This is a genomic window from Kitasatospora sp. NPDC094019 (assembly GCF_044764505.1).
In the GTDB taxonomy this organism is placed as follows: domain Bacteria; phylum Actinomycetota; class Actinomycetes; order Streptomycetales; family Streptomycetaceae; genus Kitasatospora.
The window spans coordinates 1-55943 of the sequence record NZ_JBIWIF010000005.1 but is presented as its reverse complement, the minus strand read 5'-3'; the positions used below and the strand labels follow the sequence as shown (position 1 = coordinate 55943).

Below are 55943 nucleotides of genomic sequence, written 5' to 3'. Positions count from 1 at the left end.
AACAAGGGCATCGTGCACCATCACCACGCGCCGGGCCCGGACGGCGAGCGGGTGACCGCGGAACTGACGCGGGCGGTCCAGGACCTGGTAACCCTGCTGCGCGAACTCCGGGCCGGCGTCGCGCCGATGGCCGCGGAGTCCATCGACGAGGCGCTGCCGGCCCTCACCGTCGGCCCGCTGGCGGTGCCGCGCGAACGGCACCGGGCACTGATGGCGGTGGCGGGCATCGCCGCCACCGTCGGGGCCGTCGGCGTGCCGGTCGTCGAGGCGGTGCAGCGGGTCCTGGGGCTGCTCGGCGGCCAGTAGGGCTACGGCCGGGCGGTTCCGGGCGGTGTGTACGGGGCGTCGAGGACTGCCAGCAGGCCGGGGTGGACGAACGCCTCGGGCAGGCGGGGGTGCGGGACGAGGATCCCGGTGCTCCGCAGGCGGGCCAGCGCCGGGCGCGGGTCCTCCGGAAGCAGGCCGCGCAGGGACTCGGCCGAGACGGCGGGGGCGGAGCGGAGAGCGCCCAGCACCGCGATCGCCACCGGGTCGTCGGCGACGCGGGCGGTGGCCGTGTCGAGGATCCGCCGGTGCTCGGCGAGGGTGCCCGTGCGGTGGCGGGCGGTCTCGGCGACCGCGCGGGCGAACAGCGCGCCCCACCGCGGCAGATCGCCGTCGGCGGCCGCGACCACGGCGAGGTCGTGCGCCTCCCGGTTGGCGTCGACCCAGCCGTCCAGGTCGAGCAGCAGTCCGGGCAGCAGTCCGGCGCCGACCAGGTCGCACTGGGCGAGCAGCCGGGCGATCCGCCCGTTCCCGTCGGGGAAGGGGTGGACGGTGAACAGCCGCAGCATCTGGAGCGCGGCCGCGTCCAGCGCGGGCGAGGAGGTGCGGGTGCCCCAGCGGTACCAGCGTTCCATCTGCCCGAGCAGGGGTCGGCCCGGCGCGACGGTGATGACGAAGCGCTGCCCGTCGGGCCAGGTGATCCGGGCGGTGGCGCGGCGGAATCCGCCGCCGCCGGGGATGTTGGGGTCGGCGGCGACCAGCAGCCGGTGCAGTTCGGCGAGCGCGTCCGGGGTGAAGTGCGGGCGCCCACCCGGGCGTTCAGCGGCACGTTCAGCGGCACGTTCGGCGAGCTCGGCGAGTTCGGCGCGGACCGAGCGGACGGCGAGCAGCCCTGCCGCGACCCGCTGCTCCGCCGCCGAGGCCAACTGCCCGGCCAGCAGCCGGGGATCGGTCGCCCCGACGTGGCGCAGGTGCAGCCGGGCCCGGGTCCGCGGCCGGTGGAACAGGTCGGGGTCGCCGAGGTGCGCGGCGGCGGCGGTCAGCGCGGACAGGGCGTCGTGGGCCCGGGCCCGGTCCTCGGCGGGCACGGCCTCGGCGCCGGGCGGCGGCACGACGGGCCTGATCCGTCGTGCCGCCACGGAGAGCGTGCCGGTCACTGGCAGGCGTGGTCGATGATGGTGTTGGTCGGCACCTGCACGTCGACCAGCTGGGTCTGACCACCGGGCAGGGTGATCGAGTAGGTGACGGTCTGGTACTGCGCGAAGACCCCGAAGCTCTGGCCCGGCTGGAGCGTGACGTCCACGCTGTGCGTGGTCGTGGTGGTGGAGTTGACCTCGGCGCCGACGGCGGCCTTGAGGGCGCTCAGCGCCTCGACCGAGAGACTGGCCGTCACCTTGTACCCGGTCGCCACCTGGACCGTCACGGTCAGCTTCTCCGGGCTCCTGGTCCCGTTCTGCCGACAGAACTGCTTGTCCTCGAACTTCTCGCCGTACGCGTAGACGTGCGCCGAGGCCGCGCCGCCACCGCCGCCGTGCCAGGGGAAGGGCCAGCCCTCGGAGGGCGGGGGGTAGGGGCCGGAGATGTTGATCGGGTCGTTGAGGTTGTTCGGGTCGTCCCAGGGGTCGCAGCTGGTGTAGCAGTCGGAGGCTGCGGCCATCTGCGGCATCACCAGGGCGGGCACGGCGGTCAGGACGGTGACGCCGAGGGCGACGGCCCCGAGGGCCTTCTTGAGCTGCACGGTCTCTCCACGGTCGGGGGGTTCGAGGGTGAGGGGAACGCGGGGCGTCCGGCGTGCGGTGTCCCGCCCCGTCGCGGACGAGTCTCGCGGCCGCTCCCGTACCGGGGCATCGGTAGAACTGCGCAAGCTGCCTACCTAATCGGGTCCCGGCCTGCCGGATCGCCGGGGCCGTGGAGCAGTCGGGCGAGGGCGGAGCGGGAGGAGACGCCGAGCTTGCGGTAGATGCTGCCGAGGTGGGTGTCCACGGTCCGGGGGCTGAGCACCAGCCGCTCGGCGATCCGGCGGGAGGGCAGGCCGTCGGCGGCCAGTTCGGCGACCTCGCGCTCGCGGGCGCTGAGCGGGGCGGCCGGGTCGGACGGGTCGGCCACCGACGCACCGGGGGAGCCGGGTGGGCCGCCGGGGCCGCCGGCCGTCAGCGCGGCCCGGACCCGGGCCCCGTCCTCGCACAGGCGCAGCGCGCCGCAGGCACGGGCGGCGTCGAGCGCCCGGTCGAGCGGGCCGAGCGCGGCGGCGGGGCCGTGCGCCTGGGCCAGGACCGGGGCGGCGGCGATCACCGTCCAGGCGTACTGGACGGGCATCCGCAGCCGCCGGAGCACCCGGGCGGCCCGCAGCGCGAGTTCGGCCGCGCGCGCCGGGTCGCCGTCGGCGAACGCCATCGCGGCGGCCGCCCGGTCGGCCTGGGACTGCTGGAACGGCAGCCGCCCGAGCCGTTCGGCGGCCGCGTCCGCCGCCCGGGCGCTGCGGCGGGCGGTGGCGAGGTCGCCGCAGAGCAGCGCGGCGGTGGTCATCAGGGCGAACAGCGAGGGGTGGGCGGCCGGTTGGAGCAGGTGCAGGTCCTCGCCGCCGCTCTCCTCCAGCAGGGTGCGCAGGCAGGCGGCCGGGTCGCCGGCGACCAGCCGGGCCTGGGCGAGCAGTCCGACGGCGGAGCCGGCCCACCAGCCGGTGCCGGGAACGGTGTGCCGCAGGCCCTGTTCGGCGAGCGCCACCACTTCCGCGGTGCGGCGCCGGGGCGCCGCCCACAGGAGCGCGCTGGCGCGCATCGCCATGGCCAGGCCGACGACGTCGGGGGCGCCGATCTCGGTGCCGAGCCGTTCGGCCTCGCGGGCGTGCCGCTGCGCCAGGTCGAGGCGGCCGGCCCACTGGTCCAGGATCGACAGGCCGAGCAGGTGGTTGACCGCGACGTGCTTGTGGGCGCCGCCGCTGGCGGTGGCCAGGCCGCGGCTGAGGTGCCGGTGGGCGTCGGTGAAGCGTTCCACGTAGAGCTCGGCGCAGCCCAGCAGGGCGAGCACGTCGGGGGCGCGTCCGGCGACGGTGTCGGGGCGGGCGTCGACGAGCCGGCCGCAGCGTTCGACCTCGGGGGCGGCCAGTGCGAAGTCCCCGGCGTAGCTGTCGCAGAAGGCGGCGAGGACGCGCAGCGCGGTGCGGCCGTCCTCGGCGCCGGGCGAGGCCGCCGCGGCCGCGGCGGCCTCGTGGGCGAGCGCGCGGACCTCGGCCGCCGTGCCGCGGACGGCGTGCACCAGGCCGTGGTCGAAGACCAGGTCGGCGGTGGCGGCGGGCAGCGGAGCGGGGAGCGGCCGGGGCAGCCGGTCGACGACGGTGCGGGCCATCGCGTCGGCCTCCGCGTACCGGCCGAGCAGGCGTTCGACGCCGACGCAGACCGCGAGCGCCCGGACGTCGAGCGGCTCCGGCAGGCCGCCGGGCGTGCGCAGGATCTCGTGGCCGAGCGCCCGGGCCTCCTCCAGCCGGCCGGCGGCGGTCAGGGCCCGGCAGCGGTCCAGGGCGAGGCCGATCCTGGTCCGGGCGTCGTGGGCGTCGGCGGGCGCGGATTCCAGAGCGGTGCGCAGCCAGCGGGCGGCGGTGGCGGGCGAGCGGACGACGACCTCGGCCGCGCCCTCGACGAGGACCGGCAGGGCGAGGGCGGGCAGGCCCTCGGCCGGGCCGCCGCCGAGCAGCAGCTGCTCGGCGTGGCGGGCCCGGGCGGCGGCCGGGGCACCGCGGGCCTCCAGCAGGGCGAGGGCTCGGCGGTGGGCGGTCAGCCGCAGGCCGGGGTTGAGCCGGTGGTGGACCAGGCGGCCGAGCACGGGGTGGCGGAAGGCCAGGTCGCCGCCCGGGCCGAGGGAGCGGACCAGGTCGGCGCGGGCGAGTTCGGCGAGCGCGTCGGCGGTGCGGTCGGTGTGCTCCCCGGCCACCCGGGCGACGTCGCCGAGCCGGAACGGTTCGCCGAGCACGGCGGCGGCCGCCAGCACCTCGGCGACCGGCGAGGGGAGGGTGTCGAGTTCGGCGACCAGGGGTGCGGCGGCGCGCAGCAGCGGCCCGGCGGCGGCGTCCGAACGCTCGGGCCAGTGGTCCGGGTCGGGGCCGGCGGCCAGCAGCAGGTGCAGGATCCGGGGGTTGCCGCCGGAGGCCGCGCGCAGCCGTTCGGCCCGGTGCGCGCCGGCGTCCGGGAGCAGGTCGGTGCCGGGCAGCAGGGCGGCGACGGCGGCGGTGGTGAGCGGCGCGGGTTCGATCCGGACGACGGCGCCCGCCTGCTTGGCGCCGTCGAGTGCGGCGAGCAGGGCGGGCGGCGCCTGCCGGGGCCGGTGGGCGAGGACGAGCAGCAGCCGGTCCGGCGGCGGTTCGCCGAGGAGGCGCTCGGTGAGCCGGGCGGAGGCCGGGTCGCAGTGGTGGAAGTCGTCGAGCAGCAGGACGGTGCCGGCCGGGTCCGCGCACCGGTCGCGCAGGGCGCGGAGGAGGTCGCGGTCGGCGCCGGTGTCCCACGGGATGTCGCCGGGGGAGCCGGGGGTGTCGGGCCGGTGGCCGTCGTCGCCCCAGGCGTCGCGGTACACCTGGTACGGCTTGGCGTCGGGGCCTTCGGCGCGGGCCCGCAGGACGGTGGCGCCGCGGTCGGCGGCGAGCCGGGCGAGCAGGTGCAGCAGGCTGGTCTTGCCGAGCCCGGGGTCGGCCGCGAGGTCGAGCACCGTGCCGCGTCCGCCGGTGAGACCGTCCACGGCCCGGGCCAGCGCGGCGCGTTCCTCGTCCCGTCCGGGTAACGCCGACAGCCCTGCCACGGTTGCCCCTCTCCGGCGCTCCCGCGAGGCCGCTCCCCGAAGGCGGCTCCCCGGGCCGCTCCGCGCATGTTAGCGATCTTCACAACCGGGCCACAAGGTTCCTCCTGGTGGGCCGGACCGGGCCGGACCGGGCCGGGTTCCACCCGCCCGGTCAGGCCGGGTCGCCGGCCCGGAGCTCCTTGGCGATGTGACGGCGCCCCGCCACCAGGGCCTCGGCGAGCACCCCGGCGGTGACCAGGGCGGTCAGGGCCAGGGCCGGGGGGAGGACGGCGCCGGGGCGGACCGGGAGGCCGGGCGGGACGTCGGTGCCGAGCAGGGCGGACAGGTCGAGCGCCGGGCCGAGCAGGACCACGGCGGCGAGGGCGGCGAGCAGGCCGCCGGCCGCCGCGAGCAGCGTCTGCGGCAGCGTCTCGACCAGGATCAGCGCCAGCCCCTGCCGGGGGCGCAGCCCCATGGTGCGCAGCCGGGCCAGCGCGGCGGCCCGGTCGGGGGCGGCGCGGACCAGCGTGAGCAGGGCGGCGAGCAGGGCGAACGCGCCCGCGCCGACGGTGGTGGCGCGGAACACCTGGGCCGCGGCCTGCCGCAGCGGGTCCTCGGTGAGTTCGGCGGTGAGCGCGGCGCTGGTCTTCACCAGGTAGCCGTCCGGGATGTCGCCGGGGTTCGGGCCGACCACCGGGACGCCGGTCCGCCGCGCGGTGTCGGCGACGATCGGGTGCACGGGCAGATCGCGGGTGAGCGACCGGACGGCGGTCTCGTCGATGTCGCCGACGGCGAACCAGTGTCCGTGGTCGCCGAGTCCGGGCACCCGGGCGATGGCCGGGCCGGCCGGGAGGACGATGAACGGGTGGGTGGAGTCGCGCAGTGCCGGGGTGGCGTCGATCGTGCCCGTGTACTGGGCCCGCAGTTCGCCGGTGCTGGTCAGGTAGATCCGCTCCGCCCCGGCCTGTCCGCCGAGTTGCTCGACCAGTCCGCGCGAGTACAGGGCGGGGACGGGGACGTCGCGCGCGTCCGGTCCGGTCGGGCCGTCGGGGGCGGCCAGCAGCGCCGGGTCGAAGGCGCCGCGCCCGAGGGAGCGGGAGATCTCCGCGTAGGCTTTCGGGTCGACGACCACGAGGCTGATGGTGAGGTGGGGCCGGTCGGGGCGCAGGACGGCGGCGTCGGTGAGCAGGGTGACATTGGTGGCGGCCCGGACGCCGGGCAGTCGGCCGGCCCGCTCGCCGAAGGAGCCGGCCAGGCCGAAGCCCTTGGGGGCGCTCACCATGACGTCGCCGCCGGTGGCGAGGCGGGATTCGCGGGCCCGGCCGGAGTCGACCGCCGCGATCACGTCGGCGCCGAACCCGGCGGTGGTGACGGCGAGCAGCAGCGCGAGCGTCGGCAGCACGGCCGGGCGCGGGCGACCGCCCGCGCCGCGGGCCGCGCCGGCCAGTCCGAGGAAGCCGACGGCGCCGCGCCGTCGGCCGACCGCCCGGGCGAGGGCGCCGATCAGCGCGGGCTGGATCCGGGCCAGCAGCAGGCCGGTGCAGAGGGCGATCAGCAGCGGAGCGGCGACCAGCAGCGGGTCGATGCCGGCGCCGGGCGGGGCGGCACCGCGCCGACGGACCTCGACCACCGCGGCGGCCGTCAGCAGGAGCAGGCCGAGTTCGCCGACCAGTCGCCCCGCCCCGCCGCGCCGGGCGGCCGGGCGGGGGGTCAGCAGCGTCAGCGCCCGGGCCGGGAAGGCCAGCAGCGCGCACACGGTGGCCGTCACCGCCGCGAACAGCGCGGCGCCCCAGCGGGGGGTGGGCAGCAGCAGGAGGGCGAGCAGGGTGCCGACGGCGGCGCCGGGCAGGACGACCGCGGCGCCCTCGCCGAGCAGCCGCCGCAGCACGCCCCGGCGGGAGCCGCCGCGGGCCTGGAGCAGCAGGAGTTCGGGGCCGCGCCGGTCGGCGGCCAGCGCGGCGGCCAGGCACAGCACCACGGTGACGACGCCGGCCAGCCCGGCCGGGCCGAGGGCCGCCAGCGGGGCGGCGGCGTCGCGGCGGGCGGTGGCGAGCGCGAACAACTCGGGGAGCGAGGAGAAGGTGCGCAGGTCGGTGCGGCCGGTGGCGGCGGCCAGGTCGGCGGCGGTGGGGCCGCTCAGATAGCTCGCGAGCGCGTCGGCGGCGTCGGGCAGCCGGTCGGCGCGCAGCGAGTCCGGGTCGACGGGCAGCCGCCAGGAGAGCTCGCCGCCCTGGGCCCACTCCATCAGCCGGGGCATGTCGTCGCCGCCGGTCAGGCCGACCGCGGTCCAGTTGCGGAGCCACTCGAAGGTCGGCGGGATCTCCAGGCAGGGCCGGCGCAGGCAGTAGAAGTCGGTCCAGTAGGGGTCGTTGTCGTCGTTCACCCGGAAGGTGCCGACCACCTCGGTGTCGGGGGAGGGCTTCTTGCCGGGCAGCCGCTCCTCCGTCAGCACGTCGCCGACCCGGATGTCGAGCTTCTCGGCCGTCTGCTCCGCGACCACGATCGCCAGCGGCCGGCCGGGGTCGGCGGTCGGCCAGCGGCCCTCGACCAGGGTGGCGTGGTCGGCGAGGCCGGCCAGGTGGCGCAGTTCGAGGACCGGGGACGGGCCGTCGGGCCGGGACAGCTGCGGATTGCCGAGGATCTTCGGACGGACGCCCCGGACGCCGAAGACCGGTCCGCTCGGCGAGACGCGGAACTCCCCGCCGGTGCGGGCGGTCAGCTGCGCGGTGACCGAGGCCAGGGTGGCCGAGTCGTCGGTCGGGCGGAGGTCGGAGCGGGCGACCAGGCTGGTCGCGCCGATGCCGCGGTCGCGCAGGAAGTCGCGCAGGGCGGCGTCCTCACCGCGGTCGACGCCCCGGGGCAGTCCGGCGGCGAGCAGCACGACCACGAACACCAGCACGCCGTTGAGCAGCGCCGCCCAGGGCGCGGCCCGGAGCCGGGTGCGGACCCAGCGGGCGGGCCGGTGCCCGGTGTGCGCCGGGGGCGCGGTGGTTGCCGCCGTCGGGCCCTGCATCCGCGTTCTCCCACCCCCGCGCCCGTCCCTGAGGGCGGGCGGCCGCCGATCCCGGCCCCTGGTGACCGGATAGCGGACGATGCTGTCAGAGCGGGGGGCGCGGCGGAAGGTCCGTTCGGGCAGACCGCGGGGGCGTCCGGGCCGGGCGGGGAACGGTGGTTCGTCACCGACCCTTGCCGCGGCGGGCCGTCCGGTGCCGCGCGGTCCTCCCGGCGGTCGGGGACCGGGGCGGTCCCGCGGGGAGCGCTGTCGGTGTCTGGGGCTAGGTTCTGAGGTGTCGCCGGGCCCCGCGCCCGCAGCGCCGGAACACCCCGTCACGCCCGTGCCCGGAAGGGGCCCCCGCCATGTCAGCCACTGCCACCGACACGCAGTCGACGTACCTGGAGCTGTCCGAGGACAGCGGCAGCGCGCACAAGTTCTACGAGGTCCTGGTGGCCGGCGTGGACGTCACCATCACCTACGGGCGGATCGGCGAGAGCGGCCAGACGAAGACCACCGCCTACCCGACGCCGGAGAAGGCCGCGTCGGCCGCCGCCAAGAAGATCGGCGAGAAGGTCCGCAAGGGCTACGCCCCGGCGGTGCGCGGCGTGCGCGAGCGGCGGGCGGTGACGCGGCGGGCGATCGTCAGCACCCGTTCGACGGCCCGGCAGGCGCCGGTGCTGTGGCGGTTCCGTTCCGGCGCGGCGGCGTTCGGCATCTTCGTCGGCGAGGAGCACGCCTGGGTGGGCAACGAGAACGGCGACGTCTACACGCTGACCCACGACGGCGCGGTGACCGGCCGCTACGGGCTGCCGGACGGCGTCAAGTGCATCGTCGCCGACGACTGGTGGATCTACGCCGGCTGCGACAACGGCAAGGTCTACGACCTGGGCGGCAAGGTGCCGCGGGTGGCGTACGAGATAGCCGAGGACGTCGACATCTACTGGCTGGACATCCACGACGGCGTGCTCGGCGTGGCCGACGCGCGCGGCGGGATCACCACCGTCGACCACGAGGACGAGTTCCAGTGGCGGCGTTCGGCCGAGGGCACCGACGGCTGGATGGTGCGCTGCGACAACGACGGTGTGTACCACGGGCATTCGCGCGGCGTGAGCCGGTACGCGGCACGCGGCGGCGCCCCGGTCTGGCACACCCGCACCGAGGGCGACGTGCTGTTCGGCTGGCAGGAGCGGGAGGAGGTGTTCGCCGGCACGGGGCGCGGCTGGGTGCACCGGCTGCGCAAGGCGGACGGCTCGGAGGTGGCCCGCTACCGCTGCGACGCCGCGGTGTTCTCCTGCGCGGCCTCGCCCGACGGCCGGTACGTGTTCGCGGGCGACAACCACTCCTCGGTGTACTGCTTCGACGCCGACGGCACCCGGCTGTGGAAGCTCGGCACCGGCTGCGGCTCGGCGTACAGCATGCAGTACCGCGACGGCCGGCTGTACCTGGTGACCACGGACGGTTCGCTGGTCTGCCTGGACGCGAGCGAGACGGCCGTGCGCGCGGCCGAGGAGGGCACGCTGCCGCAGGCCGCCGAGGTGGACGGCAGCGGCTGGACGGCGGCGGTGGCCGGCGCGGAGATCGAGTCGGTGACGGTCGGTTCGGCGGGCGCCGCGGGCGGCATCGAGGTGGAGTGCGTGCAGGACGGCGCCCGGCTGCGGGTGCGGGTGGTGTCGCCGGGCTACGACGCGACCCGCCGGGTGCAGTTCCCGAAGGACATCCGGGTGCCCGGCGCGCGGTACCTGGTGGCGGAGGTACTGGAGTCCGGCAGCGGCTCGTTCTACCGCGCGCGGGGGGACATCAAGCGGCTGCTCTGAGTACTCCTGACGGACTTTCCGTTCCCGTCGGGAGACCGTTGACAGCCCGTCTCGGGCCTCGGTGTAATGCGGGTGCGATACGCACGCACGGCACACCGACCGACCGTTTCGGGCTGTTCCCGGGGAAAGCAGGGCGTCATGAGCGTGGACACCGTGACCGTCGGGAATTCCGCCGATTCCACCGATTCCACCGGGGCTGCGCAGGGTGCGGTCCCCGGTTCCCGGATGGCCGCGCTGTACGAGCGTGACCTGGCCTGCCAGGGCCTGGGGATCACCTTGGACGAGGTGTCCACCGGGCGGGCGTCGATGCGGATGACGGTGGCTCCGGCGATGGTGAACGGGCACGGCATCGCGCACGGCGGCTATCTGTTCCTGCTCGCCGACGCGGCGTTCTCCTACGCCTGCAACAGCTACGGTCCGGTGACGGTGGCGCAGGCCGCGCAGGTGACGTTCCTGGCGCCGGCGGCGGTCGGGGACGAACTCGTGGCGGAGGCGGTGGAACGCACGCGATCCGGGCGCACCGGCGTCTACGACGTGACGGTGCGGAACGCGGCGGAAAAGGTGATCGCGGAATTCCGCGGGCAGAGCGTGATGCTGGCCGGGCAGCCGCACACGGCTTGAGCGCGAAGTGCGGGGCGGGCCGGGGGAATTCACTCCCGGCCCGCCCGCGCACGACGGTCCGGTCGTCAGGCCGGCGGGCGCTCGTCGACGACCTGCTGGAGCTTGCCGGTGCGCGGGTTGGTGACCAGTTCGGCGCGGGGCACCCACTCCACCTCCAGGTCGTGGATCACCCCGGCCGCCACGTCGTCCGGGTAGAGCGGCCGGGCCCGGTACACCGCTTCGACCAGGGTCCCGGCCAGACCGGCCGGGGGCTCCTCGGTGTACCCGAGCCGCAGTACCAGCCCGTCCTTGCCGTCCCAGCGGCGCTGCACCATCTGCATCCCGGAGATCACCTGCTCCGGGTCGTGGGCGAGCAGGACGGCGCGGATCTCCTCGGTCGGCATCGCCACGGTGCCGACCCGGGCGCCCTCGACCGACCGCCCGACCAGCCGGAACCGGCCGCGCTCCAGGTCCACCCACTCGGCGCGGTCGCCGGTCGGGTAGCGCAGGATCGGCATCAGGGTGCGGAACAGGTTGGTGACCACCACCCTTCCGGGCACGCCGAGTTCGGTGATCGGCTCGCCGGTGACGTCGTCGACCAGTTCCACCACGGTCCGGTTCGGGAAGGCTTCGTGCACCCGGACGTCGTCGCCGGGCACCGGCGCGCCGACCAGGCCGGCGTCCACCGAGGCGTAGCCGATCGAGGCGACGGCCGCGTTGGGGAACGCGCGGGAGAGGATCGGCCGCAGGTCGGCGAAGAGCAGGTCCCCGCCGAACAGCAGGAGTTCGATCCGCTCGGCGACCTGCCCGTGCTTGACCAGGTGCTCGGCGACCGAGCTGAGCTTCATCGGCTCGCCGGCCAGCACGTCCACCCCGAAGTCGGAGATCAGCCCGGCGATGTAGGCGTCGGGCGCGGCGCCGACGGGCAGCCGGACGTTGTCCACCGGGGCGTGGTGCAGGGCGTTCTCGATGTAGAGGAAGCCGCCGTAGAGTTCGCCCGCCCAGAACAGGTTGGCGACCCGGTGACCGGGCTTGAGGCCGGCCTGGACCAGGCCCGCGCCGAAGGCGGTGACAGAGTCGGCGTGCTCGGTCCGCGACCAGGGCGAGAACTTGGGGACGCCGGTGGTGCCGCCGGTCTTGTAGACGCCGCCGTCCAGCAGCGGACCGGTCAGCAGGCGGTTGTCCGGCCAGGAGTTGGCGGCCCAGAACGCTGTCTGCTCGATCAGCGGCAGCTGCGAGAGGTGCTCGACCCGCTCCGGCAGGTCCCGGTAGAGGTCGGCGTAGAAGGGGGAGTTGCGGCGGGCGAAGTCGATCAGCTCGGGCAGGGGTTTGGCGGGCATGGGCTGGGCTCCTGAGGAAGGGTCATCTGGGGTCGGGGCGGCCGATCCAGGTGCGGGCGAGGGTCTGGACGGCCGAGCCGTCCGGGTCGGCGAGCTTCTGCGCCAGGTAGTCGGCGGCCCAGGCGTTGGTGGGCACCCGGAAGGCGGGCCGTTCGGCGCGCAGGGTGCGCACCACGACCTCGGCCACCTCCCGGGCCGGCTGTCCGGCGGCCTCCCAGCCCTGGCCGCCGACCCAGGCGAGGTAGTCGTCGAAGGTCGGCGCGTAGGGCCCGGAGGCGGCGCCGATGGTGCGGCGGTCGATGTCGGGGAAGATCCCGAACCGGGTGTCCGGCACGAAGCCGGGGACGACCACGGAGACCCGCACGCCGTGCGCGCCGGCCACCGGGGCGAGGCTCTCCATGAACCCCTCGACGGCGGCCTTGGCGGCGCAGTACGCCTCGTTGAACGGCTGGCCGACCACGCCGTGCACGCTGCCGACGGTGACCAGCCGGCCGCCGGAGGCGCGCAGCAGCGGCAGGGCGGCCCGGCTGACGGCGATCACGCCGAAGAAGTTCACCTCCAGGTTGGCCCGCAGCGCGGCGTCGGTGGACATCTCCAGGGTCGGGTCGGAGTTGGAGACGCCGGCGTTGTTCACCACCGCGTCCAGCCGCCCGTGGGTCGCGGCCACGCCGTCGACGCAGGCGGCGACGGAGGCGGGGTCGGTGACGTCGAGGCGGCGGACGTCCAGCTCGACCCCGGCCTCCCCGGCGGCCTTCCGCAGGTCCTCGGCGCGGTCCGGGTCGCGCAGGGTGGCCACGGTGGTGAACCCGGCCCGGGCGGCGGCCACGGCGGTGGCCAGGCCGATGCCGGAGGAGCAGCCGGTGACGAGCAGGACCTCGTTCGCGCTCACGGGGCGCTCTCCGTCAGCTCGGGCTCGGCGTCGGCCGGCCGGGACCCTGCCTCGCGGGCGGCGGCGTCCATCCGGCCCTGGATGCCGAGGGCGGGCAGGAAGGAGCAGGCGGCGAGCAGCGTGCCACCGGCCATCGTCCAGCGGGCCGCGTCCAGGATCCCCAGCGGGTCGGTGAGCGCGGACACGGCGAGGCCGCCGACCAGCGCGGCCAGTGGGATCACACCCCAGGTGACGGTGCGGAACGCCGCGTGCATCACGCCCTGGTGCTCGGCGGACATCCGGGACTGCCGGGTCGGCGCGCTGCACACGTTGATGCAGGACATGAAGAAGCCGTAGCAGCCCATGGTCACGGCGATCACGAGCACCGACGGCAGCGCGGGCGCGGCCAGCACGCCCAGCCCGACCAGGCAGTGCAGCAGCAGCGACCAGGCCAGGGTGCGGCCCAGGCCCAGCCGTTGGCTGATCCGGGGGGCGACCACGGCGCCGGTGAGCGCGCCGACCGCGCCCACCGACATGGCGGCGCCGAACTGGCCGACCGAGATGTCCAGGCCCCGGTAGGCGAGCACGGGCAGCACCGTGACGAAGATCGGCCCGCCGGAGTTGAGGGTGACGGCGGACAGCACCACCCGGCGCAGCACCGGGTCGGCCCAGTTCATCCGGAAGCCGATGGTCAGCCGCTCCCAGACGGTGCCCTCGACGACCGTGCGCTCGCCCCACGGCCGCATGTAGCGGAAGCAGGTGGCCGAGATCAGGTAGCTGGCGGCGTCCACCACCAGGGCGCCCACGCCGAGCGCGCTGTAGAGCCCGGCGGCGATCGAGGGACCGGCCACCTCGGCGACCGAGTTGCTGCCCTCCAGCCGGGAGTAGGCGCGCACCATCCGCTCCTCGGGGACCACCGCGGGGACGGCGATCAGGTACCCGACGTTGAAGAAGATGGTGGCGCCGCTGATCACGGCGACGCAGCCGAACAGCAGCGGGGTGGAGAGGAGATCCAGCCAGTGGGCGAGCGGGATCACCAGCACGGCGGCGAGCCGGAGCAGGTCGCAGACCAGCATGGTGCGGCGCTTGTCCCAGCGGTCCACCAGCACGCCGGCGACCGGGCCCAGCAGCGGGATGCCGAGGTACTGGGCCATCGCCACCACGCCGACCTGGAGCGGGGAGGCGTGCAGTACGAAGATCATCAGGGTGGGGACGACGAACACGGTGATCCGGTCGCCGACCACGCTGACGGTCTGGCCGGCCCAGAACAGGTTGAAGCCGCGCCCGAGGTCCTCCAGGTTCCGCCGCTTCACGAGGCCACCTCGGCTTCGGCGGCGGTGGCCTCGGTGGCGCGGACCACCAGGGAGGCGGTCTTGCCGGTGCGGTCGTTGCTGAGCAGCGCGTCGACGACCCGGACCGTCACCTGCTCGGGGTCGTGCTGGAACGCGGTGCTGAGGGTGAACGTCCCCGCCAGCAGCTCGGCCCGCAGCGCCGCCGGGTCCACCCCGGCGGCCGGGTCGGCCAGCAGCAGCACCTCCACCCCGGTGGCCCGGCCGCCGTCCTCGGTGACCACCACCTGGGCCCGGGAGACGCCCGGCTCCCGCTCGGCCCGGGCCACCAGCTCGTCCACGTGCAGGCCGAGGCCGCGCACCTGGACGACGTTGTCGCGCCGCCCCAGCACCCGCATCGCGGCGCCCGCCCGGCCGCACGGGCAACTGGTCAGCTCGCCCGCGTCGCCGGTGCGGTAGCGCAGCACCGGGTTGAGCATCTCGGGGTCGAGGGTGGTGAAGTCCAGCAGGCCGTCCGCACCGGCGTGCACCAGCTGGGTGGGCAGCGGGTGGAAGGTGTCGGCGGGGCAGTCGGGCGTGTTGGTGCCGACCACCCAGGTCTCGGTGGAGCCGAACATGCCCCAGCGCCGGGCCCCGGGCGCGACCGCCGCGAGGTCCTCCTCCAGTTGCGGCTGCCACGCCTCGCCCAGCCACAGCACCTTGCGCAGCGAGGGCAGCTTCAGCCCGGCCGCGCGGGCGTGCGCGAACCAGAGCCGCAGCACGCTCGGGGTGCCGCCGATCGCCGTCACCCCGCGGTCGGCGAGGAAGGCCAGCCAGTCGGGGTACTCCTCGCGGGTGATCGAACCGAGCGCGATCACCCGGCAGCCGGCCCGGTCGGCCAGCGCGGCGGCCAGGAAGTGCGCGCCCCACATCCGTCCGGCGCCCCAGGCGTTGGCGAACACGTCCTCGCGGTCGAGCACCGGCCAGTGCTCGTGCACCTCGGCCATGTAGAAGCCGGTCGGCGCGTAACCGACCTTGGGCGCGCCGGTGGAGCCGCCGCTCTGGAACAGCCAGGTGGCGGCCGTGCCGGAGCGGGGCTCCAGATGGGCGAGAGCGGTGTTCAGATCGTCCTTGAGCAGCGGCGGCAGCGCGGCCAGCTCGTCCAGGGTGCGCACTGCGGCCGGGCGGTCGGCGTAGCGCGGGGCGAGCGCGGGCACGGTCCGCAGCCGCTCCAGGGTGGCGGCGGCGACGGTCAGTCGCGGTTCGGCCGCGTCGGGCGGCAGGGAGAACGCGTCGGTCATCGGGTTTCCGATCGGGGGGCGGAGGTCGGGGCGCGGTGCGGGAGCGGTGACATGAGGTGGGCGGGGGCGGACGGCGTGCCGTTGGCGAGCCACTTGGCGTGGGCGTCCCGGTAGGCGGTGAACCTGGCCCGGACGATGTCGCGCTGCAGCGAGCGGTCCGGGTCGGTGAAGTCCGGGGCGATCACACCGTCCGGCTCCAGCTCCGAGAACCAGTACTTCTCGCCGTCGTACAGGAAGTCCACGCAGAAGAACGGGATCCGCAGCTTCTCGGCGAAGTAGGCGGTGGCCTCGGCGAGTTCGGGCGGGACCGGCGGGAACTCCATCGTCCCGCCCCGGCTGGCGTTGGCCACCGGCGAACCGGCCTCCGGCACCCGCCGCATCACCGCGTACGGCTCGCCGTTCACCACGTACACCCGGTAGTCGACGGTGCCGTCACCCAGGTACGGCTGGGCGACGAGGGTGGTGTCCCCGCCCTGGGCGAGGCTGGCCAGGCCCCGGATGTCCTCCGGGCCGCGGGCGAGGTTGATGCCCCCGCCGCCGCACCAGCCGGCGGGCTTGACGATCGCCGGGTAGGTGAGCCGGTCGAGCGCCACCTCGTACTGGTGCTTGGCGACGTCCCGGCCGGTGCCGATCCGGATCGACGGGATCGGCGGCACCGGCGAGTCGGCCAGGTGCAGCACGGTGGCGACCTTGTCGTTGCCGATCAGCGAGACGTACGGCGGGAACGGCAGGTAGAAGCCGGCCTGCTCCAGCACCGTGTACAGCGAGTACTGGTTGAAGATGTCCATCGACTGGTACGGCAGCGAGTACAGCGCGGTGACGAACAGGGTGTCCTGCGGGGTCACCGGCTCCTCGTCCACGTACACCACCGGACGGGCCGGGTCGCTGGCGTCCACGGTGACGGCGTCCGGGGAGTGCCGGCACCAGGAGAGGCCCAGTTCCCCGGCGATCTCCTCGTAGAGGTCCCAGAAGAAGTACCGCCACATCTCGGTGGTCCGGGTGGACTCGCGGTCGGGGAAGATCCAGCACATCCGGCGCAGCGGGGCGGCCTCCCGCGGGCCGTGCTCCTGCTGGTCGCTGCGGTTCGTCACCGGGCTGCTCCTTCCTGCGGGGCCGGTGCGGCGGCAGCGGCGCGCGCGGCCCGCTCCGTCCACCAGCGGCGGCCGGACTCGGGGAGGGTGTCCACCGGGTCGTAGTAGGGGTGGCGGCGCTCCAACGGGTCGTCGCCGGACGGCGCGGCGCCGCCGGAGCGGGCCTCCAGGGCCGTGCGGTAGTTCTTGGTCCAGTAGGAGATGCCGCGCTCGCGGTCGTACGCGACGGCCTGGTGCACCCAGCGCTTGCCGAGCCGCGGCACGTCGCAGACCAGGCGCGGGGTGGCGTAGCCGGGCAGGTAGCCCATGATCGCCTCCTGGAGGTACTGGGCCCGGTGGACGCTGGTGCGCCAGTGCTCGGCGTTGGGGATCATGTCGCAGAGGTAGAAGTAGTAGGGGAGGATGTTCGCCTCGCCCTGGAGGGCGAAGCAGAGGTCGAGCAGGTCCTCCGGGGTGTCGTTGACGCCCCGCATCAGCACGCCCTGGTTGCGCACGTCCCGCACGCCCGCGTCGAGCAGCGCCCGGGCCGCCTCGGCGACCAGCGGGGTCACCGAGCGCACGTGGTTGGCGTGGGTGTGCACGGCCAGGTTGACGGCGCGGGCGGCGGCGATCGTCGCCACCCGGTGCACGCCCTCCAGGACCTTCGGCTGGAGCCAGTGCTGCGGCAGGCCGACCACGGCCTTGCTGGCGAGCCGGATGTCGCGGACCGACTCCAGCTCCAGCAGCCGCTGCAGGAAGGACTCCAACTGCGGCCAGGGCACATTGGCGAGGTCGCCGCCGGAGACCACCACGTCGCGCACGGTCGGGGTCCGCTTGAGGTAGTCGAGCATCTGCTCCTGCCGGTCGGCCGGCCGCAGCACCAGCCGGGCCTTGGTGACCTGGGGCGTGGAGGTGCCGACGAGGTCCATCCGGGTGCAGTGCCCGCAGTACTGGGGGCAGGTGGAGACCAGTTCGGCCAGCACCTTGGTGGGGTAGCGGTGGGTGAGGCCCTCGACCACCCACATCTCGGCCTCGTGCAGCGAGTCGCGCTCGGCGTTCGGGTGGCTGGGCCAGCGCGGGTGCCGGTCGGCGAGCACGGGCAGCATGTAGCGGCGCACCGGGTCGGCCAGGAACGCGGCGGTGAACGCCGCCGGGGTGGTGGGGGCGTGTGCCGCCATGGTGTTGAGCAGCTGCGGCGGCAGCAGGATCGGCATGGTCGCGAACTCGGACTGGTCGGCGGCGAGTTGCTCGTAGAACTCGGGAGTGAGCAGATCGCCGACGACCGACCGGAGCTGGCGGGCGTTCTTGACGCAGTGCGCGCGCTGCCACTGGGCGTCGCGCCACTGGGCCTCGGTGACGTCGCGCCAGCCGGGAAGTCGGCGCCAGTCCGGCTCCACCAGCCGGGTCCGGACGTACTGGTACGGCTGTGGCTGTGGCTGTGGCTGTGGCTGTGGCTTCGGGGAGGGGGCGGGTGCGGCCGCGGGGTCGGGGTTCGGGAGGGTGGGCACGGTGGTCCTCGGCGCGGCGGGGGTGCGCGCGGGGGACACGAGGTGGTCGGTCATTCCCGTGCTACGCGGTGAAGAGGGTGGCGAAGCGGGTGCGCAGTTCGCGCTTGAGTACCTTGCCGGTCGGCCCGAGCGGGAACTCCGCCGCGGTTCGGGCGATCCGGACGGCGGCGAGCGCGGCCAGTCCGGCCCCGGCCAGGGCCTTGTTGGCGGCCTCCAACACCTCCTCGGCGGTCACGGACTCCGCCTCCTGCTGCAACTGAACGACGGCGACCGGGCGTTGCCCATCCCCGGCGGCCCCCGGCACGCCGATCACCGAGCAGTCCCGGACCAGTTCGGCGCAGTCCGCCAGCAGCACCTCCTCGACCGGCAGGCTGTAGACCGGCCCGGCCGAGGTGTCGATGACGTCCACCGTGCGGTCCAGGTGGTAGAACCGGCCCTCGGCGTCGCGGCGGGCGAGGTCCCCGGTCAGCCAGTAGCCCGCCAGTTCGAAGCTCTCGGTCAGCCGCGCGTTGTTCCAGTAGCCAGGGGTGCGCGAGGGCGAGTCGATCGCGAGCAGTCCGACCGTGCCGTCCGGCACTTCGTTGCCGTCCTGGTCCAGTACGGCGGCCCGGCGCACCACTTCGAGCGGCCTGCCGACGCAGCGGTCGTCGCGGACGCTCTCCGGTGTGGTGACCTGCCCGAACAGCGCCATGCCCATCTCGGAGGAGCCCAGGCCGTCGACGAACTGCGAACCGGGAAGCGCGGGTTGCTCGGCCCTCTCCCGCGGCAGCAGCCAGGGCCGGATCAGCCCGGCCGGGCGCTCGCCCAGTCGCACCAGTCGGCGGATGTGGCCGTAGTGCGCGCTGTCACCGGTGTTGAACCAGGAGTGCACCTTGGCCGCGCCCGCCACCGGCAGCTCACCGGTGGCGAGTTCGACGAAGGTCCGCGGGAAGGAGGCGACCATGGTGGGCCGGAACGCCTCCATCACCGGCTCGACCACCGAGCGGCGCCAGTCGGCCATCACCACGGTCGGCAGGCCGAGCAGGGTCGCGGTGAGGAAGTAGCTCAGGCCGCCGGCGTGGGTGTGCGGCATCAGCGACATCAGCCGGTCCTCCGGCTCCGCCGGAAAACGCACCATCCGCGGCTGCTTGCCGTCCCAGAACTGCCGGTGCGCCAGCATCGTCGACTTGGGCGTGCCGGTGGTGCCGGAGGAGTGGATCAGCGCCACCACGTCGTCCGCCGCGTGCCGGTACGGGTACTCGGCGGGCAGACCGTCGGAGGCGTCCGCGTCGAACGCCTGGACCTCGGCGGCCAGCGCGAGGAACCGCGGGCGGCGCTGCGGGTCCTGGCGGTAGGCGGCGGCGAGGCGGGTGGTGTCGTCGGCGACCACGCCGACCACGCCGACGTGGTTGAGGTAGCGCACCATCACGTCGTGCCGCATGGCGTCGTTGACCAGGGCCGGGACGGCGCCCAGCGCGGTGAGCGCGAGGAAGTGCAGCAGCGGCTCCAGGCCCTCGGCGATCACCACTGCCACCGGCTCGCCCGGACGGACGCCGTTCGCGTGGTACCAGGCGGCGTAGCGGTCGCGCAGCGCGGCGAGGTCCTGGAGGCTGTGGCCGCGCAGCACCACCGCGCCGCGGTGGTCGAGGTGGTGGCTGTAGGCGAAGGGGACCGCCCGGTTGGGGTTCACGGCGAGGGCGTGGTCGAGGAAGTTGCCGGCCCCGAGTTCCGGTTCGGCCATCAGCCGCTCGCGGGCGGCGAGCGGCGCGACCGGGGAGGGGGCGGTGGGCGCGGCGGTGGCCGGGCCGCTGTTCGGGGCGGGACTCTCGTCGCTCATGGCGGTCTCCTGAGGGGGGTGGCCCGCGGTTCTTGTGGAACGTGAGCGCGGGCTGAGTGGTGAGGGAGAGCAGGTGCGGGGGTGCGCGTGGGTGCCGGGGTGGTGGTGCCGGTGGTGCTGGTGGTGCGCTGGCGGAGGTACGGGTGCGGTTCAGGCTTCGGTGGCCGGATCCTCGGTGGCCGGGTTCTCCGTGGCCGGGTTCTCGGTGGTCCGTTCCCCGGCGCTCCGTTCCCCGGTGTCGAGGATCTCCGCGACGACCCGGTGGCCGGAGCGGATCGCGCCCTCCAGCAGGCCGAAGAACTCGGTACTGGTCTCGGTGCCGGCCCAGTGCACCCGGCCGTGCGGCGCGGTCAGCGCCGGGCCGAGCCGCGACCAGTCGCCGGGACCGAACAGGGCCGCGTAACACCCCTTGCTGTACGGCTCGTTCACCCAGTCGGTGCGGTGGAAGCCGATCGGCTCGGGCAGCATCGGGAACAGCGAGGCGGCCTGCGCGACGGCGGCCGCGCGCTGCTCCTCCGGACCCAGGGCCGCGTAGCGGTGCGCCTCCGCGCCGGTGACGAAGCCGGTGAGCACGCCGACCCGGGACCCTTCCGGAGCGTCGGCCGGCGAGTCGTCCACGGTGGAGAGCAGCGGGCCGCGGGCGTTCACCGACCAGCCGGAGAGCCCGTGGGCGCGCCAGACCGGCGCGGGGTAGACCAGGTTGACCTTGACCGCGCAGCCGCGTCCGGTCCGCTCGCCCGCGCGCGGGGCCGGCCGGACGGGCCGCAGGTCGAGTGCTTCGGCGAGCAGCGGCGGCAGCGCCACCACCGCGACCTCGGCCCGGTACACCGCGTCGGCCTCGGTGTGGACGGTGACGCCCTCGCCGTCCTGGACGACGGACCGGACCGGTTCGCCGAGCCGGACCGAGCCGGGCCGCCGTTCGGTCAGCCGGGCGGCGAGCCGCTCGCACAGCAGGTGCGCGCCGCCGGCGACCCGGTCCTCCTGGGCGCCGCCCTCGAAGGCGTTCAGGTAGCGCAGTCCGCCGCCGGAGCGCAGGTAGAAGGCCACGTGCAGGACGGAGACCTCGGCCGGGTCGGCGGCCATCATCTCGCCGAGGAAGAGCGGGAAGAACAGCCGGGCGTCCGGGTGGTCGAGCTGCTGCTCGGCCCACTCGGCGGCGGTGAGGGCGTCCAGCCGCTCGGCGTCCGGGGTGAGCCAGGGCGCCTCCGGGTCGACCTGGGCGGTGAGTTCGGCGAGCCGGTCGAACAGCTCGCCGAGCGCGACCGCGTTGAGCGGCGGGAACCGGCCGTCCCGGGTGGCGGGTTCGCCGTCCGTACCTCCTGCGTCCGGCGCGGGAGCGAGCGCGAACCGGCTCGCGCCGAGCATCGTGGTGGGCGTGGTGGCGAGTCCCAACTCCTTCATCATCGCGAGGAGTTCGGTGTGCTTGGAGCCGAGGTAGGCGGCGCCCGCGTCGATCCAGGCGCCGGGTGCGACCTCGATCCCGTGGGTGCGTCCGCCGACCCGGCCGCGCGCCTCCAGCACGGTGACCTCCACCCCGCGCGCCGCCAGCCCCTCGGCGGCGGTCAGACCGGCCAGGCCGGCGCCGATCACCACGGCGGAGGTCACCCGGGCGGGGCGGGTCCCGGGTGCGCGTTCGGTCCCCGGTGCGCGGCCGGTCATCCGGCGGCCGCGATCAGCTCGACCAGGCCGGCCGGGGTGGGCGCGAGCACGAAGTCCTCGAAGGACAGCTCGACGCCGTACGTGCGGGCGACCGCGCTCAGGACGCGGGTGGCGATGAGCGAGTCACCGCCCAGCAGGAAGAAGTCGGAGTCCGCGGCGACCTGGTCCGTCTCCAGGACGCGGCGGAAGATCGCCACCAGGCCGTCCGTGTCGGCGGGGGTGGTGTCTACGGTGCTCAACGGGGATCTCCTTTGACCATCGGGGTGCGGTGCGCCGGTGGGGCACCTGGTGCGGGGCCGGGGCCGGGGCGTACGGGTGGGCCCGGGCGGGGTGCGGCGAAGGGGTACGGCAGGGGCTACGACGGGTGGGGCGTGGCAGTGGGGTACGACGAGCGGGCGCGGCCGCGGCCCGGACCGCTCGGCGGCGCTGCCGGTGCGGATGGCACCGCCGTGGGTGGCACCCGCACGGGTGGTGGCGGCGGGGCGGGACGGCGCGGTGGTCGCCCGGTCGCTAGTGGTGCGCGGGTTCGGGCCGCGGGGCCCCGGCGCCGCGCGCGGAGTGGAGGCGGTGCGAACCGGCCCGGTCGACCTTGCCGCTCGCCGTCAGCACCAGCTCCGGTACGACGGTGATCCGGCTGGGCACCAGATGGCCCGGTACCCGGTCGCGCAGGTAGGTCCGGAGCTCGGCCCCCAGACTCTCGGCCGCCGTCGGCGCCGCTGACACCGCCGTTGCCGCCGCCGCGGTGCGCGGGACGACGTAGGCGACCAGCGCGGACCGGCCGGCCAGGGTCGTCCCCGTGACCGCGACCGCGTGCACACCCGGGTGCGCGGCGAGGTGCGCCTCGACCTCGGCCGGGTCGACCCGGATCCCGCGCACCTTGAACTCGCCGTCCAGGCGCCCCTGGTGGGTCAGCACACCGTCCGGCGCCCGGCTCACCCGGTCGCCGGTGCGGTACCAGCGCACGCCCTCGGCGTCCTCGGTGAAGCGGTCGGCGGTGGCCTCGGGCAGTCCGAGGTAGCCGAGTGCGACCGCCGGGCCGCCGACCAGCAACTCGCCCTGTGCGCTGATCCGTTCGTACACATGGGGCAGGGCGCGCCCGATCGGCACCCGGTCGCCCGCCGTCCACGGCCGGTCGCGGGCGGCCGCCAGTGGCCCGTGCAGGTCGACGGCATGGGTGATCAGGGTGGTCTCGGTGGACCCGTAGGTGTTGAGCAGCCGGATCCGCGCGGTGTCCAGGGCGGCCCAGTCGGCGAGCCGGGCCGGGCTCGCGGCCTCCCCGCCGATCACCAGCAGCCGGACGCACTCGGGCAGGGCGAGGCCCTCCTCGGCGAGGTGCAGGACCAGTTCGTGCCAGAACGCGGTGGGCAGGTCGAGCACGCCGATCCGCTCCTGCTCGATCAGCCGCAGGAAACGCGGGAACGAGCCGGAGTGGGCCTCGCGGTCGAGGACGAGCGCGGCACCGGTGGTGAGGGTCGGGAGGATCTCCTCGAAGCAGGTGTCCCAGTTCAGCGAGGCGAACTGCAGCACCCGGTCCTCGGCGGTGAGGCCGAACAGGGTGCGCAGCGAGTCGACCGAGGCGGAGATCGCCCGGCGCGGTGTGACCACGGGTTTCGGCTGCCCGGTCGAACCCGAGGTGAAGAGCAGGTAGGCCGGTCGCTCCGGGTCGGTCGGCGCCGGTCGCTCGGCGTGCTCCGTCCCGGACCGGTCCCCGGTGGTCGTTCCCGGTAACTCGACGACGCGTACGCCGGGTTGCGCGGTGTTCCGGCCGACCGCCGCCTCGCCGGGAGTCGTCCGGCCGACCGCCGTCCGGCAGCCGACCGCGGCCAGCATGTCCTGCCGCCGCTGCGGCGGGAACGCCGGGTCGACCGGGCAGTACGCCCCGCCGGCGGCGAGGATGCCGAGCAGGGCGACGACGGTGTCCGGCGTGTGGGTCGCCGGAACGGCCACCACGCCGGGTGCGGTACCGAGGCGGTGGGCCGAGGTACGTACCAACGCGTCGAGTTGGCGATAAGTCAGCGTGTCCCCGTGGTGGACGATCGCCGGTCGTTCGGGATATCGGCGCACGGTTTCCGTGAACGCGTCAATCAAGTCGGAACTGGCCCCGTGGATGCTGCGGTTATTTGTCATGCCCGCCCCAAAGAATGCCGTGCGAGCACTTGTTCGGTGCTCGGCGGACCGGGACTCTACCGGCCGGGACTGTGCACCCACAATGGCTGTTGGGGATGTCGCTCCAAGGATGTGTGGTTGACGTGTGAACGGGGCGAGGTCCGTCTCGGCGGTCCCCTGGGGTTCGAGTGACTGCGCACGGTGACGGAGCGCTCACTCGACGCGCCGGCATGACGGCGCCGTTCCCCGGAGAGATCGCACACTGTCCACTCGGCCGAGATTTCTCCGTGTCGCCGGAATCCCCGGCGCCGCCCGCCTTTTCGCCGGCGGGCGGGGGCCGGGCGGTCCGGTCGTTCCCGCTGCTCGCGGCCACCCGCCCCGGGTGGGGCAATTCTCCGACGAATTGACGGACAATCAGTTCGATCGGACCGGTCGGGAACAGATGGATCGTCCACCCGTCGACCGGGCGCCGTACTCCGGACCGCATCCGACCCGAAGTACACGTCGCACCGCTCCCGGCACCCGGCACGCCTTGCCCGACCGGGTCCCGCACGCCGACGGCCCGCCGCGAGGAGTCGCGGCGGGCCGTCGGTCCCCGGTGTCAGCGCAGCAGCTTGAGGGAGGTTCCGGTACCCCGGTCCTTCGCCGCCGGGGCGGCCGCCGCCGCGTCCGGACCGCATGCCGCCTTCACGAGCAGCGCGTTGATCGCGGCCCCGGTCCCGTCCGTCTCCGCGCCCTCCAGCACGTTGAACGAGAGGGCGAACTGCCGCGAGCCGTCCCGTGCCCCGAGCATGATCGTGTCGTAGCCGGGGATGCCGCCGGTGTGGCCCCACACCTCCCCGCACGGCAGGTCGTAGCGGATCAGGCCCAGCCCGTAGTGCGCGGCGATCATCGGCGCCGGGACGGCCGTCGTCATCTCGGCCAGCCGGGCGGGCGTCAGCAGCTTGCCACCGAACAGGGCGGCGTGGAAGCGGTCGAGGTCGGCGGTGGTCGAGATGCCGTTGCCGGCGGCGTCCGCGACGGTCGGGTTGATCCGGGTGACGTCCGCCGGTCCCTCCGGCAGCTGGACGTACCCGTGCGCGTGCGGGCCGGGGATCCGGGCGGAGGAGTTCGGGAACGTCGTGTCGTCGAGGTGCAGCGGTTCGACGATCCGGCGTTCCACCTCGCGCTGCCAGCTGCGCCCGGTGACCTTGCGGATGATCATGCCGGTGAGGATGTAGTTGGTGTTGGAGTAGTGCCAGCCCTGCCCGGGCTCGAAGTACGGCGCGTGCCCGACGCCGACGGAGACCAGTTCCTCCGGGCGGAAGTCCGTCCAGCGCCCCTCGGCCAGGTACGTCCGCAGGCTCGCCTCGTCGTGGTAGAGGAACCGCGGGTCCTCCAGATAGTCGAACAGGCCGCTGGTGTGCTGCAGCAGCTGCCGCAGGGTGATCGCGCCGCCGTTCGGCACCACGCCCGGCAGATACGTCTCCACCGGGTCGTCCAGCCGCAGCCGGCCCTCGTCGGCCAGCTGGAGGACGACCGTGGAGACGAAGGTCTTGGTCACGCTGCCGATCCGGAACCGGCTCTCGGCACGCACCGCGCGCCCGGAGTCCAGGTCGACGACCCCGGCGGCGCCGCGCCACGTCCGGCGGCCGGTCTCGCGGGACTCCCCGAGCGCGGCCGTCGCCCCGCCGCGCTCGACCAGCGCCCGCAGCTCCGGGCCCAGGTCGACGGCCGGTCGGGGCCGGTCGGCCTCCGCCCCGGTCGCTCCCGAGGTGGCGGGCACCCCGGCCCCCGCCGCCACCGCCGCAGTCGGGGCGAGCGCGGCGACCGTGGCCCCGGCCACCGCGACGGCGGCGAGCCGCAGGCCGAGCCGCTCGCGCCGACGCGTCCCGGCCCAGTGATTGGCGTTCATGGTGTTCCCTCCCGGACCCGACCCCCGGGCCCCAATGCCACGTTCGCATCCGCACCGCCCCACCCGCGTCGTCCTGCGGAAGGTCGTCGGCTGCCTCCGTACGACGGGCGGAGGTCCGCCCGCAGAGGTGTCGGGCGTCCTCCGAAATCGGCTTCAGGGGGCTTGACCCGGCCCCGTGCGCAGGCAGCGGCGCCGGGCCCGGCCGGGGAGGCGGCCCGGGCCCGCTACTGCGTGGGGAGCAGTTCCGGCGCGGCTCCCCGCCCGGCGGTCGGCCGCCTCCGGTCCGGGGGCGGCCGACCGGCCTACGGCCGGACCACGTTCGCGAGCGGCAGGCCCTCGAAGAAGGCCACCGCCTCCTCGCGCCAGTGCGGGCGCCAGTCCGCGGCCTCGGCGGCGGCCGTCTCGGCGCGGTGGCGCATGGCGGCCCGGAGCCTGCGGTCCACGCCCAACCGCCGGGCCAGCTCGCGGATCCGCTCGACCGTCGCGGCGGAGCAGTGCGGGTCGCCGAGCGCGGACTCGACCAGGGCGCGCTGCTCCTCGTCGGCGGCCGCGAGCAGCGCGGTCACGGCGTAACTGCGGCGGCCGGCCCGGAGGTCGGCGCCGGTGGACTTGCCGGTGCTGTCCTCGTCGCCGAAGAGGTCGAGGTAGTCGTCCCGCAGCTGGCCGCCGACGCCGACCGGGACCGCGTAGCGGCGCAGCCTCGCGTCGTGGGCGGCGAGGTCCTCGCCGGCGGCCAGCAGCCCCAGCCGCAGCGGGGCGAGCACGGAGTACCGGGTGGACTTGTACTCGCAGACGGTGTGCAGGAAGTCCTCGTCGGGGAGCGGCCGCAGGTCGCGTTCGAGATCGGCGATCTGGCCGGCGACCGTCTCGGCGCCGGTGTCCAGCTGCACCTCCAGCATCGCCTGGCGCAGTTCGGCGGGGGCGTCCGACTCCAGCAGGACCCGCATCGAGAGGAAGGCGGCGAGGTCCCCGGCCAGGACGGCCAGGCCGAGCGCGGTGCGGTCCGCGGTCGGGAACTCCTGGCGGTAGGCGTAGTAGGTGGACGGGCCGCCGCGCCGCAGGGGCGCGTCGTCGATGATGTCGTCGTGGACGAGCCCGTGCGTCTGCAGCAGTTCGATGCTCAGCGCGGCCTCGGTCAGGCCGGGCACCGGGCCGGTGGTTACCAGCCGGGCGGCCTCGTACAGCAGGGCGACCCGCAGCCGCTTGCCCCCGCGCAGCGAGAGCGCGCGCAGCAGTTCCAGGCAGCGCGGGGTGAAGCGGCTGAGCGGCGGGGTGTCGAGGCGCTCCGGCAGAGTGTCGAAGTACGCCGCGAAGCGGAGGTCGAACCGTCGCCGGTGCCCGGCGGCCCGTTCGCGGGCGGCGGCCATGATCGTCTCGTTCACACCCCCACCCTCGCATTCGCCCGCCGCACCGCCCCGGCCGCCCCGGCGGGTGCTGCCGGTGGCGCGGGCCGCCTCCCCCGGGGGCGGCCCGGCGGGTGTTACGGCGTGGCGGTCAACTCGGCGACGGCGTAGGGACGGTGGCCGAGGAGGAGGGGGCGGAGCACGGCCGCGGCGATCCGTTGGGCGGGGCCGATGCGTTCCATCACCGGGTGTTCGGCGGCGGCCTTCCAGCCGGGGGCGAGGGCCGCGAGACCGGGGCTGCTGCGGGCGCCGGAGCGGAAGCGGGCGCCGGTGGCGCGGGAGATGGGGTGGAGGCCGCTGAGGGCGATCCACGGGTGGAAGAAGTCGGCGGCGAGGCGGGTGCCGGGGCCGAGGTGGCGGCGGACGTCGGTGAGGAAGCCGGCGACCTCGGAGGGGGAGAGGTACATGAGGACCCCTTCCGCGACGACCAGGGTCGGGCCGGTCCCGGCTTCGACGCCCTCGGTCCAGTCCGGTGCGGTGAGCGAGGCCGGGTGGACCAGGGCGCGGCTGTCGGGCAGGAGCCGACGGCGCAGTTCCACCACCTCGGGGACGTCCACGCCGAGCCAGCGGATGCCGTCGGGCACGCTGTCGGCGAGCCGTTCGTCGCGGGTGCAGAGGCCGATGCCGACGGACAGGACGGTGCCGGTGGGGTGGGTGTGGGCGAAGCGCCGGGTGATCGCGTCGAGGACGATGGCCCGGTGGACGGAGCCGACGGCGTTGGAGCGGTCGGTCAGCACCTCGGAGTCCTTGAAGCCGGTCTCCCGGAGCACCCGGGTGGCCCCCGGGTCGCTGAACTCGGTGCCGGGGAGCAGTTGTTTCGCGTGGGCCCGGCCGTAGAGGGGGGTGAGCAGGGTCATCGCCACACCGCTCAGGCCGTGCACGGGGGAGTCATCTGACATAAGGTTAGGCTTACCTAAGTCGAGGTGCCGGTCAAGTGGCCGGATCGCCCCGGTGCGACGCGTGGGGCCGATGGCGCCGGCCCCACGCGTCGGTCCTGTCCGTCGATTCGTCGGCGAACCGTCCAGCCGATTCCGGAAGGGTCCGTACCACCTGGGCGGACCGCGCCGTTCGGCGTTCGCGCCGGTCCGACCTCATGGCATCGTGGACACGTCAAGGCTTCTCCTTGTCTCTGTCCCTGCGATGCGGGAGCGCCCATGGAACGCGGCAGCGGAACACCGGACCTCGTCGACGGCGAGTGCGAAATGGCGTACGGCGCGGCCCGGCCGAGACTGCGCGAGTACGTGCTCGGCTACCGGGGCTACCGGCTGGAGTCCGACCGGCCCCGCCGCCGCCTCGAAGTACCCACCGACGTGGTGACCCTGACGGTCGGCTTCGACGGCTCGCTGCGGCTCACCGACGCCGTCGCCACCGCCGACACCGCCTCCTTCGGCTCGGTCCTCGCCGGGCTGCGCCGCACCGCCACCGTCGCCGAGCACAGCGGCCGGCTGCACGGCCTCGCCGTCTCCCTCACCCCCCAGGGCGCGTACCGGATCCTCGGGCCCGCGCTCGGCGACCTGGACGGCCGGTGGATCGAGGCGGGCGCGGCCTTCCCCGGCCGGGGCCCGCGCGAACTCGTCGACCGGCTACGGGAGTCACCGACCTGGACGGAGCGGTTCGCCCTGCTGGACGCCTACTTCGACGCGCGGTTCGCGGACGGGCGGATCTGGGACCCTTCGGTGAGCTGGGCCTGGGAACGGCTCCGCGCCTCGCACGGGCGGACCTCGGTGCGCGCGCTGGTGGAGGGCACCGGCTGGAGCCGCCGGAGGCTGGAGCAGCGCTTCCGCGAACACCTCGGCCTGGCCCCCAAGCAGGCCGCCGACATTCTCCGCCTCCAGCGCGCCCTGCTGGCCTACGAGCGGCGGCCCGGCTGGGGCGGAGCCCGGATCGCCGACCACTGCGGCTACTACGACCAGGCCCATCTGGTGCACTCCTTCCGGGCCATGGTCGGCTGCCCGCCGACCGTGTTCTTCGCCTCCCGCCGGGCCGGGCGGGCGCCCGAGCCGACCGACCGCCTGGCGGACCGGGTGACGACCGCGATCGAGTTCGCCGACGGCGGCCCGGGCCGCTGACCGGAGTGCGCATTTTTACAAGCCCGGCCCGCCGCCCCTGCGGGATCCTGATCCGACGGGGCGGCATCGGGGGAGCCGCTCCGCGACCGTGGAGGACGAGTCCTCGCGCCGCCGGGCGGCGGACTCGGGAGTGGGAAGTCGGCCTGATCGACTTCCCACTCCGCTCCCGCCGGTCCCCTCCTTGCCCCCTCCCGTTCCCGGTCCCGCGTTCCACGGCCATGGCACGCGGCGGCCGACCCGGCCCGCGTGCGGCGCGCCCCACCGTGCCGTGCGGGAGTCCTCGCCCAGCGGTCCCCCGATCGCAGACCCCGGGCCGAGGGCGACTCCACCGTCCGCGCGGGAAGCCGGCCCGCCCGACCTCCCGCGCGGACGGGAAGCCCCGGACCGCCGCTAGGGCGCGTTTGCAAATTCCCGCCGGGTCCGCGACGCCGGGCATCCCGGCTGGACGCACGCCCGAATCGCCCAAGTACGACCCAGTACGAGGACGATTCGAGCGCACGCCCAGCCGGGCGCCCAACGCCGCGGCCTGGTCCGACGCGAATTTGCAAACACGCCCTAGCCCTCAGTCCCGGACGCCCAGCAGGAACTCCGGGTAGAGGTTCACCGTTCGGTCGACCAGCCCGTGCAGCCCCGCGACGTACTCGTCCACCCCGCCGGCCTCGTCGATGCTCGCGTGCAGTCCGTCGATCAGTGGCCTGATGACCGCTGCGAATGCCCGCAGCCGGCTCGGCTCGGTCAGCCGCGCCGCGAACTCCTCCCGGGCGGCCGCGGAGTCCGCGCACCCGATGAGCAGCTTCTCCGCCACCGCGCGTTCCGGCTCGGGCAGCGAGTTCAGATACTGCACCACCATGAAGGTGGCGGTCCCGTTGCGAAGGTCCTCGTACCGTCCCGAGGCGATGTCCCGGTGGTCGTTGACCAGTTGCCGCAGGACGCCGAACCGCGCGCCGAGGTCGCGCCACGTGTCCACGCGCGCCTCGTCGCACCCGGCCAGCACCGCGCCGATCGCCGCGGCCATGGCGTACGGGGCGCCGGTCTTTCCCAGGTAACCGGCCATGACCTCGTCGGCGGTCGCCGTCGCCGCGGTCGCCGTGAGGTCCGTGAGCTGCCCGGCTATCGCCCGGTGCCAGCTGCGCGACAGCTCCTGGCGCAGCCGCAGCGCCCGCTCCGGGTCGTCGGGGCACGCCTCGTCGAGCACCTCGGCCGCCAGGTGGCAGGCGATCCCGATCACGGCGAGCAGGTCCTGGTCCGCGCTGTCGGTGTCGGCCGCGGCGGACGGCCGGGGCCCGGCGTCGGACAGGTCGTCCAGGTAGCGGGCCGAGACCCACCACAGCACGTGCACCACTGCGGCGGGCTCGGCCGGCGCCGGGTCGCCGGAGTGCGTCCCGTGCACCAGGAACGGCAGTGCGACGATTCCGTCCACGGCCGGCCCCGAGCCGCGCCCGGCGATCCGGTCCAGGAAGCCGTTCAGGGCCCGTCCCATCGCGCGGTCGGCGGCCGCGTCGGGACCGGCCGAGCCGATCAGCCGCTCACCCGTGCCGCGCAGCCGCCGCAGCACGGCGTCCGAACTCCAGGTGGATGGGCTTGCCGTCATGGTGTCCTCCGTGTGAATGCCCGGGCGCTTGAATTCGTTCAAAGAGTCGAGAATCGAGGTACGGAGACACTAGTACGGCAACTGACGCCTCGTGACGGCCGGTCGGCCCGTGGGGAATCCGTCACGCGGTGCGGCGACGGACGAGCGCGCGGACCTCCTCCGGCAGGGCGTCGGCGGCCAGGAGGAGGGGCAGCAGGTCCGGTTCGAGCGTCAGCGCGCGGAAGGCGAGGGCCACCGTGACCTCGTGCCCGGGCCGGTGCACGACATCGATCCGGTCGGCGGCACGGACCTCCCCCTGCGCGACCACGCGCAGGTGGGCGCCGGGCACGGCGGCCCGCGTGAACCGCTTGATCCAGCCCTCCTGTTCCAACCACCCCTGGAACGTGGCGCACGGTATGCGGGGACCCGACACCTCCAGCACCACGTCCGCCCCGATGCGCCAACGCTCGCCGATCAGCGCGCCGTTGACGTCGAGGCCGAGGGTGGTGAGGTTCTCCCCGAAGACGCCGTTCGCGAGCGGGCGGCCCAGTTCGGCCTGCCAGGCGTCGAGGTCCTCCCGGGCGTAGGCGTAGACGGCCTGGTCGGGGCCGCCGTGGTGCTTCACGTCGTGGACCCGGTCGCCGGCGAGGCCGACCTCGCCGGTGCCCTTGGGCCCGGGGGCGGAGGCGTGCACCGGTCCGTCCACCGGCCGCTTGTCGATGCCCGTGGCGTCGAGGCCGCCCTTCCACGGGTCGGGAGGTGGTCTGCCGATGTTGACCGTGAGCAGCTTCACACCCGCGACGGTACGGGCCGGGTGACTTCGGGGGCGAACCGTTTCCCGTCACCGGACGGCCCGCTCGGTCGTGGACGGTCGGCGTCCGTCGGGTGGAATCGACGTGCGCCGGGCCGCATGGGCCTGGGAGGCTGCCGGGGTCGTTGTCGTCGAAAGTGTCGAGAGTGTCGAGAAGGAGGGGTCGTGGGTTCCGCTGTCGAGGTGCCGCTGCTCGAAGGGCCCGTGCTGGAAGGCGAGTTCGTCCGTCTGGAGCCGCTGGGGCACCACCACGCGGCGGATCTGGCGCGGGCCGCGGAGGAGGACCGGGGCGGCTACGGCTTCACCTGGGTGCCGGAGGCCGGTGACGTCTCCGCCTATGTGGACACCCAACTGGCCAGGCGCGCCGCCGGACGGGTGACCCCCTACGCGCAGCTGGACCGTGTCTCGGGGCGGGCCGTCGGGGCGACGGCCTTCCTGGACCCGCGCCGTCACCCCGACGACGGGACCCTGTTCGCGATCGAGGTCGGCTTCACCTGGCTCGCCGCCTCCGCCCAGGGCAGCGGGCTGAACACCGAGGCCAAGTACCTGCTGTTCCGGCACGCCTTCGAGGTCTGGGGCGTGTCCCGGCTGGACCTCAAGACCGATGCCCGCAACGGCCGTTCCCGCGCGGCGATCGCCAGGACGGGGGCCGCCTTCGAGGGCGTGCTGCGGAACTGGTCCCGCTCCTGGGCCCCGGGCGAGGAGGGCCGGCTCCGGGACTCGGCGATCTTCTCGATCACGCGCGAGGAGTGGCCCACCTGCCGCGAGACCCTGGAACGCCGCCTCGCAGACCTGCGGACGGCACGGTCGCACCGGTGACCGAGGGGCGGGGCCTCGCGCCGGAGCCGTGTCGGTGTTGTGTGTCGGTCGGGCCACGGTTCGGCGGCACCGCCCTCCGACGGCCTGCCGCCGCGTAGCGTCGTGGCCATGGCCGACACGGACGCCGGGAGCCCCGCGCCGACACCCGAACCCGAACCCGAACCCGGCTCGGCCCTCGCGCCCGAGCCCGAAGCCGCGCCCGAAGCCGAGCCGGCGCCCGAAGCCGAACGCGCGCCCACCTTCACCCTCGTCGATCTCGGCAAGGTGCTCGTCGGAGGTATGACGTTCGTCGCCGCCCTGGTGGGGCTGGTCCTCGGGATCCGGGCGGAGGGCCGCGCGAGCGACGACCACGGCCGCGCGGTGGAGGAGAGCCACCGCGCGGCCGAGGAGCGCGACCGGGCACCCGTCGAGCGCACCTATTTCTACGAGACCACCACGGGGGTGGTCATCGTCAACAGCAGCGACCGGGTGATGTCCATGCGCCTGGTCCTCCCGCAGCAGAACCTCTGGTGGGGCGACGTTCAGCCCGCCCCGTGCCGACAGGTCGTCATTCCGTTCTCCAGTCTGCTGGATTCGATGAAGGCCGCCGTGCCGGACGCGTCGCCCGACCAGGCGGATCTGGCGCGGCTCCAGCTGGAGGTCGTCGACCCGGACGGAAAGGTGTGGCGCCGCCCGAGCGCGGGCGCCGCCACCCCCGTTCCCCCGGGCACCACCCCGCCACCGGGCGGGGGCCGCCTCGACTACGGCGAGAAGTGGATGGCCGACGCCAGTGGTTCCCCGGTCTGCACGGCGTCCTGACCGGCCGCCGGGGCCGCCGGTCCGCCGAGGTGAGGTGGGTCACCTTCGGGACACGCCGGGGCGGGCGTGCGGAATCATGATCGGCATGGACGCGCGTTTTCTGAGCATCGAGGAGCTGGCCGAAGTCCCCTCCGTGGCGGTCGTGGTCGACGTCATGCGGGCCTTCACCGTGGCCGCCTGGGCCTTTGACCGGGGCGCGGAGAGGATCGTGCTCGCCGAGTCGCTGGACGAGGCCCTGGCGCTCAAGGCCCGCCACCCGGACTGGGTGGCCCTCAAGGACGGCCCGTCCGCGCCCGGGTTCGACGCCGTCAACTCGCCGGGCCTGCTGCGGTCGGCCGACCTCGGCGGACGGACCGTGGTGCAGAAGACCACGGCGGGGACGGTCGGCGCCCTCGCGGTCAAGGAGGCGTCGCTGGTGCTGTGCGCCGGCTTCGTGGTGGCCGAGGCGACCGCCGCTGTGCTTCGCGCGCGCGGGGCCGACGGCGTCACGTTCGTCGTCACCGGCGAGAACGGGCGGGCCGAGGAGGACCTCGCGTGCGCCCAGTACATCGCCCGCCGGGCCACCGGGGCCGCGACCGATCCGGCCGACTACCTCCGTCGCGCCGCCGGGTCGCGCGCCGCGGAGGAGTTGGCGACGGGCGTGCGGCAGGGAGTCCATCCCGACGACGTCGCACTCTGCCTGGAGCTCGACCGGTTCCCCTTCGCCGTGGTGGCGGCTCCGGAGGACTCGCTGATGGTCCTGCGGCCGTGCGCCGTGTCCCCCGGAGTCGGGGACGCGGCGAACTGACCCCTGGCGCGCCACAGCGGCTTCGCGGAGCCGGGCGAGCGGGTCAGGACGCCGGACCGACGCCGTCCCGCAGCCGCTCGGCGAACGCCCGCGCGGCGGCCAGGTCGTCCTCGTTCGGCCGCCGCTTGTTGAGGCCGCCGACGACCTTGAACGGCGCCCAGGTGTCGAACGCCCGGCAGGAGAAGGTCCCGCTCACCTCGTAGCCCTTGCCTTCGAGGAGCCGGACCAGAGGCCGGGCGAACGGTGCCGGCCGTAGGTCCGGCAGCCCGCTGGTGGCGAACACGAAGGCTCGGCCCCGGCCGTGCGGGAGGGCCTTGACGCACTCGGTCAGTCGGGGGTGGAGCCTGGTGCAGAAGACGCCCGAGCCGAATCCCACCAGGTCGGCGTCGGCGAGCTCCGCCGGGTCGAGCTGCCCGGGGGAGACGACCTTCGCGCCCAGGACCTGGGCGATGCTGTCGGCGACACGACGCGTGTTGCCGTGCGAAACGGAGGTGCACACGATGACGGTCCTCATCCTCACGATCCCTTCTCTCGCTTCCGCAGGCAGACAGCGCGGCGGCTCCCGATGTGACATCACTCGGATGTGACGGCAGGTCACCTGTGTCGTGGGGCGGAGCGGGAGGTCGGCGGGGTCGACGACCTCCCGCTCCGCGTGCACCGGCGGGGCTGGCGACGCTGCGGTCAGGCCGCGCCGCAGAAGGCCGCTTCAAGGAGCTTGAACTCCGCCGCCGACTGGGCGGCCTGCGCGGCGGCGTCGCCGCCGGGCGCGTAGGACAGGGCGAGCTGCCGGTCCGGGGTGCCCCACAAGTCGCTCTTGAATCCGAGGACTTCGCCGTTGTGCCCGAGCACGGTGGTGCAGGAGAGCCGGACACCGGCCAGCCCCATGCCGTAGGTGGGTGCGGCCCCGGTGGCGAGCATCGTCGTCATCTCCTGCTGCTGCGCGGGCGGAAGCAGCCTGCCCTGGAGCAGGGCCCGGCCGAAGCGCAGGAGATCGCCGGTGGTGGAGACCATCTCGCCCGCGGCGCCGATCCACGAGGGATTCTGCTCGGTGACGTCGACGCCGTCGGTGTAGCCGTGCGCATGCGGGCCCGGGACGCCGGTGGAAGTCCCGGGCAGGAAGGTCCGGTTCATGCCGAGCGGCCTCAGGACGCGACGGGTGATCTCCTCGCCGTAGGAGTGTCCGGTGACCTTCTCCACGAGCAGGCCGAGGACGTCGAAGTTGGTGTTGGAGTAGTCCCACCGCTCACCCGGGGCGAAGAGCGGTCCGTGGAGGACGGAGGCCGCCACCTTCCCGGCCGGGGTGTAGGTCCGGTTCAGCCCGCCGAGCGCGGCCCAGGTCCGGAAGGCCATGTCGTTGCCGGGGTCGGGGATGATCGAGACGCCGTCGTTGGTGGGGTCGAAGAGGCCGGTGCGCTGGTTCAGCAACTGCCTGACCGTGATGGCGCTCTGCCCCTCGGGCAGCAGGCTCGGCAGGTGCCGGGCCACCGGGTCGTCCAGGCCGAGGCGGTGCTCGCCGACCAGTTGGAGCACGGTGGTGGCGACGAAGGTCTTGGTGACGCTGGCGATCCGGAACCGGCCCTCGGGGTCGACGGGCGCCCGGCCGGTCAGGTCGGAGACACCCGAACTCCCGGTCCAGACCTGGCGTCCGTCGGTGACCTTGGCTATGACGGAGACCGCTCCGGCGTCCGTCATGCCCTTCAGCAGCGGCTGGAGCGGCCCGCCGACGACGGCGGTCGCGGCCGGGGCGGCGGTGTCGGCGGAGGCGGAGGCGGAGGTGAAGGCGGAGGTGTCGGCGGAGGCCGGTACGGCGGTACCGAGGCAGAGCGCCGCGACCGCGGCGGCGGCCAGCGAACGGGACACACGGCGTGACATGCGAGGTGACAAGGGGCTTCCTCCCGATCCGGCGGACGTGCGTCCGCTTCGGGAAAATCCTGTCAGCGAACCATTGGTGATCAGTCGCTCCGAATGACGAACCGACGGTCCTTCAGGAGGACTACGGCGCAGACGATCAGTCCCGACGGCACAGCGGGGTGCCCCCTAAGGGGCGTGCCGGGTGGCGGCTGCTGCCGGAGCCGGCCCCGGACCGTCGAGGAGGCCCGCGCGGCCCGCCGCGCGAAGATCGAGCGGGTCGCCGGGGCGCCCGCCCCGTGGTCCGCCTTCCGGTCTGCCCGGGGCCGCGGCGGGGTTCGGCCCGGATCGGCTGCGACGGGGCGGGCCCTGCCTCTACGGTGTCCGCATCGAGCCGACTGGGGATCAGGCACTGGGCGAAGGGGTGGGTCCGAATGGACATTCCGCTGGCGGACGCGGTCGCGGCGGTGCGCGACGAGTTGCTGGAGGCGGCGGCGCGGGTGGGGGGCGACCCCGGGGTGGTGTTCGCGGTGGGGCCGGTGGAGATGGAGTTCGAGGTCGAGTGGCGGGCCGACGCGAAGGCGAAGGCCGGGTTCAAGCTGTGGGCGGTCGGGGCGGAGACCGAGGCGGGCGTCTCGCGGGGCCGCACCCACCGGGTGTCCCTCACCCTGACCCCCAAGCGCGCCGACGGCGGCGACCTGCTCGTCAGCTCCGCCCGGGAGCGCCCGGACGGGCCCGGTGACGTGTCGGGGCGCATCCCGGACTGACGGCGCGGCAGGGCGTTCGGGGAGGGGTGGGCGGTGGAACAGCTGCGGGTGGCCGGGGTGACCGGGCCGGGGGAGTCGGGTTCGGGGTACGCGGTCGGGGGGCGGCTGGTGCTGACCTCCGCGCATGTGACCGGGTCGGGCGGTACCCGGGTGCGGGTGTTCCGTCCGGGCGCCACCGGTGCCGCCGACGGGACGGTGGTGTGGGCGGGGACGCCGGGAGGGCGCGACGACGCCGCGCTCGTCCTCGTCGACGACTCACCGCACTGGCGGCCGCCGACCGACCCCGTCGTGTGGGGGCGCCCCGACACGAAGCGTCCCGGCACCCCGTGCGAGACCTGGGGGGTGCCGGACGAGGCCCAGCGCCCCGGCCGCGCCGTCGAGGCCGCGCAACTGCGCGGCGAGGTGAACCCGGGCAGCGGCTTCGTCGGCAACCAGTACGTCCTGGACCTGCGCACCGCCGGTATTGAGTGGTCGACCAACAGCGGCTCTCCGTGGGGCGGGCTGTCTGGCGCGGCGGTGTTCTGCGACCGCTACCTGACCGGCGTCGTCGCCGCCGACCGGGCGAACTCCGGCCACGGCAGGCTCAACGTCGTCCCCGCCTACGTCCTGCACCACGACCCCGCGTTCCGCACCGCCCTCACCGAGTTCGGCGGTGGCCCGGCGGGCGGGTTGGCGGCGGTGGAGTTCCAGGACGTCGCCGACCCGACCGGCGGCCCCTCCGTGCGGCGTACCCCGGTGACGCCGGCCGCCCTGCTGGAGGCCGGGCGTCGGACGGTCCCCTTCCACGGCCGCGAGGACGTGCTCGCCGAACTGCGGTCCTGGTGCGCGCGGGACGGGTTCGGGGCGTGGCTGCTGCACGGCCCCGGCGGACAGGGCAAGACCCGTCTCGCCCACCACCTCGGCCGTGAACTCGCCGCCCAGGGCTGGACGGTGCTGTGGCCGCGTGCCGCCGCCCGCCCGGAACAGCTGCTCGAACTGCGGCGGGCGGCGCGGCCGTTGCTGGTCGTCCTCGACTACGCGGAGACCCGCCCCGACCAGCTCGGCGCCCTCGTCGAAGCCGCCGCCGAACACCCCGGCACCAGCCCCTTCAAACTCCTCCTCCTGGCCCGCACCGCCGGGGACTGGTGGCAGCAGGCCCGCGAGGCGAGCCGGCAGGCGGAGGAACGCCTCGCCCCCGCCCGTACCCGCCGCCTCGCACCGCTGGAGAACGACCCCGAACTGCGCGTCGCCCACTACCGCGACGCCGCCCGGGCGCTGGCCGCCGCGCTGCCGACGGTCGCGGACCTGGCCGGACACGACTGGGCGGCTGCTGCCGCGGCCCTGGCACTGCCTCCGCAACTGGCCCGCGAGGGCGCCTACGGCAACGCGCTCACCCTCCACATGACCGCCCTCGCCGACCTCCTCGACACCGCCCGCCCCCACTCCGCGGATCGCACCGAGGACGTACAGGACGTCGAGGACCGGCTCCTCGCCCACGAAGCCCGCTACTGGCGCGACACCGCCACCACCCGTGGCCTCACCCCCGCCCTCGGCATGGACACCCTGAGGACCGCGCTCGCCGCCGCCCACCTCACCGGCGCCGCCGACCGCCAAGACGCCGACCTCCTGTGGCGACGCCTGCCCGAGCTGGCGGACCAGTCCCGCGACCGCCGCAACCAGGTCACCGCCTGGCTCGCCACCCTCTACCCCGCCACGGTGCCCGGTTCACCGTGGGGCGCCCTCCAGCCCGACCGCCTCGCCGAACGCCACACCGGTCGCGCGCTCCTGAACGACCCCCGCCTTGCCGACCAACTCCTCGACGGCGCCGACGACACCCAGGCCGAGCAACTCCTCACCGTCTACAGCCGCGCCGCTACCCATCCCGCCTTCCTGGGTCGCCTCGACCGCCCCCTCACCGACCTCTGCGTCCGCCACCACGGCCGACTCGGCGTACACACGATTTCCACCGCCACCCGTACCGACCGCCCAGGGCCCCTCATCGCCGCCCTCGACACCCTCACCACCGACCCCGGCACCCCGCTCGACACCCTCGACGTACTCCACGACCGGTTCCCCCGTACCAGCCACCGCCTCGCCACCACCGCCGCCCATCTCACCCGCACCATCGCCGGTCGCTACCGCGCCCTCGCCGCGACCGACCCGGACGCCCACCTGCCGGGCCTCGCCGTGGCGCTGAACAACCTCTCCATCCGCCTGAGCGGGGTGGGTCGGTGGGCGGAGGGTCTGGCCGTCGGCGAGGAGGCCGTGGCCATCCGCCGCACGCTGGCCGACGCCGACCCGCGTGCCTGTCTGCCGGACCTCGCCAGCACCCTCAACAACCTCTCCATCCGTCTGGGTGAGGTGGGTCGGCGGGCGGAGGGCCTGGCCGCCGTGGAGGAAGCCGTCGGTCATTGCCGCACTCTGGTCGAGGCGGATCCCGACGCCTATCTGCCGGATCTCGCCGTGGCCCTCAACAGCCTTTCCATTCGTCTGGGTGAGGTGGGTCGGCGGGCGGAGGGCCTGGCCGCCGTGGAGGAAGCCGTCGGCCATTACCGCGTTCTGGTCGAGGCGGATCCCGATGCCTATCTGCCGCATTTCGCCATGGCCCTCAACAACCTGTCCATCGATCTGGGCGAGGCGGGTCGGCGGGCGGAGGGCCTTTCCGTTGGCGAGGAGGCTGTGGCCATCCGCCGCACTCTGGTCGAGGCGAATCCTGACGCCTACCTGCCCGGTCTCGCCGTGGCTCTCACGAACCTCTCCACCCGTCTGGGTGAGGTGGGTCGGCGGGCGGAGGGCCTGGCCGCCGTGGAGGAAGCCGTCGGTCACTACCGCACTCTGGGCGAGGCGAATCCTGATGCTTATCTGCCGGACCTCGCTTCGGCGCTGAACAACCTCTCCATTCGCCTGGGTGAGGCGGGTCGGTGGGCGGAGGGTCTGGCGGTCGTGGAGGAGGCTGTGGCCATCCGCCGTGCCCTGGTCGCGGCGAATGCTGATGCCTACCTGCCGGATCTTGCCCTGGCACTGAACAACCTCTCCAACCGCTTGGGTGGGGTGGGTCGGTGGGCGGAGGGTCTGGCCGCTGTCGAGGAGGCTGTGGCCATCCGCCGTGCTCTGGTGGCGGCGAATGCTGATGCCTATCTGCCGGATCTTGCCGTGGCGCTGAACAATCTCTCCATCCGTCTGGGTGGGGTGGGTCGGTGGGCGGAGGGTCTGGCCGCTGTCGAGGAGGCTGTGGCCATCCGCCGTGCTCTGGTGGCGGCGAATGCTGATGCCTATCTGCCGGATCTTGCCGTGGCGCTGAACAATCTCTCCATCCGTCTGGGTGGGGTGGGTCGGTGGGCGGAGGGTCTGGCCGCTGTCGAGGAGGCTGTGGCCATCCGCCGCACTCTGGTGGCGGCGAACCCCGATGCTTACCTGCCCGGTCTCGCTGCGGCGCTGAACAACCTCTCCATCCGTCTGGGTGAGGCGGGTCGGCGGGCGGAGGGTCTGGCCGCTGTCGAGGAGGCTGTGGCCATCCGCCGCGCCCTGGTCGAGGCGAACCCCGATGCCTACCTGCCGGACCTCGCCATGGCCCTCACCAACCTCTCCATCGACCTCGGCGCGGTGGGCCGGCGGGCGGAGGGCCTGGCCGCCGTGGAGGAAGCCGTCGGTTGCTTCCGCGCCCTCGCGGAAGCCGATCCGGACCTCTTCGGGCTGTCCCTGGAACAGTCTCTGGCGGTGCTCGCCGGGCTCGAAGGGCTCGAACCGTAGCTCGACGATCCGGCCACGCCCCAGGCCCCACGCCCCACGTCCGACGCCCCACGTCCGACGCCCGCCGCACCACGCCCGACGGCCCACGCCCGACGCCTCGGCGGAGGGAAAGCGGCACGTTCGGTACGACAATCCCCGGCAGTCCTCGGCACCGCCGTCCCGCTTCGCGCAGTCGGTCGTGCTGCATGCCGACCACCGATTCGAAGAGTTCAACCCCCATGATCATGGCCGGCGCGGCGCACAGCGCCGCCAACACCGCCAGGACCCGACCCGCCCGCGGAATCGGCGGGTCCACGATCAAGGTTTCGATGACTCCCCCCCATTATTGAACATGTTCAAACCTGGTGGGGGCACAGTACCGGGCAGCCCCGGCGCCGCGTCCACCGATCAATCGACCCTCACGTGGCCCGGCAGCGGAGGGCGGTCGCTGTTCGTCGGCCCGCACCCGTGTCGGTCTGTCTGCTTCAATGCCGCTCGTGAATGTCTTCGAGGAGTGCCTCGCCGAGTGGGAGTTCGCACCTGAGTGGCGTCCGTTCGTCGAACGTCTCGCTGTACGGGCTCTCGACTGGCCTCTGCCCGTTGTGCCCCCGGACGAATTCGCCGTGTGGTCGGCCCAGGACAGGTACTGTCGGCCGACTTCGGGCCTGCTCGTCTGGGCCGACATCCCGGAGCAGTCGAAGGGCAGGTCCCTCACCCTCGGTATACAGATCGAACCGAGGGCGTTTCGCTGTGGGCCGCTGTTGTCCCACAACGTGGCGGCGGGCTTCATCGACTGGACCAGCCTCGATCAGCAAGGAAAGACCCTCGCAGAGCTGGCTGACGACGCCCTGGCATGGTTCGCGCAGGCAGTGGGCCCTGGCGAACGCGAACGCTGGCGTACCCCGTGGAACGAGGAAAGCGGGAGGCGTTGACCGGTGGTGCGTCGGCGAAGGTCCGCCGCCCGCGCCGCATCCATCACGCCGAGGTCATCTCCCCACCCGAGCACGGTCGGCGCGGACCCCTCGATCAGCGACAGAGCCCGAAAGTCTTGCCGGACCCAAGTCCCAAGATCCCGATCAGTGCGAGGCGTCCGGCGTTGAGCCGTCGCGCGAGTGGGGCGGCGGCGGGCGCCGGGTGCGCGGCTGTGGCGTACGGCCGCGGTCTGTCGGGGTGGGCGGGGAAGACCGGCGGCCGGTGCTACCGCGCGGCCGCGCTCCGCGCCGGGCGGAGGTCCCGGGCCCAGGCGAGCAGGGCGAGCAGGCTGAACGCCGCGCCGAGCAGGCAGACGGCGGACCAGCCGGCCGCCGCGTACGCCGCCGTGGAGGTGATCGCACCGAGGGCGCTGCCGAGGGAGTAGAACACCATGTAGCCACCGATCAGCCGCCCGCCCGCGGTCGGGTCGAGGGCGAGTACGGTGCTCTGGTTGGTGACGTGGACGGCCTGGACGGCGAAGTCCAGCAGGACCGCGCCGAGCGCGAGGGCCCAGAGCGACTGCCGGGTGAGCGCGAGCGGCAGCCAGGAGAGGGCGAGCAGGGCGAGGCCCCCGCCCGCCGTCCACCGGCCGAGCCCGCGGTCGAACAACCGGCCCGCCGGTGCCGCGGCCGCCGCACCGGCCGCGCCGGCCAGGCCGAAGGCGCCGACGGCGGCGGGTGTGAGCGAGAGCGGGGCCTCGCTCAGGGGGAGGGCGACGCTGCTCCAGAGCGTGCTGAAGGACGCGAACACCAGGAGGGTGATCAGCGCGCGCCGCCGGAAGACCGGTTCCCGCAGCGGCAGTCGGGCGAGTTCGCGCAGCGCGCGGCGGTACCCGGCGGCCACCGACCGTGCGGGGGCGCGCGGAGCGGTGCGGGGAGCCGTCCGGGGGAGGGCACGCCGCAGGGCGGCGGCGAGGGCGAGGGTGAGCACGGCGGACAGCGCGTACACGGCGCGCCACCCGGCGAGGTCGGCGACCGCCCCGGCGACGGTCCGGGCCAGCAGGATGCCGAGTACGACACCGCTGGTCACGGTGCCCACAACCCGCCCGCGCTCGCCGTCCGGGGCGAGTGCCGAGGCGAAGGCCACCAGCGCCTGGGTGAGCACGGCGAGCAGGCCCACCCCCATCAGCCCGGCCAGCAGGGCCGCCGCGTTGCCCGCCGTGGCCACGGCGGTCAGGGCGAGGGCGAGCAGTACCGCCTGCACGGTGACCAGGCGGCGCCGTTCGAGCAGGTCGCCGAGCGGGACCAGCAGGACGAGGCCCAGCCCGTAGCCGATCTGCGTGCAGGTCACCACCGTGCCGACGGCGGCCCGGCCGATGTGCAGTTCGTCGGCGATGGCGACCAGCAGGGGTTGGGCCGCGTAGACGTTGGCCACGGCGGCGCCGCTGGCGAGCGCGAACAGCAGGGTGAGGGGGCGGGTCAGGACCCGCGATGGATTCTGGTTGCATGATGCTACCGACATGGTCGCACCATAGGCCGAAGGGGTAGCATGTTGCAACCAGGTGTGGTGGTAGTCGGTGCCGAGGAGGCCGGAGATGGTGAAGCGGACCAGGTTCGACGACAGCTCGTGCCCGGTGGCGCGCTCGGTGGACGCGATCGGCGACTGGTGGTCGTTGCTGATCGTCCGCGACGCCTTCGACGGCAGCCGCCGGTTCGGCGAGTTCCAGCGCAGCCTGGGCGTCGCCAAGAACATCCTCAGTACCCGGCTGCGCGCCCTGGTCGAGGCCGGGATCCTCGCCGTGGAACCCGCCGCCGACGGCAGCGCCTACCAGGCGTACGTGCTCACCCCGAAGGGCGAGGACCTCTTCCCGGTGGTCGTCGCGCTCCGCCAGTGGGGCGAGCGGCACTTCTTCGACCCCGACGAGCCGCACTCCGAACTCCTGGACCGCCGCGACGACCGGCCCCTGCGCGAGCTGACCGTCCTGGCCGCCGACGGCCGCCCGGTCGGCTCGGCGGACACCGCAGTGCGCAAGGTGGCGGAGCCGAAGCGGACCTGACGAACCGTCGGCCGGTCGTACAGGTGGAGTCTGTCGGGGCGCGCTGTGTCAGACGTCGGCGTTCGCGGCGAAGTCGATGAACGCCTTCCATGCGGCCGGTTCGAAGGCCAGTTGCGGGCCGGTCCTGTCCTTGGAGTCGCGGATGTGGACGGTGCCGGTGGTTTCGGCGACCTCGACGCACTGGGCGTCTTCGTTGCTGCTGTACGTGCTCTTGCGCCAGGCGACTTCGACGCACGCGGCGTCCTCGTTGCTGCTGTGGCTGCTCTTGAACCATGTCAGCTCGGTCATGGGACCAGGATGCGCCGACGGCCCGCCGCAGGGAAGCGGCGGGCTGTCGGGGTGGTGGTGTTTCAGACGGTGGCGTTCGCGGCGAAGTCGACGAACGCCTTCCATGCGGCCGGCTCGAAGGCCAGCTGGGGGCCGGTCTTGTCCTTGGAGTCGCGGACGTGGACGGTGCCGGGGGTCTCGGCGACCTCGACGCACTGAGCGCCCTCGTTGCTGCTGTAGCTGCTCTTGAACCACGCGAGTTCGGCCATGCCTACCGCTCTCCCAGAGTCTTTTCGATCAGGGCCAGGGACTCCCTCATGGTGAGCGCCTGCCCCCTGAGGGTGCCGTACCGTGCCGCCATCTTACGGATTTCCGCCGGATCCGTGATCAGCCTGTTGACGTGCTGGACTTCGACGTAGGCGATCTGCGAACCGCCGTTCGGCGTGAGCAGGGCGAACGAGCCACCCATGCCCGCGTTCTCCGTGCGGTCGAGCGGCATCACCTGGAGCTCCACGCCGCGCACCTCGGCCACACGCAGCAGGTGGCGTAGTTGCGCCTCGTGGATGTCCCAGCCGCCCAGCGGCCTTCGCAGGGCGCTCTCGTCGATCACCCAGCTCATGACCGGCAGTGGCCAGCGGGTCAGGATCTCCTGTCGGGCCATCCGTGCGGTCACCCACGAATCGACCTGTTCGACGGACAGCCACGGCCTGCGCATGTCGTACAGTGCCCGCGCGTGCGCCTCCGTCTGCAGTAGCCCCGGAATGTGCAGGCTGCTGTACTCGTGGATCTCGATCGCCTTCGCTTCCTCCGCCGTGAACTCTTTGGAGAAAGCCGGGTGACGCTCACTCACCCGCACCTTCGCCTTCATCACGTCGTCCGCGACGACCGTCAGCGCCCCGCCCGCGTCGACGATGGGGTCCACCACCGTCAGGAACTCGATTCTCGGCGTCCGCTTGCCCCGCTCGATGAGGCCGACCATGTCCTCGCTGTACCCGATCCGCTCCGCGAGTTCGCGCTGCGTCAGCCCAGCCCGCTCGCGGAACAGCTTGACCAGCTTGCCCACGGCGCTGTAGAACTCCGCGATCCCGTCCGAGTTCTCCGCCGTCTCGCCGTCGTCGGAGACCGTGCGCTCGACGCCACTCACCATGGGAACCACCCCTGCTCACACGAGTTTGTGACCTGATGATCCGGGTGCCGCCAACAAGCGGACCCTCCGCGTCCGTACAAGCACGCTCCGTGCCCGCCGGATTCGTGGTCGGCGTACGTCCGCGCCGTCAGGCTTTTCCCCATGACGACCGAAATTCCGCTCGACAACCCCCGCCGCCACACTGTCGTTCTCGCTGCGACGCCGAAGGGCGCGTGCCTCGGCCGACGTATCGTCAGACGCCAACTCGCGCACTGGGGCGTGAATTCCGCTCTCGGCGAGCCGTTCCATTCCGCGCTGCTGATCGTCGCCGAGCTGGCGGCGAACGCCATCACGCACGGGCGCGTTCCGGGGCGCGGGTTCGAACTCTGCCTGTGCCTCACCACCACCGTGCGCCGGGGCGCCACCCTCCGGATCGAGGTCTCCGACTGCCGGGGTGATCGGCTGCCGGTGCTGCCGCCGGCGCGGGCGACCGACGGACAGTCGGGCCGGGGGCTGGTGCTCATCGACGCCCTCGCCGACCGCTGGGGGACGGATCCCCGGGACCCCGGCGCCAAGACCGTGTGGGCCGAGCTCGATCTCGCCGATGCCCGCTGAATCCCGCCATACCGCGACTGCCGTCGGCAGCGCCGCGCTCTGCACCCTGCTTCCGTTCGTCCTGCTGCTCGCTCTGCTCGTCTGGGCGTATCCCCTCACCGCCACTCACCACGGCCGCCCCCGCCCGGCTCCCACCGCTACCCCCACCGCGACCGTCACGGCGCGGTGAGGGGGCGCGGATCGCCGTCGGTTCCGGTGCCGGAATCCCTCGCGAGGCGTTGTGGGTGGCGGCACCGGCCTGGCCGGTGCCGCCTCCCACAGCCGTCCCCGGGTTCCGTCGGGGGCATCGGGTCCTGGGCTCGACCCTGTCGGGGATCCCGCTTGTCCGACGAGCTCGATCCGGTGCTCGCGCCGGGCCTGTTCGAGGCGGGGCGAGGCTGACGCATCACCATGATCATCGGCAGTCGGACACCGGATCCCCGACAGAGTCAAGTGCATGTCATTCACTCGTATAGTGACCGGCATGCAATTGGATCTGAACCTGCTCACGGCCCTGGACGCACTGCTGGAGGAGGGCAGCGTGGCCGGAGCCGCAGACCGGCTCCACGTCACCGCGCCGGCGATGAGCCGGTCGCTGGGCCGAATCCGCAAAGCCACCGGTGACCAGATCCTGGTTCGCACCGGACGGCACATGACGCCCACCCCTCGTGCACTGGCCATGCGCACGGAGGTCCATGTCCTGGTGCAGCAGGCCCACCGGTTGCTGTCCTCCCGCGCGGACCTCGACCTGGCGGGGCTGGAACGGGTGTTCACCGTTCGCCTGCACGACGCCGTCACCACCGCCTGCGGGACCGCCCTCGTCGCAGCGGTGCACCGGCAGGCCCCGAAGGTGAAGATACGTCTCACGGTCGAGCCGGGCCACGACAGCCCCGAGCTGCGTCGCGGTGAGGTCGATGTGGCCTCCAGCGCCGGACCGCCGCCCCAGCCCGACATCCGTCACCGGCTCATCGGCCAGGACAGGATCATCCTCGCGCTCCGGGCGGGGCACCCGCTCACCGAGGGGCCGGTGACCGTCGAGAGGTACGCGGCCGCTGAGCACGTGACCGTGTCCCGGCGTGGAGCGCTGCACGACCGGGTCGACGAAGTCGTCGCGGCCCTCGGTCACGAGCGCCGTGTCGTCGTCGCCGCCCCCGCGACGGACACCGCACTGCAACTCGCCCGTGACACCGACGTCGTGGTCACCCTCCCCGAAGCGGTCACCCGCTCCGCCCGGGAGCAACTGGGCCTGACCATGGTGCCGTTGCCGTTCGAGCTGCCGCCGGTGCCGCTCTATCTGCTCTGGCACCAGCGCTACGACGACGACCCCGCCCACACCTGGCTGCTCAACCTGGCGACCAGGACCCTCCAGGACCTGTTCGCCACTCCCGACGATTCCGATCAGTGACGCTCCGTCAGGGCGTCGGGTCCTGAGGTCCGTCGATGAGGTAGTTGTCGGTCCGGACCTGGTACCAGACGTCGGCGCTGGTGCCGTCCTCGAAGGTCATCGTCAGGACGATCTTCTCGTGACCCGCGAGGTCGCTGCCCGCGTCGACGGCGCCGGACTGCGTGTCGATCTCGTTCCGCCGGTAGACCGGGTCGGCCTTGTGCTCCTCGGTCCAGGCGGTGAGAGCCTCGTCGAGCTCGGGGGTGAGGTACTCCGATCGGACGGTGATCGTGTTCTTTCCCTCGTGGTGCTGCCCAAGGGTGGCTTCGTGGTACTCGGAGATGAAGCTTTCGACCTGTCGCCGGGCCCGGGGGTCCTCCTGGGCGGTGCGGCCCGCCGAGACGTGGTGGCCAACGGCCTGGGCGGGGAGGGTCAGCGGAGCGATGCCGGCCAGTAGCATCGCGGCGCAGGCACCGGTGATCGTGACGCGCAGCTTCGTACGGTGGGCCATGCGAACCTCTCCAAAAGGTCGGCAGAGAACGGGTTCGCGCCGTAGCAATTGCTGCTGACCTGCGGAAAAAATCTCCGGACACGTTTCCCGGGTCGGAGATCGCGGCAGTCGTGCGGCCCTCGACGCCCGTTCGAAGAAACCATTCTGCGTGGACCTGCCGCTCGTCGCACGACCACCCGTTCGGCGGATGCCACCCGCCGCGGCGACGGAACGGGGACGGTCAGGGTGCCGGAGGTCCGCCCGCCTCCAGGGCGACGAGGCGGTAGAGCGGGTCGGCGATTGGGGTGTCCTGGTCGGGGAGTGCGGTGAGCCGTCTCACCACCTCCTCGACCTGCGAGGGCTCGGCCCGGGTGCACCAGGGCACCCGGGCCGCCTCGATCACTTCCCGCCACCTCCGGGCCCCGCGCCCCTGCCCGGTGCCGGGGAACACCGCCTCCCCGGAGGGGCGCAGGCCGCGGCCCGCCGCCCAGTCCCGGATCCGGTCGTGGCGGTCGGGGGCGTGCGGGGTGTAGCGGGCGCGCAAATCGGCGGTGGCCCGGCCCACTTCGCTCTCCTGGGCGAAGTAGGCCGCCTCCTTGTCGACCGTGGTCACCAGCCTCCCGCCGGGCCGCAGTACCCGGGCGGCCTCGGCCAGGACGGCGTCCGCCGCGTCCTCCGGCAGCAGGTGCAGCAGCCAGACCATCACCACCGCGTCCACGCTCCCCGAGGCGAACGGCAGCCGGGTCGCGTCGCCGCACACCGCACCGCCGGGTATCCGCCGGGCGGCCGCTGCGAGCATCCCGGGTGAGCGGTCGACGCCCAGCACGACACGGCCGGGCCGTTGCAGCCGCCGCGTCACGATCCCGGTCCCGCAGGCGATGTCCAGCACCGTGCCGGGCCCCTGCGGGAGCAGCCGCTCCAGCGCCTCCGCCGCCGCCCGCGCCCGCGGTTCGCCGCCCCGGGTCGCGTCGTACGCCCGGGCCTCGCCGTCGTAGTCGATCATGCGGGCCATGCTTCCGGGGCGGGGCGCCCGGTACAAGGGGAGTGAGAAGTCGACGGCGCCGACTTCCCACCCCGGGCGAACCGGTCGGACGAGCCCGGGGGAGGGGCGCGAGCCGTCCACGGCACAGTCGTCCACGACCGGCAGGTGCGCGCGGCGTACCTGGGTCAGCAGCGCGGTGGCAGGCGGGGCCGGACGCCGGCCCCGGCCCGTCCGTCCTTCACCAGCTTGCGCCGGACGGGATCGAGGAGGGCCCGCACCCGCCTCGCCGAGGCGATCCGTTGCTGCCCGTCCGCAACCGACGCGTCTGCTGCGCGCCTCTACGGGTGAAGTTCGCACGGTCGGGTGCCGACCGGCGGCGCGGCCGTGCCGGAGGGACCGGCCGGGAGCCCGAGTGTGGTCGGCGACCGCCCGAGCAGGAGCGGCCGACCCCGCCCCACGAACAACGGGAGCCCTTCATGCGAGCCCTGTCCGCCAAGCACACTGTCGCCTGGACCGTCGCCGGCCTGGTCGCCGGTACGGTCGGCGCACTCGCGGTGCCCGCCCTCGCGAACACCTCGCCCGAGCACCGGGCGGCCGTGGTCCAGACCCTGATCGTGGACTTCTCCGGGGCCGGCTTCCCGGGGTCGGCGGATGTCTTCGGCAGCACCGGCCAGATCAGTGACACCGACGGCAACAAGATCGGCACTGCCCACCAGATCTGCGCCAAGGACCTCGCCGACACCGCCGGGGCCACCGCGTTCTGCCACGGCACCCTGGACATCACCAGCGGCACGGCCAATGGTGAGATCGCCTACAGCGCCGTCCTGCCGATCGTCGCCGACGCCACCGGCCCGGTGGACGGTGCCTTCCCGGGCGTTGTGGAGGGCGGCACCGGGTCCTTCGACGGCCTCACCGGTACGACCTTCTTCACCCCGCGCGCACCCCAGGGCTCCTTCCTCCTCACCGTGTCCTGAGCAGGCCGGGCAGCTCCGTACTCGGGCCGCGCCCCACCGCACAAGGGAGTAGGGAGTCGACGGAACCGACTTCCCACTCCGCCAAGGCCCGCCGTGTCAGCCCGGAGGAGGAAGGCGGACCAGACTTCGGGATCATGTCGGCCGCCTCCGGTCGTCCGGTGAGCTGACGACCGTTCGAGCCGCTGCGTGATCCTGTGAAACAGAACCGATCGCACCCGCCGTCGTACGAGAGGCAGTTCATGAGCCGCTGGAAGACCGTCGCCCTCGCCGTCACCGCCGCCGCCCTGGTGGCCGCCGCCGTTGCCCCGGCGTCGGCCGTCACCGCCTCCGGCGCGACCCGCCCGGACGCCGTCCAGCAGCGGCTGGACGGGCTGCTGGCGGAGACGGGGGCGCCCGGCGCCCTGGGCGCCGTCCGGTTCCTGGACGGGCGGACCGGCGACTACACCGCCGGGGTCGGCGACGTCGCGACCGGCGCCGCCGTGCCGAGGGACGGGCGGGTGCGGGTCGGCAGCAACACCAAGACCTTCACGGCCGTGGTCGTGCTCCAACTCGTCGCGCAGGGAAGGCTCGACCTGGACGCGCCGGTGGAGCGCTACCTGCCGGGGGTCGTCCGGGGCACCGGGATCGACGGCAACCGGATCCTCCTCCGCCAGCTGCTCCAGCAGACCAGCGGGCTGCCGAACCACACCCTCCACCTCGACGACGAGGTCCGCCGCTACGAGCCGCGCGAACTGCTCGACATCGCGCTCCGCCACCCGGCCGACTCCGCGCCGGAGGACCACAAGTGGGCCTACAGCAACACGAATTACATCCTCGCCGGGCTGATCGTCGAAGCGGTGACGCACCGGGCCCTCGGTGAGGAGATCGAGCGGCGGATCGTCCGGCCGCTCGGCCTGCGCCGCACCTACTTCCCCGCCCCGGGGGACGCGACGGTCCGCGGTGCCCACCCGCACGGCTACTACCGGGACTCGGCGGACGGTCCGCTGGTCGACATCACCGACATGGACCCGTCCTGGGCCTGGGCGGCCGGTCAGCTCGTCTCCACCCCCTCCGAGCTGAACCGCTTCTTCACGGCACTGCTCGACGGCGAACTCCTCCCGCCCGCGCAACTCGCCGAGATGCGCGCCACCACCCCCGCCGGGGACCCGTTCGCGCCGGGATCGGGCTACGGGCTGGGACTGGTGAGTACGCCGCTGTCCTGCGGCGGCGAGTACTGGGGACACGGCGGCAGCATCCCGGGTTACGAGACCCGGGTCGGCGTGACGGCGGACGGCCGCGCGGCCACGGTGACGATGACGGTCCAGGCACCGGACAAGGCGGCCGGGCGGAAGCTGGAGGCAGTGGTGGACGCGGCCCTCTGTCGCTGAGGGAGGGCGGGCGGCGTGAGGTTTTACCAAACGGTCGACCAATGGGTCCGGCGGCTCGGATAGCGTCCGTCGCGTCCCCTTCGAACGAACGCATCGCGGTCCTGGCCTGCCTCCGCGGCGGGCCGGGACCGCCGTGGAGGTATGCCGTGAACCCGATTGCCTTGCGCCCGATCGACCTGTCCGGGGTGGCGTCCGCCCTGCCCGCCCCGTGGGCCTCCGAGCTGCTGGAGCAGGTGGGCACGGCCGCCGTGAAGGTGCTGCGGATGGACGGGCGGCCGCTGCCCGTCGAGTCGCACGACAACGCGGAGGTGCTGGTGGTCCTCGGCGGCCGCCTCGAACTGCTGGTGGACGGGGTGGAAGTGACGGTCGGCCCGGGGGAGTTGCACCGGATCCCGGCGGGTGCCGCGCACGCCGTCCGGCCCGGGAGCCGGGGGACGCTGCTGATCGTGGAGGTCCCCGAGGAGGCGCCCCCGGGGCCGGGGGCAGATGGGCCGGAGGTCAGGCCGGGGCGTCGGTGATGCTGTCGATGAGCATGGTGTCGAGCTGCACCTTGTACAGGGTGAGGGCGTCGGGCGCGCCGTCCTCCCACACCGCGGTCACGAGGATCGTGGAGTGGTTGTCGGCGTCCTCGCCCTGGGTGGCAGTCTTGTAACCCTTGGGCAGCTCGGAGCGGCGCAGGACCGGATCGACCTGGTGCTCGGAACCCCAGACGGTGAGGGCGTCGTCGGCCTCGGGGGTGAGGAAGTACTCGCGGACCGCCAGGGGGTTCTTGCCCTCGGAGTGCTCTTCGCGCACGGCGTCCAGGTACTGCTGGTAGAAGTCCACGACCTGCGCTTCGGCCCTCGGCATACGCACCGCGGTGGCGGTGGCCGGTGACCGGGTGCCTGTTGCGTGGGCGGGGAGGGCGAGCAGGCCGGCGCCCGCGACTGCCAGGGCGCAGGCGCCGATCGCGGCGCGGTGGAGGACCGATCGGTGGGGCACGGGGGCTCCTTGCAAACGGTTGGAATGACCATGGCGACTCAATCACCCGCCGCCCGCCGCGCACAGCGGCCGTCCGGGTGGTCCTCGATGGCCCCGACCGGCCCGGACCGGGGCGATCGGGCGGGCCGTGTCAGCCCGTGCCCCGCTCCGCCGTCTCCCGGGTGAGGGCGGCGTAGCGGCGGAACAGGGCCGGGCGGCCCTCGCCCCCGTCGCGTGCGTCGAGGGCGGCCCAGCAGCGGGCGATCCGCTCCCGGGCCAGGGTGCCCGGCCAGGGCCGGGGGAGGAGTTCGGGCGGCAGCAGCGGGTCGGGGTCCATGGCGCGGGTGAGTTCGGCAGCCAACTCGACCGCGATGGTCAGGAGTTCGGCGGAGGAGAGTTCGGCCGGGCCGGTGAGCCGGTCGAGCCGGGGCTCGGCGACGCGGTCGAGGCGGTGGTAGCGCTCGGCGATCTCCTCCAACGGCCACAGCTCGCGGGCGAGTTCGGCGGGTTCGCGGGTGTCGCCCCGGCGCAGGTCGGTCGTGGTGAGGAGGGTGAGCGCGCCGTGGGCGCCGAGGCGGTGGGCCGCGCCCTCGACGTACGGTTCCCAGGCGTTGGCGCTGACGTACAGCCCGCCCTGGAGCGGGGCGCCGCCGAGGTGGACGAGCGTCTCGCGCAGGGCGTCCCGGGCGGCGCGCGCCGATTCGGGCACCGCGAAGGCGGCCAGGTGCCAGACCCCGCCCCAGGGCGCGGCCCCGGCGTCCTGGCGGAACGCGTGCAGGAGGAAGTCGGCGTTGGGGTCGAGGGCGCGCAGGGTGTCCGGGGTGGCCCGCAGCACCGCCCTGCGGCCCCGGCCCTCATGGGTGAACCGGCTTTCGGCGACGAGGCGTTTGACGCACAGCCGTACCTGTTGGTCGCTCATGCCGAGGGTGTTGGCGACCCGGTACAGCTCGTCGGCGTCGACGCTGCCGTCCTCGCGGACCAGGGCGTGGACGAGCATGCGGGTGGGGACTTCGACATGGTCGGGTTCGGTGCTCACCGTTCGGCCGCCGCTCCGGTGGCGACGGGGCGGCGCATGGCGGTGACGGCGCCGAAGCCGAGCAGTCCGCGCAGGTAGGGCGTCTGCTCGGTCCGTACGGCCGTGAAGCCGAGCCGCTCGTACAGGGCCCGGGCGCGCGGGTTGGTGTCGATCACGTCGAGCCTGATCTCCCGGAAGCCCCGCTCCGCCGCGACGGCGGTCACCTCCTCGATGAGCAGGCTCCCGACGCCCCGGCCGCGCAGGCCGGGACTCACGGCGATCCCGTCCATGAGCAGTTCGCCGGGGCCGGGGCGGCGTTCGAACAGGCCGAGCAGCAGGAGCCGGTGCAGTCCGCGCAGGTGCCCGTAGGCGCGCAGCACGGCGCGGGCCGAGCCGCCGGTGAGGCCCCGCCCGCCCTGCCGGTACCCGGCCAGGCCGACGAGCTGCCCGTCGAGCAGGGCGCAGACGGCGCGGTCGGCGTTGAGGTGGGCGGCGATGAAGGGCACGGCCTTGTCCGGCGGGTTCAGGGCGGGGCCGAGTTTGCGGCCGAAGGCGGTCCAGTACAGCTCGGCCGCCCGCTGTTCGGTGCCCGCGGGCAGGCCCCGCCGTACGGTCACCGTTCCGACGCCGGGGTCGGGTGTGTCCTGGCCCATGCTGTGCGCCTCGTCTCCTTGAATCCGGGACTCGAATCTATCAGACTCAATACGATCGTTCTTGCTGCGATAGTTATTGAGCCGGTCCGAATCCGAGTGGAGGTGCTGTTCCCGTGCGCCCGAAGACCCGCCCCCGACGGCGGGGGCTCCGCATCGCCGCATGGTCACTCGTCGCGGTCCTGCTCGTGGCCGCCGGCCTCGTCGGCACTGTGCTGTGGCAGCACTCCTACGACTTGGACGAGCGGCGGGTCACCATCCGCCACGGCGGCCACGTCCTCAACGGCGTCCTGGCCGTCCCCAGGGACGGCCGCGAGCGGCACGGACTCGTCGTGCACGTCCACGGCGACGGCCCCGTCGACGCCACCCACGACGACGGCTACCGGCCCCTCTGGGCGGCGAACGCCGAGGCCGGCTACGCCTCCCTCTCCTGGGACAAGCCCGGTGTCGCGGGTGCCCCCGGCAACTGGCTCGACCAGTCCATGGACGACCGGGCCGAGGAGGCGGCCGCCGCGATCGCCTGGGCCCGGGCCCGCCCGGACATCGACGGCGACCGGATCGGGCTCTGGGGCGCCAGCCAGGCGGGCTGGGTCCTGCCGAAGACCGCCGCCAGGACGCCGGTGAGCTTCGTCGTCGCCGTCTCGCCGGCGATCAACTGGCTCCGGCAGGGCCGCTACAACCTGCTCGCCGAACTGCGCGCCGACGGCGCCTCGCCGGCCCGGATCGAGGCCGGGACCGCCAGGAGCGACGCCGTCCGGGCGCTGCTGGCGCGCGGTGCGGGCTTCGAGGAGTACGTCGCTGCCATGGGCGGCGACGCGGACGGCATGACCGCCGACCGCTGGGGCTTCGTCTCCAGGAACCACACCGCCGACGCCACCCGGGACCTCCCCGCCCTGCGCGGCGTCCCGGTGCTGCTGGTCCTCGCGGGCCAGGACCTCAACGTGGACACCGCCGAGACCGAACGCGGCTACCGCGAGGCGCTGGACCCGGGCGGCGCGCTGACCGTCGCGCACTACCCGGACGCGGGCCACTCACTGGTCGCCCGGTCCGTCGAGAAATCGGACCTCAGGCTCACGCTCACCGCGCTCTTCGCGCCGCGCTCGCTCTTCGCGGACGGATTCCTGGACGGCCAGCGGGACTTCCTCGCCGGACTGGGCCGCGCCGGACGCTGACGCCCCGGGCGCCGGTCGGAGCCGCCCCGGTGCTCAGGTTCCGGTGCTCAGGTCCCGGCCACGGCCACGGCCGCCGCCAGGGCCACCGACTCCACCAGGCGCATGCCGTCGGTGTCGGTCGGATTGCCGTCCGAGACCACGGCGATGAGCAGCTCGTGCCCGTCCCGCTCGACCCGGCCGATGCTGTTGATCACCCACAGGCCGTCGGAGTCCCTCGGCAGCCAGCCGTTCTTCACCGCGTAGTCGCCGTCGGCGGCCGCCGCGCCGACGCCCCAGCGCTGGTCCTCCTCCACCTGGTCCAGCAGCTCCTGGACGTAACCGCGGGAGGTGGGGGTGAGCAGCGAGTTCTCGGTGAAGACCTGCCGCAGCAGGCGCAGTTGGTCGTCGGCGGTGGTCGAGGTGAGGCCCCAGTAGCCGTCCTGGCCGGCCGTGGTGGAGGTCAGGCCGAACCGCGCGTTGGCGGCGTCGAGACCGGTGTCCGCGCCGATCTCGTCCCACAGGCCGGTCGCGGAGTCGTTGTCGCTGTTCTCGATCATCGTGGTGGCCAGGTCGCGCTGCTCGGCGGTCGGCGTGGTGCCGAGGTCCTGCGTCCGGAGCAGCAGCGCGGCCAGTATGTCGAGCTTGACGATGCTGGCGGTGGCGAAGTCGTGGCCGGTGCCGCCGTAGCTGAGCGACTGCCCGGTGCCCAGGTCGGTGACGGCGACCGAGACCGCGCCCTCCGCCCGGTCGACGGCGTTGCGCAGGGCCGCGTCGGGGGCCCCGGCCGGGGCGGTGGGGGACGGGGCGGTGGCGGGAGGGACGACGCTGGTGGGCGTGGCCGTCGGCGTGGGTGCGACGGCCGGCGGGGTGGTCACCTGGGCGGTCGGCGGGGCGGTCACCCGGGCGGTCGTCGGCGGGCCGGAGGAGGTCGAGTCGGCCACGACGGACATCTGCGGACGGCCCTCGACACCGCCGGACTGCCCCTGCAACGCCGCCACCGCCGTCCCCGCGGCGACGAGGAGGCCGACCGGCACCAGCACTCTTGCCCGGGAGACGCTTCGTATCGACATGACCGATGACAGTAGGGCGCGCGGCTTTGAACATCCTGAGGACGGCATGGACGTTTCCTCAGGACCCGCCGGCCGCCGAACCGTCCGGATGCAGGACGGCCCTTTCACGGTACTCCTCACCGGTCCGCAGGGGTGTCCGGAGTCGGCGGAGCATCACGGAGTACGCGGGAGCGCCCGCGACGGGCCGGGTCGGACCGACCCGCCGGTAGCCCCACGCCTCGCAACGGGCCTGCGCGCGCGGCTGGTCGGCCTCGGCCAGGAGGCACACCAACTCCTCGGGCCGGTCCTCCAGCAGGGCGTCGTGCAGCCTGCGGCCGAGGTCCTGCCCGCGCCAGGCGGGTCGGACCATCAGCTCGGCCAGGCCGAAGGTCACGGCGGCGTCCGGGGCCGGGGCGAGGAGACCGCGCCACCACTCGCGGCCGGTCGCCAGCGGGGCGCCGAAGGCGAAGCCGATCGGCTCGCGGCCGTCGTGGGCGACGGCGCACACGAACCCGGGACGCCTCGTCCAATGGTCGACGACCAGGTCGAACCGCTGGGTGAACGGGTCGAGCATCCGGTCGGCGCGGACGTCGACGTGGATGCCGAGCAGCAGCTGGTCGAAGTCGACCGGCAGCTCGTGGTGGTAGCGGAGGATCCTGGCGACGGTCACGGGCGGCTCCATCGGTCGCGGCGGTGGTCGGCCACACTCTCGCGCACCACGCGCGTCCGATGCCAGGTCTCCCGATCTCCCGATCTCCGGTATTTCCGAATGTCCCCGGGGAACGGCGAAGGCCCGGAGGACGGATCCTCCGGGCCTTCGGTGCTACTGAGTAGCGGGGACAGGATTTGAACCTGCGACCTCTGGGTTATGAGCCCAGCGAGCTACCGAGCTGCTCCACCCCGCGTCGGTGAACATGACCTTACGGCACCGGCCGGTCGAAAGCGAATCGCTTGCGTGGGGGAGTACCGGGGATCCGGTTTTCCGGCTCGGGCACGGCAAGCCCGGGTGCGGCAGAACCCCGCAGAACGGCGAAGGCCCGGAGGACGGATCCTCCGGGCCTTCGGTGCTACTGAGTAGCGGGGACAGGATTTGAACCTGCGACCTCTGGGTTATGAGCC

Annotated in this window: 50 protein-coding genes and 1 tRNA gene (1 of these 51 running past the window's edge); 18 read left to right on the top strand and 33 right to left on the bottom strand. The window is 74.1% G+C overall.

Annotated elements, in window-relative coordinates; genetic code table 11:
* Positions 1-306: the 3' portion of a hypothetical protein gene (locus ACIQ9P_RS12665; protein ID WP_402354070.1), read on the top strand. 54 nt of this gene lie to the left of the window's left edge; the window shows 306 of its 360 coding nt (coding positions 55-360); the start codon falls outside the window, past its left edge; the stop codon is at positions 304-306.
* 2 nt (positions 307-308) lie between these two features.
* Here ACIQ9P_RS12665 and ACIQ9P_RS12660 read toward each other — a convergent pair whose 3' ends face one another.
* The 4 genes from ACIQ9P_RS12660 to ACIQ9P_RS12645 all read right to left on the bottom strand — a co-directional run bounded on the left by ACIQ9P_RS12660 (position 309) and on the right by ACIQ9P_RS12645 (position 8041).
* Positions 309-1421 carry a Fic family protein gene (locus ACIQ9P_RS12660; RefSeq protein WP_402354067.1) on the bottom strand — a complete coding sequence of 371 codons (1113 nt, stop codon included), beginning with the start codon at positions 1419-1421 and terminating at the stop codon, positions 309-311.
* Positions 1418-2002 (bottom strand): DUF6426 family protein, encoded by a 585-nt coding sequence (locus ACIQ9P_RS12655; RefSeq protein ID WP_402354064.1) that lies wholly within the window; start codon positions 2000-2002, stop codon positions 1418-1420. Before ACIQ9P_RS12655 ends, ACIQ9P_RS12660 begins: the two co-directional genes overlap by 4 nt.
* Positions 2003-2133: 131 nt before the next feature.
* Positions 2134-5049: a LuxR C-terminal-related transcriptional regulator gene (locus ACIQ9P_RS12650; protein WP_402354061.1), complete on the bottom strand. Its 2916-nt coding sequence runs from the start codon at positions 5047-5049 to the stop codon at positions 2134-2136.
* 151 nt (positions 5050-5200) lie between these two features.
* Positions 5201-8041, bottom strand: a complete 2841-nt coding sequence (locus tag ACIQ9P_RS12645) for a hypothetical protein (protein ID WP_402354058.1) — start codon at positions 8039-8041, stop codon at positions 5201-5203.
* 344 nt (positions 8042-8385) lie between these two features.
* Between ACIQ9P_RS12645 and ACIQ9P_RS12640 the strand changes: the two genes are divergently transcribed.
* Together ACIQ9P_RS12640 and paaI are read left to right on the top strand one after the other, a co-directional pair.
* Positions 8386-9837, top strand: a complete 1452-nt coding sequence (locus tag ACIQ9P_RS12640; RefSeq protein ID WP_402354055.1) for a WGR domain-containing protein — start codon at positions 8386-8388, stop codon at positions 9835-9837.
* 225 nt (positions 9838-10062) lie between these two features.
* Positions 10063-10458 (top strand): hydroxyphenylacetyl-CoA thioesterase PaaI, encoded by a 396-nt coding sequence (paaI, locus tag ACIQ9P_RS12635; RefSeq protein ID WP_402354931.1) that lies wholly within the window; start codon positions 10063-10065, stop codon positions 10456-10458.
* Positions 10459-10523: 65 nt separating this feature from the next.
* On the opposite strand, the gene ACIQ9P_RS12630 is transcribed toward paaI, so the two are convergent.
* From ACIQ9P_RS12630 to ACIQ9P_RS12570, 13 genes are all read right to left on the bottom strand, one after another.
* A complete protein-coding gene (locus ACIQ9P_RS12630) occupies positions 10524-11777 on the bottom strand; it encodes a phenylacetate--CoA ligase family protein (RefSeq protein ID WP_402354052.1) in 1254 nt (417 codons plus the stop codon).
* A 22-nt stretch (positions 11778-11799) separates the two neighbouring features.
* On the bottom strand, positions 11800-12666 hold the full coding sequence (locus ACIQ9P_RS12625) for an SDR family NAD(P)-dependent oxidoreductase (protein ID WP_402354049.1): 867 nt from the start codon (positions 12664-12666) through the stop codon (positions 11800-11802).
* Positions 12663-13958 carry an MFS transporter gene (locus tag ACIQ9P_RS12620; RefSeq protein ID WP_402354046.1) on the bottom strand — a complete coding sequence of 432 codons (1296 nt, stop codon included), beginning with the start codon at positions 13956-13958 and terminating at the stop codon, positions 12663-12665. Before ACIQ9P_RS12620 ends, ACIQ9P_RS12625 begins: the two co-directional genes overlap by 4 nt.
* A complete protein-coding gene (locus ACIQ9P_RS12615) occupies positions 13955-15214 on the bottom strand; it encodes a phenylacetate--CoA ligase family protein (RefSeq protein ID WP_402354043.1) in 1260 nt (419 codons plus the stop codon). The genes ACIQ9P_RS12620 and ACIQ9P_RS12615 overlap by 4 nt, the downstream gene beginning before the upstream one ends.
* Positions 15211-16305 (bottom strand): RimK family alpha-L-glutamate ligase, encoded by a 1095-nt coding sequence (locus ACIQ9P_RS12610; protein ID WP_402354040.1) that lies wholly within the window; start codon positions 16303-16305, stop codon positions 15211-15213. Before ACIQ9P_RS12610 ends, ACIQ9P_RS12615 begins: the two co-directional genes overlap by 4 nt.
* Positions 16302-17846, bottom strand: coding sequence for a KamA family radical SAM protein (locus ACIQ9P_RS12605; protein WP_402354037.1), 1545 nt, complete (start codon positions 17844-17846; stop codon positions 16302-16304). The genes ACIQ9P_RS12610 and ACIQ9P_RS12605 overlap by 4 nt, the downstream gene beginning before the upstream one ends.
* Before the next feature lie 7 nt (positions 17847-17853).
* Positions 17854-19608, bottom strand: a complete 1755-nt coding sequence (locus ACIQ9P_RS12600; protein ID WP_402354034.1) for a class I adenylate-forming enzyme family protein — start codon at positions 19606-19608, stop codon at positions 17854-17856.
* Positions 19609-19758: 150 nt separating this feature from the next.
* Complete coding sequence (locus ACIQ9P_RS12595; RefSeq protein WP_402354032.1) at positions 19759-21213, bottom strand: flavin monoamine oxidase family protein; 1455 nt, start codon at positions 21211-21213, stop codon at positions 19759-19761.
* Between the two features lie 50 nt (positions 21214-21263).
* Positions 21264-21506, bottom strand: a complete 243-nt coding sequence (locus ACIQ9P_RS12590; RefSeq protein WP_402354030.1) for a phosphopantetheine-binding protein — start codon at positions 21504-21506, stop codon at positions 21264-21266.
* Positions 21507-21777: 271 nt separating this feature from the next.
* The gene (locus ACIQ9P_RS12585) at positions 21778-23331 is read right to left on the bottom strand and encodes an amino acid adenylation domain-containing protein (RefSeq protein ID WP_402354027.1); all 1554 of its coding nucleotides are present in this window, start codon (positions 23329-23331) and stop codon (positions 21778-21780) included.
* Positions 23332-23974: 643 nt separating this feature from the next.
* A complete protein-coding gene (locus ACIQ9P_RS12580; RefSeq protein WP_402354024.1) occupies positions 23975-25267 on the bottom strand; it encodes a serine hydrolase domain-containing protein in 1293 nt (430 codons plus the stop codon).
* 302 nt (positions 25268-25569) lie between these two features.
* Complete coding sequence (locus tag ACIQ9P_RS12575; protein WP_402354929.1) at positions 25570-26634, bottom strand: polyprenyl synthetase family protein; 1065 nt, start codon at positions 26632-26634, stop codon at positions 25570-25572.
* Between the two features lie 113 nt (positions 26635-26747).
* The gene (locus ACIQ9P_RS12570; protein ID WP_402354021.1) at positions 26748-27569 is read right to left on the bottom strand and encodes a class I SAM-dependent methyltransferase; all 822 of its coding nucleotides are present in this window, start codon (positions 27567-27569) and stop codon (positions 26748-26750) included.
* A 255-nt stretch (positions 27570-27824) separates the two neighbouring features.
* On the opposite strand from ACIQ9P_RS12570, the gene ACIQ9P_RS12565 reads away from it, so the two are divergent.
* Positions 27825-28739 (top strand): helix-turn-helix domain-containing protein, encoded by a 915-nt coding sequence (locus ACIQ9P_RS12565; RefSeq protein WP_402354018.1) that lies wholly within the window; start codon positions 27825-27827, stop codon positions 28737-28739.
* A gap of 562 nt (positions 28740-29301) precedes the next feature.
* Here ACIQ9P_RS12565 and ACIQ9P_RS12560 read toward each other — a convergent pair.
* Together ACIQ9P_RS12560 and ACIQ9P_RS12555 are read right to left on the bottom strand one after the other, a co-directional pair.
* Positions 29302-30330, bottom strand: a complete 1029-nt coding sequence (locus tag ACIQ9P_RS12560) for a polyprenyl synthetase family protein (RefSeq protein WP_402354015.1) — start codon at positions 30328-30330, stop codon at positions 29302-29304.
* Positions 30331-30451: 121 nt separating this feature from the next.
* Positions 30452-31102: an MOSC domain-containing protein gene (locus ACIQ9P_RS12555; RefSeq protein WP_402354013.1), complete on the bottom strand. Its 651-nt coding sequence runs from the start codon at positions 31100-31102 to the stop codon at positions 30452-30454.
* A 183-nt stretch (positions 31103-31285) separates the two neighbouring features.
* Here ACIQ9P_RS12555 and ACIQ9P_RS12550 point away from each other — a divergent pair, with 183 nt between their 5' ends.
* The 3 genes from ACIQ9P_RS12550 to ACIQ9P_RS12540 all read left to right on the top strand — a co-directional run bounded on the left by ACIQ9P_RS12550 (position 31286) and on the right by ACIQ9P_RS12540 (position 33524).
* Positions 31286-31939 carry a GNAT family N-acetyltransferase gene (locus ACIQ9P_RS12550; protein WP_402354010.1) on the top strand — a complete coding sequence of 218 codons (654 nt, stop codon included), beginning with the start codon at positions 31286-31288 and terminating at the stop codon, positions 31937-31939.
* A gap of 108 nt (positions 31940-32047) precedes the next feature.
* The gene (locus tag ACIQ9P_RS12545) at positions 32048-32737 is read left to right on the top strand and encodes a hypothetical protein (RefSeq protein WP_402354007.1); all 690 of its coding nucleotides are present in this window, start codon (positions 32048-32050) and stop codon (positions 32735-32737) included.
* Positions 32738-32822: 85 nt separating this feature from the next.
* Positions 32823-33524 (top strand): 2-phosphosulfolactate phosphatase, encoded by a 702-nt coding sequence (locus tag ACIQ9P_RS12540; RefSeq protein ID WP_402354004.1) that lies wholly within the window; start codon positions 32823-32825, stop codon positions 33522-33524.
* Positions 33525-33567: 43 nt separating this feature from the next.
* On the opposite strand, the gene ACIQ9P_RS12535 is transcribed toward ACIQ9P_RS12540, so the two are convergent.
* Both ACIQ9P_RS12535 and ACIQ9P_RS12530 read right to left on the bottom strand, forming a co-directional pair.
* Positions 33568-34038, bottom strand: coding sequence for a flavodoxin family protein (locus tag ACIQ9P_RS12535; RefSeq protein WP_402354001.1), 471 nt, complete (start codon positions 34036-34038; stop codon positions 33568-33570).
* Positions 34039-34205: 167 nt separating this feature from the next.
* The gene (locus ACIQ9P_RS12530; RefSeq protein WP_402353998.1) at positions 34206-35396 is read right to left on the bottom strand and encodes a serine hydrolase domain-containing protein; all 1191 of its coding nucleotides are present in this window, start codon (positions 35394-35396) and stop codon (positions 34206-34208) included.
* 410 nt (positions 35397-35806) lie between these two features.
* Here ACIQ9P_RS12530 and ACIQ9P_RS12525 point away from each other — a divergent pair, with 410 nt between their 5' ends.
* The 3 genes from ACIQ9P_RS12525 (at position 35807) to ACIQ9P_RS12515 (ending at position 40779) form a co-directional block, all read left to right on the top strand.
* Entirely contained in the window at positions 35807-36139 is a 333-nt protein-coding gene (locus ACIQ9P_RS12525) for a trypco2 family protein (protein ID WP_402353996.1), read from the top strand.
* A gap of 33 nt (positions 36140-36172) precedes the next feature.
* On the top strand, positions 36173-39868 hold the full coding sequence (locus ACIQ9P_RS12520) for a tetratricopeptide repeat protein (RefSeq protein ID WP_402353994.1): 3696 nt from the start codon (positions 36173-36175) through the stop codon (positions 39866-39868).
* A gap of 476 nt (positions 39869-40344) precedes the next feature.
* Complete coding sequence (locus tag ACIQ9P_RS12515) at positions 40345-40779, top strand: hypothetical protein (RefSeq protein ID WP_402353991.1); 435 nt, start codon at positions 40345-40347, stop codon at positions 40777-40779.
* Positions 40780-41044: 265 nt separating this feature from the next.
* On the opposite strand, the gene ACIQ9P_RS12510 is transcribed toward ACIQ9P_RS12515, so the two are convergent.
* Positions 41045-42280: an MFS transporter gene (locus tag ACIQ9P_RS12510; protein ID WP_402353988.1), complete on the bottom strand. Its 1236-nt coding sequence runs from the start codon at positions 42278-42280 to the stop codon at positions 41045-41047.
* Between the two features lie 73 nt (positions 42281-42353).
* Here ACIQ9P_RS12510 and ACIQ9P_RS12505 point away from each other — a divergent pair, with 73 nt between their 5' ends.
* A complete protein-coding gene (locus tag ACIQ9P_RS12505) occupies positions 42354-42815 on the top strand; it encodes a winged helix-turn-helix transcriptional regulator (RefSeq protein WP_402353985.1) in 462 nt (153 codons plus the stop codon).
* Positions 42816-42863: 48 nt separating this feature from the next.
* Here ACIQ9P_RS12505 and ACIQ9P_RS12500 read toward each other — a convergent pair whose 3' ends face one another.
* The 3 genes from ACIQ9P_RS12500 to ACIQ9P_RS12490 all read right to left on the bottom strand — a co-directional run bounded on the left by ACIQ9P_RS12500 (position 42864) and on the right by ACIQ9P_RS12490 (position 44229).
* A complete protein-coding gene (locus ACIQ9P_RS12500; RefSeq protein WP_402353982.1) occupies positions 42864-43103 on the bottom strand; it encodes a DUF397 domain-containing protein in 240 nt (79 codons plus the stop codon).
* Positions 43104-43165: 62 nt separating this feature from the next.
* Positions 43166-43351, bottom strand: coding sequence for a DUF397 domain-containing protein (locus tag ACIQ9P_RS12495; protein ID WP_402353979.1), 186 nt, complete (start codon positions 43349-43351; stop codon positions 43166-43168).
* A 2-nt stretch (positions 43352-43353) separates the two neighbouring features.
* The gene (locus ACIQ9P_RS12490) at positions 43354-44229 is read right to left on the bottom strand and encodes a Scr1 family TA system antitoxin-like transcriptional regulator (RefSeq protein ID WP_402353976.1); all 876 of its coding nucleotides are present in this window, start codon (positions 44227-44229) and stop codon (positions 43354-43356) included.
* A gap of 141 nt (positions 44230-44370) precedes the next feature.
* Between ACIQ9P_RS12490 and ACIQ9P_RS12485 the strand changes: the two genes are divergently transcribed.
* The 3 genes from ACIQ9P_RS12485 (at position 44371) to ACIQ9P_RS12475 (ending at position 46207) form a co-directional block, all read left to right on the top strand.
* Positions 44371-44823 carry an ATP-binding protein gene (locus ACIQ9P_RS12485; protein WP_402353973.1) on the top strand — a complete coding sequence of 151 codons (453 nt, stop codon included), beginning with the start codon at positions 44371-44373 and terminating at the stop codon, positions 44821-44823.
* Positions 44813-44992, top strand: a complete 180-nt coding sequence (locus ACIQ9P_RS12480; RefSeq protein ID WP_402353970.1) for a hypothetical protein — start codon at positions 44813-44815, stop codon at positions 44990-44992. Before ACIQ9P_RS12485 ends, ACIQ9P_RS12480 begins: the two co-directional genes overlap by 11 nt.
* Before the next feature lie 294 nt (positions 44993-45286).
* A complete protein-coding gene (locus ACIQ9P_RS12475) occupies positions 45287-46207 on the top strand; it encodes a LysR family transcriptional regulator (RefSeq protein ID WP_402353967.1) in 921 nt (306 codons plus the stop codon).
* A 7-nt stretch (positions 46208-46214) separates the two neighbouring features.
* On the opposite strand, the gene ACIQ9P_RS12470 is transcribed toward ACIQ9P_RS12475, so the two are convergent.
* On the bottom strand, positions 46215-46697 hold the full coding sequence (locus tag ACIQ9P_RS12470) for a hypothetical protein (RefSeq protein WP_402353964.1): 483 nt from the start codon (positions 46695-46697) through the stop codon (positions 46215-46217).
* Positions 46698-46917: 220 nt separating this feature from the next.
* Positions 46918-47679: a class I SAM-dependent methyltransferase gene (locus ACIQ9P_RS12465; RefSeq protein ID WP_402353962.1), complete on the bottom strand. Its 762-nt coding sequence runs from the start codon at positions 47677-47679 to the stop codon at positions 46918-46920.
* Between the two features lie 455 nt (positions 47680-48134).
* Here ACIQ9P_RS12465 and ACIQ9P_RS12460 point away from each other — a divergent pair, with 455 nt between their 5' ends.
* The 3 genes from ACIQ9P_RS12460 (at position 48135) to ACIQ9P_RS12450 (ending at position 50517) form a co-directional block, all read left to right on the top strand.
* Positions 48135-48632 carry a hypothetical protein gene (locus ACIQ9P_RS12460; RefSeq protein ID WP_402353959.1) on the top strand — a complete coding sequence of 166 codons (498 nt, stop codon included), beginning with the start codon at positions 48135-48137 and terminating at the stop codon, positions 48630-48632.
* 239 nt (positions 48633-48871) lie between these two features.
* Entirely contained in the window at positions 48872-49999 is a 1128-nt protein-coding gene (locus ACIQ9P_RS12455; RefSeq protein ID WP_402353956.1) for a serine hydrolase domain-containing protein, read from the top strand.
* 146 nt (positions 50000-50145) lie between these two features.
* On the top strand, positions 50146-50517 hold the full coding sequence (locus ACIQ9P_RS12450) for a cupin domain-containing protein (RefSeq protein ID WP_402353953.1): 372 nt from the start codon (positions 50146-50148) through the stop codon (positions 50515-50517).
* Here ACIQ9P_RS12450 and ACIQ9P_RS12445 read toward each other — a convergent pair.
* From ACIQ9P_RS12445 to ACIQ9P_RS12435, 3 genes are all read right to left on the bottom strand, one after another.
* A complete protein-coding gene (locus tag ACIQ9P_RS12445) occupies positions 50498-50980 on the bottom strand; it encodes a hypothetical protein (protein WP_402353950.1) in 483 nt (160 codons plus the stop codon). The genes ACIQ9P_RS12450 and ACIQ9P_RS12445 overlap by 20 nt on opposite strands.
* Positions 50981-51110: 130 nt before the next feature.
* Positions 51111-51956 (bottom strand): PaaX family transcriptional regulator C-terminal domain-containing protein, encoded by an 846-nt coding sequence (locus ACIQ9P_RS12440; protein WP_402354927.1) that lies wholly within the window; start codon positions 51954-51956, stop codon positions 51111-51113.
* 35 nt (positions 51957-51991) lie between these two features.
* Positions 51992-52627: a GNAT family N-acetyltransferase gene (locus tag ACIQ9P_RS12435; RefSeq protein WP_402353947.1), complete on the bottom strand. Its 636-nt coding sequence runs from the start codon at positions 52625-52627 to the stop codon at positions 51992-51994.
* Positions 52628-52740: 113 nt separating this feature from the next.
* Between ACIQ9P_RS12435 and ACIQ9P_RS12430 the strand changes: the two genes are divergently transcribed.
* A complete protein-coding gene (locus ACIQ9P_RS12430) occupies positions 52741-53796 on the top strand; it encodes an alpha/beta hydrolase family protein (protein WP_402353944.1) in 1056 nt (351 codons plus the stop codon).
* Positions 53797-53843: 47 nt separating this feature from the next.
* Here the strand turns inward: ACIQ9P_RS12430 and ACIQ9P_RS12425 are convergent, their stop codons facing one another.
* The 3 genes from ACIQ9P_RS12425 to ACIQ9P_RS12415 all read right to left on the bottom strand — a co-directional run bounded on the left by ACIQ9P_RS12425 (position 53844) and on the right by ACIQ9P_RS12415 (position 55729).
* Entirely contained in the window at positions 53844-54845 is a 1002-nt protein-coding gene (locus ACIQ9P_RS12425; protein WP_402353941.1) for a serine hydrolase, read from the bottom strand.
* Between the two features lie 58 nt (positions 54846-54903).
* Entirely contained in the window at positions 54904-55494 is a 591-nt protein-coding gene (locus ACIQ9P_RS12420; protein WP_402353938.1) for a GNAT family N-acetyltransferase, read from the bottom strand.
* A gap of 161 nt (positions 55495-55655) precedes the next feature.
* Positions 55656-55729: transfer RNA gene (locus ACIQ9P_RS12415), tRNA-Met, on the bottom strand.
* Positions 55730-55943: the final 214 nt, after the last annotated feature.

Bases quoted from the DNA above. Each gene is read 5' to 3' on its own strand.
- ACIQ9P_RS12645 (WP_402354058.1), bottom strand. From the start codon at position 8,041: ATGCAGGGCCCGACGGCGGCAACCACCGCGCCCCCGGCGCACACCGGG.
- ACIQ9P_RS12640 (WP_402354055.1), top strand. From the start codon at position 8,386: ATGTCAGCCACTGCCACCGACACGCAGTCGACGTACCTGGAGCTGTCC.
- paaI (WP_402354931.1), top strand. From the start codon at position 10,063: ATGGCCGCGCTGTACGAGCGTGACCTGGCCTGCCAGGGCCTGGGGATC.
- ACIQ9P_RS12630 (WP_402354052.1), bottom strand. From the start codon at position 11,777: ATGCCCGCCAAACCCCTGCCCGAGCTGATCGACTTCGCCCGCCGCAAC.
- ACIQ9P_RS12615 (WP_402354043.1), bottom strand. From the start codon at position 15,214: ATGACCGACGCGTTCTCCCTGCCGCCCGACGCGGCCGAACCGCGACTG.
- ACIQ9P_RS12605 (WP_402354037.1), bottom strand. From the start codon at position 17,846: ATGACCGACCACCTCGTGTCCCCCGCGCGCACCCCCGCCGCGCCGAGG.
- ACIQ9P_RS12600 (WP_402354034.1), bottom strand. From the start codon at position 19,608: ATGAGCGACGAGAGTCCCGCCCCGAACAGCGGCCCGGCCACCGCCGCG.
- ACIQ9P_RS12580 (WP_402354024.1), bottom strand. From the start codon at position 25,267: ATGAACGCCAATCACTGGGCCGGGACGCGTCGGCGCGAGCGGCTCGGC.
- ACIQ9P_RS12575 (WP_402354929.1), bottom strand. From the start codon at position 26,634: ATGGCCGCCGCCCGCGAACGGGCCGCCGGGCACCGGCGACGGTTCGAC.
- ACIQ9P_RS12570 (WP_402354021.1), bottom strand. From the start codon at position 27,569: ATGTCAGATGACTCCCCCGTGCACGGCCTGAGCGGTGTGGCGATGACC.
- ACIQ9P_RS12565 (WP_402354018.1), top strand. From the start codon at position 27,825: ATGGAACGCGGCAGCGGAACACCGGACCTCGTCGACGGCGAGTGCGAA.
- ACIQ9P_RS12560 (WP_402354015.1), bottom strand. From the start codon at position 30,330: ATGACGGCAAGCCCATCCACCTGGAGTTCGGACGCCGTGCTGCGGCGG.
- ACIQ9P_RS12545 (WP_402354007.1), top strand. From the start codon at position 32,048: ATGGCCGACACGGACGCCGGGAGCCCCGCGCCGACACCCGAACCCGAA.
- ACIQ9P_RS12540 (WP_402354004.1), top strand. From the start codon at position 32,823: ATGGACGCGCGTTTTCTGAGCATCGAGGAGCTGGCCGAAGTCCCCTCC.
- ACIQ9P_RS12535 (WP_402354001.1), bottom strand. From the start codon at position 34,038: ATGAGGACCGTCATCGTGTGCACCTCCGTTTCGCACGGCAACACGCGT.
- ACIQ9P_RS12530 (WP_402353998.1), bottom strand. From the start codon at position 35,396: ATGTCACGCCGTGTGTCCCGTTCGCTGGCCGCCGCCGCGGTCGCGGCG.
- ACIQ9P_RS12525 (WP_402353996.1), top strand. From the start codon at position 35,807: ATGGACATTCCGCTGGCGGACGCGGTCGCGGCGGTGCGCGACGAGTTG.
- ACIQ9P_RS12510 (WP_402353988.1), bottom strand. From the start codon at position 42,280: ATGTCGGTAGCATCATGCAACCAGAATCCATCGCGGGTCCTGACCCGC.
- ACIQ9P_RS12505 (WP_402353985.1), top strand. From the start codon at position 42,354: ATGGTGAAGCGGACCAGGTTCGACGACAGCTCGTGCCCGGTGGCGCGC.
- ACIQ9P_RS12500 (WP_402353982.1), bottom strand. From the start codon at position 43,103: ATGACCGAGCTGACATGGTTCAAGAGCAGCCACAGCAGCAACGAGGAC.
- ACIQ9P_RS12495 (WP_402353979.1), bottom strand. From the start codon at position 43,351: ATGGCCGAACTCGCGTGGTTCAAGAGCAGCTACAGCAGCAACGAGGGC.
- ACIQ9P_RS12490 (WP_402353976.1), bottom strand. From the start codon at position 44,229: ATGGTGAGTGGCGTCGAGCGCACGGTCTCCGACGACGGCGAGACGGCG.
- ACIQ9P_RS12485 (WP_402353973.1), top strand. From the start codon at position 44,371: ATGACGACCGAAATTCCGCTCGACAACCCCCGCCGCCACACTGTCGTT.
- ACIQ9P_RS12480 (WP_402353970.1), top strand. From the start codon at position 44,813: ATGCCCGCTGAATCCCGCCATACCGCGACTGCCGTCGGCAGCGCCGCG.
- ACIQ9P_RS12475 (WP_402353967.1), top strand. From the start codon at position 45,287: ATGCAATTGGATCTGAACCTGCTCACGGCCCTGGACGCACTGCTGGAG.
- ACIQ9P_RS12470 (WP_402353964.1), bottom strand. From the start codon at position 46,697: ATGGCCCACCGTACGAAGCTGCGCGTCACGATCACCGGTGCCTGCGCC.
- ACIQ9P_RS12465 (WP_402353962.1), bottom strand. From the start codon at position 47,679: ATGATCGACTACGACGGCGAGGCCCGGGCGTACGACGCGACCCGGGGC.
- ACIQ9P_RS12460 (WP_402353959.1), top strand. From the start codon at position 48,135: ATGCGAGCCCTGTCCGCCAAGCACACTGTCGCCTGGACCGTCGCCGGC.
- ACIQ9P_RS12455 (WP_402353956.1), top strand. From the start codon at position 48,872: ATGAGCCGCTGGAAGACCGTCGCCCTCGCCGTCACCGCCGCCGCCCTG.
- ACIQ9P_RS12440 (WP_402354927.1), bottom strand. From the start codon at position 51,956: ATGCTCGTCCACGCCCTGGTCCGCGAGGACGGCAGCGTCGACGCCGAC.
- ACIQ9P_RS12435 (WP_402353947.1), bottom strand. From the start codon at position 52,627: ATGGGCCAGGACACACCCGACCCCGGCGTCGGAACGGTGACCGTACGG.
- ACIQ9P_RS12425 (WP_402353941.1), bottom strand. From the start codon at position 54,845: ATGTCGATACGAAGCGTCTCCCGGGCAAGAGTGCTGGTGCCGGTCGGC.